A 57,671-nucleotide genomic window follows, 5' to 3' on the forward strand; every position below is an offset into this window, starting at 1 on the left:
CATACGCTTTTGCGAAAATGAAACCGTCAATCTGATTTTGTCCGCTTTCGCCTCCAAAGCAAAACAATCGGGAATCATGTTGATGATAGATGCGAAGCTGCCTGACTCGCTTCCCTTCAGCGACACCGAGCTTTGTTCGCTTTTGTCAAACGCTTTTGAAAACGCAATACAAGCCTGTGAAAAGATAACAGACATCACTGAACGCATAATCCGGCTGCGTGTGTATTCCAAGAATAACAAGCTGTGCATTGACATTCGCAACAGCTATCAGGTAGAACCGATATTCCATCAAGGCTTGCCTGTATCAAAAGAACATGGACATGGTTTTGGCACGAAAAGCATGTCCCATATTGTGGAAAAGCATGGAGGTGTGTTCCAGTTTTCAGTCAAGGATGGCTGGTTTATATTTCAGGCAACGACATAGGTGAATATTCCTTATCTAAGTTTAATGATACCGTTATTTCCATTTAGGTGATTCTGTCAAACGATATCAACTATCTATAAAATATAGTTAGAGTCTGCCTTTTTGAAAAGGCAGACTCTATTATTATGCTCTTATGGTTATTTCGTTTTCCTTACCCTATTATCGTCTGCATCATGACCGTCAATGGTGCTATTATATTGGATTCTAAGGCTGAAGATATCTCCTGTAGATAAATCTTTATTGCCTTACATATATCCTTTTCTCCTTCCACCTTAGGTCAAACTCGTCTTTCAATTTCCTCACCTTCAAAAGCTAATAACTCAAGATAAAGCATTTCCTTTGATTCAATATTATTCTCTAGAAATAAAAAAACCTATACCATTATGGGTACAGATTTTATCTGTGCACTTCAAATTCCACTATTCAGCCATAAGTATATCCAAAATTTTTTTAGGATTTCCAATAAAAGATTTCATAATTTTATAATGCTCTGTATCCTGATAATTTACTACCTTAAAGTCATCATTTAATTCATAAAGTATTGAATCTGGATAAGCCATCACTATTGGAGAATGAGTAGCAATTATAAATTGAGAATTATTTTGAACCAAATCGTGAATCCTTGAAATCAGGGACATTTGTCTATATGGTGATAATGCTGCTTCTGGTTCGTCTAAGATATATAATCCATTTCCTTTAAATCTATTCATAATAACAGATAAAAAGGATTCCCCGTGAGATTGTGAGTGCAACGAAATCCCTCCATAGGAACCTATTGCATCTATTTCATCAATATTTGTAGCTACATTATAGAAACTTTCTGCTCTTAAGAAAAAACCATCCTCGGGTTTTCTTACTCCTTTAACTAGTTTTAAGTTTTCCCATAACTCTGAATGAGTGTTATTTGTTGAAAAGTTAAAGTTCTTACTTCCACCTTCTGGATTAAAACCATATGCTATTGCAATTGCTTCAAGTATGGTTGATTTACCGGTACCATTTTCACCTACAATATATGTTACTTTAGGATGAAACTCCAAAGTTGATAGATTTTTTATCGCTGATAAGCAATATGGATATCTAGAGAAAGAATCTACTTTTTCTCTACACAATTCAATTTTTCTCAAATACTGATTAAAGTTTGTAGGACTCATTATTTACACCTCTAGCAGTTCATTATTAATTCAAATTTTAATTACGGTTTTTATATAGGTTGTTAATTGTTATAATTCCAACCCTATATTATAAATTATACCATAACAAAATATAAAAGCAGTTCAATATGGTAATTAGAGACAATTAATTAAAACTTAAAATAGAAGCCACTTTAATAGTTGCTCCTATTTTTATTAAATAAGATGTATTGAGATTTTATAAATTTTATTTAATAGACTCAGCAATTTTTATTAATTCATCTTTTGTAAATTCTCCTCTACCTGACAAACTATAAAGTACACCATTTGCTTCCCAATCAATATATCTATCATCAATTATTACAGCATCTACACCATTAACTTTTACTTTTTCCATTTTACCATCTGTTCCAGTTGCATATTTAGTTTCTTCATCAGCAAATCTTTGCTGTATATAAATGAATTTTCCTGTTTTTTCATTAGTGAAGAATAAATCAATATATTTTTTACTTATATCCCCTTTTTCGCCTTTATAAAATTCTGCCCTGTCAAACTTATAATCTTTTGGCAAATATGAAGGTAGTTTAACATTAAAACAAGTGTATTTATTTAAACTACTAGCATCTTTAACTATTAAATTATTTTCATCCATTTTTTTCGATTCAGCCACTGTTATTATTTTTCCGTCTACACAACTCTTAATTTCTTCCCCTGAAGCTGTATATATTTTCCCAGTATCTCTTGTAACTACTGTAAGAGGTTTTTTATTCTTATCAAAAATCTTACCTTTTAAATTATCTGGAACTGCAATCTCTTTCACTCCAGAAGGCTCTGTTTGTACAGCTGTTATGTGTCCAAGGGATATTTTATTGATTACCTTTTCTGCTAAATCTTTAGCAAATGAGGTTTGGCTAAAAACTCCACATACTATCACAAAGGATGCTGCTGCAATAACAGCCTTTTTAATTTTATTTGATTTTTTCATAACATTGTCTCCTTTATCTGCACTTATGTTTCTTACAGTTTTATTAAAAACAGATTGTTTGTTACTATTTTCACTGAAATCTTTATTTCCTAAAATTTTACCAATCTCTAAAAGTTCATTGTATTCTTCATTGTTTGATTCGTTAACATTCCCCATACCGCTAAAATAAGCATCTATATCTATAGAAAATTTATCTTCAATACCTTTTTTATTCATGACTATACCTCTCTTTCCATTTCAGTTTTAAGCTTTTTCATTATTCTATAAAGTATTACCCCTACATTACTTTCTGTAATATCTATAATTTCTGCAATTTCCTTATTTCTCAAGTTTCCACCAAATTTAAGCGCCACAATATTTCTTTCTCTACTACTTAAAATATTTAAAGCCTTTAAAAGTTCATCATTAGTTTCTGCTTTTACTACTATATCCTCTGGATTCTTTTCCACTGATGTGAGTTTATTAATTTTATCAATAGAGAAGAATTTATACCTTTTTAAGCTTCTGAAATAATCATTTATTACGTTTCTTGCTATAGCAAATAACCATACTTCAAAAGGTGATCTACCTTCAGAATATGTTTCTATTTTAAGCATTACTTTTTCAAAAACTTGGCTTGTCAGGTCTTCTGCTTCCGCATTACAGTTAACCCTGTAATATATATAGTTGTAAACTCTTTTATAGTAGGTTTCAAAAATATAAGTAAAGCCCTTTTCTTTAATTTCTTCTTTGTCTAAAGAATTAATCAAGGCAATCTGCTCCATATTTTCAAAGACCTCCTTTCTTTAACTTTTTTACTTAGCTAAGTAATTCATATGTTAATACGTATATTCCTTTATTCCATTACATAAATTTTCAAGTTTTTTTTACTCTAGTAGGAGCCTTTTTATATTATTATAGATATGCAAGTGTGAAACTTAACTTATACTCTATGTTATATTTCAATGTTTGAACCTGGTTCTGTATTTATTTAAAAACCAAAAAGCCTATACCATTATAAGTACAGGCGTTTGTTTAATTAAATTATTTTAATTTTTATTCTTTTTTAAAAATAGTATATCAGTGAAATAAATACCAAAGCTTAACCCAAATGCAATAGGAAGACCTCTAAATAAATCTACTTTTGATGGTCTAAAAATCCAATCAAAAGCATACCCTAAAGCCCATAATGTTATAAAGGAAATAATAAATTTAAAAAATCTTTCTCTTATATTAACCCATTTTAATTTTCTTGCATTTAAAATAGTAATGATAGGAACATATAAAATTAAAAAGAAAGTTAAAAATAGATATCCCATTCCAAATTTAAAAGCTATACTACTATGTACATCTTTATAAATCATCCATAATACAACTATAGTTCCAATTATAAATAGGCTATAAAGAACTCTTGTAAAAATTAGTAATTTATTCTTTTTCAAGTTATCCCCCCATTTTGCACTACATTATGTTAAAAAACAAGAAATTTAGGATTCAAATACAGCGCAATAAAAATTATCTCCTAATGAAAATTTCTCTATAGTTTTTAGTTGGTTATCATTACAAATTTCTTCAATGTACTCTTCTGACAGCCTATGATCGATTGGTGGCCCCATTGGTGTTTTTCTCTTATGAAACTCTATTATCATAAGCCTTCCTTTTTCTTTTAAAACTCGCTTTATCTCATTTAGCATGTATTCTTTATCTTCTATCTCATGTAATACAGTTACCATTATAGCCATATCACAGCTGTTATTACCTAATGGTAGTACGTTGGAGTCAACCTTTTTAATTATAAGATTTTTAGTATTTTGTTCAGTAGTTCTATTATTTAGCAATTCAATCATACTATCTGATATTTCAAGAGCATAAATATCATTACTACTGATTTTCGCAGCTGGAAAAGAAAATATTCCCGTACCAGCACCAATATCACTTAGTATCATATTCTCTTTAAATCCTGCTTTTATTAATGTATTTCTTGGATTAAGTTCTGCTATCCTCATTGGATTTTCAAATTTATCAATTTTACTATCATTCATTTAACTCATCTCCTGTATGTATGCTTATTAAATAGTTACCTTATACACCATATAGTACAACATAAGTATAAATTCATCTACATATTTATAAATAACATTTAATTTTTGCCTATGCAAGTTTACAATGCTACACAATCTTTTACTACTTATAAATAAATTATATCATTATGCTAACTATTTACATATATAATACCATGATATTATATTACATATAATATATAAACTTATGGAGGTACTATTAATGTCAACCAAACATGCTATTTTAGGTTTACTAAGTCAAAGACCAATGCATGGCTATGAGCTTAAATTTGAAAATGATGTTCTCGGAAAAGGTAATGAAGGAAGATGCAAAGAAAGGATGGAGTTATAATGAAAAAAGTTATTATTTTCGGATTAAAGATTATTTTATTAACTATAATAATGTTTATAGGACTGGCGGTTTCTTCCTCACTTGTTGGAGTTCAACATGCTTCTAAATCTTCAAGTAGTTCAATTACACCAATATTAATTTATTCCTTTGTAAATACATTGATATTAACCTTTTTTATTGTTAAATCTAAATTAAGGGGCTTTCAACTTGTAGCAGCTAACTTTACGATTTTCTGGGGAATACAATATTTTATGACCCAAATAGAAACCCTATATTTTAACTATGCCGTGAAGATGCCTGTATCAGAAATAGTAAAAGTTGTAGCTTCAGGTGCTATAAATGCAATTATATTTTCATTATTAGCAGTTTTGATTATGGGCAAATTTAAAAGAGAAGTCCATTCTTATTATATTAATACTAATGTAAAAGTATCAGTTGCCAAATCATTACCTAATATTGTGATTTTATCATCTATTTATGTTATAATTTACTTTATTTTTGGATATTTCGTTGCATGGCAATTTGCCGATTTGAGATATTTTTATACCGGAAGTACAACTATTGTTAATGTATTTCAACATCTTTCAAATCAATTTAACCAGGATCCTATATTGATTTTATTTCAATTATTTAGAGGTTTTTTATGGTCCGCTTTAGCCATTACAATAATTAATTCATTAGGTAATATTAATTGGATTACTTATATAACATCAGGACTGCTTTTTAGTATACTAATAACTACTCCATTAATATTTACTAATCCTTACATGCCAGCACCAGTTCGTTTAGGACATTCCATTGAACTATTAACTTCAATGTTAACATTTGGGATTATATCAGTCCTTGTTTTTAAAAACAAGTTAGCTGTAAATACATTAAGTTATAATAGTGAAAAATATAATAGTTAAGGCAGCTCAAAGGCTGCCTTTTAAATTAAAAATTATTTACTTACAACATGTACGCAAGAAAATTCATCGACCCATAGCCCAACTACTCTAACTGGAAGTCTCCATGATTTCACTATATCTGTAGATGCTAGTATATCACAAAAATGCTTGCAGTCACTAACAGGATTTGCAGCACAATCATAATGTCCTACTACAGCAACTACATTAGAGTTATGAGCTGTTATTGAAACTATAACTTTCTCCCTTAACCTTTCAATTTCAAGCCATTTAACTTGAGATAATACTTCATATATTCCAGTTTATGCAATTAATTAATCCTTATATAATTCTAAGATTTTTAAGCAACAATTTATGCACATTGGAAAAAAGAAGTCTAGCTAATATTCTCCCAAAAATTCACTGCACCCTTGGGTATGCCTTACTTTCATTTAAATATAAGGTGATTACCTCACTCTTATTACAAACACGTTTGGAGTCAATCCACCACTTTCAATCTTTATAGTATCAATAATCTTAAATTTCTCATTACCTATCAAATTTTCCTTAAGTAAATTCTTTTCTACTGTATAAAGGAAGGCCATTCCTCCTGGTCTTACAAGACTAGGAATTCTATTTACAAATTCACTATATAATTTTTTATTTAAGCCACCAGCTCCTGACTTACTTTCAAAAGGCATATTTGATATCATCTCATCAAATAACTCTTCTGGGGAAAATTCCAATATGTCTTCAGCTACTAATTTTATTTTCGCATTAGCTAAGCTAGAATTTACCTCTGCATATGTAATACCTGTTTTAAATATATCCACTCCTGTTAGGCTTTGATACTCTTTTAATTTAGCCCTTTCAATTAGCATAGTTCCTACACCACAAAATGGGTCTATAACTTTAGCATTAGGTCTTAGCCATTTTTCTATAGATTTCATTGCAATAGCGGCAGTTGCAGGATTTATAGATGTAGGCAAAGCTTTTTCTCTATAGTCAAATCTATTATCTTTTAATGTATATAACTTTATAAATACGCTGCATAAATTATTTTTTTCAACTACTCTAATTTCAACTTCATAAGAAGATGGGCTGTTCTTTAAATTTCCCCCTGAAGTTTCATCTAATTCTCTAGATAAGTTTTTTACAAACTCTGATTTTTTACTATTATCATTCATAGTTTTAAACTCAACTCTATACCAAAATGGAGCCTTACTATCTCCTGCATGACACTGATTTAAAAACTTCACAATATCTGCATTTATAATTGCAGCTGCTATAATCTTATAATCAAGTTCTAAATTAGTACAAGACTCTAAAGGGAAAAGAATTTCATAAAAGGTTCTACATTTATAAATCTTTTCAAAGTCCTTTTCTTTAATATATACGCCTTCACTAATAAGCTGCCCTTTAATTGATTTTTCATTAAGATCCATTAAAGTAGTTTGAAAATGATTATTCATTGTTGTTAGTATCATAGCCACAGGATTTTTAAATCCTATAAACTTATGTGGTGCAGGAGGAGATAGTTTAGATATAGCCCTTGTAAGTGCACGTTTTTCTTCATTAATATGCTTCTCATCTTTTAAGTTACTGTTTTTGTCATCAGAAGCCTTATCTTTTATTATTAAATCTTCAAGTATTTTCGTAAGTCTTTCCGCATCCAAAGCTCCTCCACAGTTTCCTATTGCAAGTATATATGAAGATTTTACAAATAGCTGTTCTTCAGAAGCGTAGCCATCATATAAAGGCTCTAAGTACTCGGAATCTCCTATTTCACCAATAATACCACATGCATTCTTTCTAACTTTTGGATCTGAATGCTTTAGGAAATCACCAAGCTTTTGCTTAGAACTTCCCATAGCTCTTTTGAATATACCTCTAGGTTTTTCTTTTTTAATAATATCCCTTATAACGGAAAGTATTGATCTTGGATTTTCCTGGTTTAAAGCTTCTCTCCATAATAGTGGCATTGTATTATTATAATCCTTTGAAAGTTTATCTATTATTTCAGCTCTCTGTTTATCATCAGAAGTCTTTAGACTTTCTATTAAATTTGTATAATTTATATCTTTCATTTAATTCACCTCTTATGCTTTAATTTAACAGCTTTCATTATACCCTATATTTAGAAATACTTGCAACGTTACCTTTAATCACCTAACAAATTGTCACTATTCATTTTCTTTTAATTCGAGACATTTTTATAGTTAAATTTTACATAGTATTATTTTTATAATAACCCTTACTATCTTAGCTTTTTTCAATTTGCAGCGTTGGTTGAAAAAACTATAACATCCATCATTATAAATATAAAAAAGCCTCTACCATATAGATAAAGACTCTAATCCTGTGGATTCATTAGTCAATAAGTAATCCATTAACTACACCATCCATATAATTTATATATTTAATAGTCTACTCATCAAATGCTTGTAATGCTATGGGAAGCGCCTTTATAACAGTATTACCAGCAGCAGGGAGGCCAATTAAAACTGCACTCTTGATTTCATCCCTCGTTGCTCCTTGCTCTTTTGCCACTTTCACATGAAATGGTATACCGCTTTCAAGTCCTACTGCCGCCATAACTGCTATATATGCAATCTCTTCTGTCTTTTTGTTTAGGCTACTTGCCACGTCCAGTTTTTGAACTGCTTCCATCCATACTTTCGAATGTTCTGGAGCTTCCTGTAAAAAAACTTGAAACGTATCGCTTACATTTTTTGTATTCATAAAATCAACTCCTTATTTTTATCTAATTATTATTTCCACGCTGGGAGCTTGGCCAGCAGCCCCTTTGCTGACTTTAGTGCCACGTTCTCATCCAATCCTTGAGTCTTAATAATGAATCTACTCATTGAATCTAGCTTTTCCTCATATGACTGCATTGTACCATCTGGCCTTGCACAATGGACGCAATAATCTTTTTTCTCATCCCCCATAGCAAACTCAGTCTTAGTTTTCATTGGCATTCCACAAGCTATACATATCTTCATCTTATTTATCCCCTTTCTTTAACATAATTAAATTCATATAATGTTCTACTAGTTGCTGACTGTACCTCTTCAAAACCGAATCTCCAGGTGCAAACAAATCTCCATTAATTAAATAGTAATGAATTAAACCAATCCAAGTATTAAACAGTAAATCAACTGGCATTTTACGTATTTTGCAAGCTTCAATCTCATGCTCTGCGATTTCAATAATATGAAATGAAATAGTCGATTGGATCATAATCAAAGAATTCCGTGCACTTTCGTGCAGTAAACGGCTTTCCGAAACCAATCGAGTATAAAAGTCCTCATATTCACTGATTCCCTTCAGATGTGCTTCAAGAGCCTCTTTCATATCACAATGACTATTAACTAGTTCATGCAATCGACTAGTAATACGTCTGCCAAATTCCTCAATTGCTTCATCCAAAAGAATCTCACGTGTTGGAAAATGTGCAAATACAGTTCCATGGGATACTTTTGCTAAATGTGCAATATCCAATGTCCGCGTTGTAGTTAAGCCATATTTTGCAAATTGTTCCAATGCTGCATCAATAATATTTTTCTTTGTTTGAATTTTCTGCTTCTGCCTTTGTGACTCTGACATTCAATCGACTCCTCACTCATTGAGTTTATACTCAGTGTAATTCTTTTCTTATCATTTGTCAACTAAAATATTACATAATTATCCATAAAAATTAGTATAATAATTAATAGTAAGACTTATCCTACTACTTTTGCATATAAAAAAGACTAGCCATCTATATCCGGCTAGCCCATAAATTTTAAATATCAGTTTTCATAGCTCTCATAGCATTTAAAACTGCAAGCAATGCTACTCCAACATCACCAAATACCGCTTCCCACATAGTGCCCATTCCTAATGCAATAAGGACTAATAAAATAAGCTTAATGGCTAAAGCAAAGACTATATTTTGCATAACTATAGTTCTGGTTTTTTTTGCTATTTTTATAGCGGAAGCAATTTTTAATGGCTCGTCGGTCATTATAACTACATCAGCAGCTTCAATTGCAGCATCAGATCCTACTCCCCCCATTGCTATTCCTATATCTGCCCTAGCTAAAACTGGAGCATCATTTATTCCATCACCTACAAATATTAATTTACCCCTTGGTGATTTCTCTTTATCTAGTAATTCTACCTTTGCAACCTTTTGATCTGGCAGTAACTCAGTATAAACTTCATCTAATCCTAACTGCTTTCCAACTTTAGTTCCTACTGTGTTATTATCACCTGTTAGCATTACTGTTTTCTTAACTCCAAGAGCTTTTAGAGCCTTAATTGATTTTGCTGAATCCTCTTTAACTTCATCAGATATTACTATATATCCTGCATATTCCTTGTTTATAGCAACATGAACTACGGTACCAACAGTTTCAACCTGCTCATATGGTATATTTTCTTCATCCATTAATTTATAGTTTCCGGCTAAAATCTCTTTTCCGAGAGCTTTAACTTTAACACCATGGCCTGATAGCTCTTCGTAGTTATCAACTGAATCTTTATCAATTTGCTTACCATAAGCTCTTAATATAGAAGTAGCTATTGGGTGATTAGAATAACTTTCTGCATAAGCCGCAAAAGCAATAAGTTCCTCTTTAGTAATATTATTTTGTGGCTTTACATCTGTTACCTTAAACACACCTTTTGTAAGTGTTCCAGTTTTATCGAAAACAACAACTTCAACATTATTTAAAGCTTCTAGATAATTTCCGCCCTTAACAAGTATTCCATTCTTTGAAGCTCCACCTATACCTCCAAAGAAACCAAGTGGTATAGATACAACTAGAGCACATGGACAAGATACTACTAGGAATGATAAAGCTCTATATATCCACTGTGAAAATGTTGCTCCTTCTATAACTAGCGGTGGTATTACAGCTAATGCTATTGCTGAGAAAACAACAGCTGGTGTATAGTATCTAGCGAATTTTGTTATAAAATTCTCTGTAGGAGCTTTCTTACTACTTGCATTTTGAACTAAGTCCAGTATCTTGGCAACAGTAGAGTCTCCAAATTCTTTTTCTACTTCAATTGTTAAAAGTCCATTTTTATTTATAACTCCACCTAAAATATTATCTCCTATTCCTACTTCCCTAGGTACTGATTCACCAGTTAAAGCGGAAGTATCTATCATAGATCTTCCCTCGATTATTTTTCCATCTAGCGGAACCTTCTCTCCTGGTTTTACAACAATAACATCACCTATTGTAACTTCTTCTGGTGTTACTTTTTTAATATCATTTCCTATTTTTAAATTAGCAAAATCCGGTCTTATATCCATTAAAGCTGTAATTGATTTTCTTGAACGATTAACAGCCATGTCTTGGAACATCTCTCCTAGCTGATAAAAAAGCATAACTGCTACACCTTCTGGATATTGTCCAATAGCAAAAGCTCCAACAGTTGCTATACTCATAAGAAAGTTTTCATCAAATAATTGTCCATTTCTTATATTTTTTATCGCCCTTAAAACTACTTCTCCACCTACAAGTACATAACTTATAAGAAATAGAATTAGTTCAATAGCATTGGAAAAATTCATGGCAGTTGCGATTCCAAATATTACGGCACCAACAGCGAACCTTATTATTTCTGTTTTATTAATTCCTTCATGTTCTTGCTCATGAGTTTTATTTTGTGATATACTGCTTTTATTTTCAATTTCAATAACTTTAACATCAGGCTCTATTCTATGAACTATATTTGTTACCCTATCCATAATTTCATTTGTTTTAGAAGGATGGTCAATCTCCATAATAAGTTTGGTAGACACAAAATCCACAACTGCAGATTTTACACCACCTATATTACTAGCTTCTCTTTCAATTTTTCCAGCACAGTTTGCACAACAAAGTCCTTCAAGCAATATTTCTTTTTTTAAAACTGTATTTGATTGCTTTTCCTTTACTTTAACATGAGATTCAATCTTATGAACCATCTCATTAGTTGCTGCGATTAATTCTTGTGCTTTATTCATTTCTTCAATCTCTATGGTTAAAGTTTTAGTTATGAAGTTAACATTAGCTAAATTAATTCCTTTTATTTTACTAACATTTTCTTCTATCTTAGATGCACAATGGGCACAATCTAGACCCTCTAGAAGAAATTCCTTTTTAATATTATTGTTATTTGCTACATTTTTTTTCAGCCTATTGTCATTTTTGTTAATATTCTTAGCTGATAACTTTAAATTATTATTATCAGATTTTTTAACTATTTTTTTCATAATCTTGCCCCTCCAATATTAATTAGTGCTTTCATCTATATGAATTAAATCTTATACTACATCTAATCTACTTAAGTAACTTATGTAAATAATAAAGTATGTTCATTGCATCGAATGAACATATGAATAACCATTCATATAATATATTATATTCCCTATACCCATATATGTCAATAAAACTTAGTAAATATTTAAAACAAATAAAATAGAAATGATTGAAGTTATGTCGCTTATATCTTTTATATATTCGTTAATAATTAAGGACCTATAAAATTAGATAAAAGTTTTATAGGTCTTTTTATATAAATATTACATCTTGCTATTAAATTTCATAAGATTTTAGATAATTAGAAATCATATGTTTTGCTTCATAAATAATATCTGACTTTCCTTCACAGACGCACCAATGATAAAGGATTCCTCTTGAAATAATCAAAATTTCCTGTGCTAACTCAACCACAAAAACATTATTTCGAAGCTCCCCCTTGTCCTGTGCACATTGAATCAAATAACAAAGACCACTTGGCAATCCCCTGTCCATGGATAAAAAAAATTCATTACCATCTGTAACCTGTGCTTTATATAATTGTGTAATGCAGTCGCAGCCAATATCAATTGCATACTGCATTTGATGAATAATATAATCCATGATTTTGTCACAGTAAGGATTGGAAAGCTTCAATAAAGATGGAAGAATATTTTCCGAAAAATAAGCATCACATATTGAATATAGCTCAATAATAATTCCCGCTTTATTTTTAAAATGATGATAAAAGGTACCAACAGAAACTCCTGACTTTTCACAAATGTGAATTATTTTAACATTATCATATCCCTGTTCTTTAATTAATTTTACTGAAATATTATATATTCTCTCTTTTGTTTTAATAGCTTGTTTTTGACGATTTGTCATTTTTTCCACAATATCAGTCCTTTTTTATAGATTCGTTTAATTATATCATATCAAATATTTTTCTGACATTATAAACAGAATTCCAACATTATACTAAATATTATGATAATATTGGAAATAAGAGATATTTCAAGCTTAAGATATCTATTCTATTTGAAGAAAGGTATTTTACGATGTTTATATTTGATTAGTGAAAGTAATATTGTTATGATTTTAACATAATCAATTCATAGAATCGATTCAATTAAAATTTTAAGGAGGAATTTTCATGAATAAATATCAAAAACTTTTTGAGCCTATTACAATTGGTAAGCTAAAAGTAAAAAATAGAATTTCCATGGCTCCAATGGGATTGGTTTTCTATGCTGATCCAAATGGCGGATTTAATGAAAATGCCCAAAACTACTATATAGAACGTGCTAAAGGCGGTACAGGTTTAATTATTACAGGTATCTGCAACATAGATTATAACGAAATGACGGATTTGATAATGCCATGTCCAACTTACAGGCCAGCTTTATTTGGACAATCTGTTGGATCCATGATTGAAAGAATTCATGCCTATGATTCTAAAATAATTATGCAGCTCACTGGTGGTTTGGGACGTTCCGCAATTCCAGGACTGGTAAAGACACATATCGCTCCTTCGGTTAATGAAAATCGCTTTGAACCAGAGATCATTCATCGTGAAATGACAATTGATGAAATCCATACTTTGATTAATAATTTTATAAAATCTGCAGCAATTGCAAAAAAGAGTGGTTTTGATGGAGTTGAAATTCATGCAGTACATGAAGGTTACTTGCTTGATCAATTTGCTATCAGTTTTTACAATAAACGCACTGATGAATACGGCGGAGATTTAAGATCAAGATTAAAAGTTGCAACTGATATTGTAAAAGGCATCAAACAAGTCTGTGGTAAAGATTTTCCAGTATCTTTACGTTTCAGCGTCAAATCTTTTATCAAGGCTCTTCGTCAAGGTATTCTTCCAGGAGAAGAATGCGAAGAACAAGGAAAGGATTTAGAAGAAGGCTTGGCTGCTGCTAAGATTTTAGCTGAAGCTGGTTATGATATGTTTAATGTTGATGCAGGAACCTATGATTCCTGGTATTGGAATCATCCACCAATGTATTTTGAAAAAGGAATGTACCGTGAATTCGGACGAGCTATGAAAAAAGCTATTGATGTTCCCATCATTCTTGCAGGTCGAATGGATGACCCTGATATTGCATTAGATGCATTGAATGGATGTTGCGATATCGTTTCTTATGGACGTCCATTACTTGCTGATCCTTACCTTCCAGAAAAAATTCGTACCGGTAATTTTGAAGATATTCGTCCTTGCCTTTCCTGTCATGATGGATGTATGGGAAGAATTGCCACAGGCTCACCTTTATCCTGCGCAGTAAATCCTGCTTGTGGAAGAGAGAAAAGTTATGGCTTGAGCAAAACGGATGCACTGAAAAAGGTGTTGATAATTGGTGGTGGTTTAGCTGGTATGGAATGTGCACGTGTCTGCAGCATTCGTGGCCATAAAGTAACCTTAGTTGAAAAATGTTGTCAATTGGGTGGCAATATTATTCCAGGTAGTGTTCCAAATTTCAAAGTAGACGATAGATCACTTATCAAATGGTATGAAACTCAGCTAGAAAAGCTTAATATCAACGTTGTTATGAATACTTCAGTTGACAAAACATATGTAGATGAATTTGATGCAGATATAATAGTAGTTGCAACTGGTGCTCATCCAATCAACATTGATTTTGGAAGTGAAAATAACGTATATACCGCAAGTGATGTGCTAATGGATGTATCCAAAGCAGGCAAAGAAGTCGTGGTTGTTGGCGGTGGACTAGTAGGCTGTGAAACAGCTTTATGGCTAGCACAAATGGGCAAAAAAGTAAGTGTTGTTGAAATGCAAAGTGACATCCTTGGTGGGCCTCACGGAATGCCGATGATGAATTACTCTATGTTAGTGGAACTACTAGCATTCCATAATGTAGATGTATATAAAAATACTAAAGTTGAAAAAGTAACCAAGAGTGTAGTTATTGTTACCAATACAGAAGGAAAAAAAGAAATCCCTGCGGATACTGTTATAACCGCTGTGGGCTATAGTCAAAACAATGCGTTATACAACAGTCTAAACGATAGTGATAAAGTCCTCTATAACATTGGTGATTCTAGAGAGGTACACAATATCATGAATGCTATTTGGAATGGTTATGAAGTAGGTAGGGGTATTTAATTTATAAACTTAAAGATCATAAGTATATAATAGAATGTACTCTATTATTAAGAATAATTTTAAAAAGACTATTAATGATTAAGAAGATGATTCCTGCGTTGAATGGGAGTCATCTTCTTTAATCCCTATCAATGAAGAAATAAAATAAGGGGTCCTCTATCTATATTACTATATTTTGAATATGCATAAGGTTAATTTAATAATAAACCCCTTCATTTTAATCCATAACATCAAACGTTACTTATCATATCATATATTAATTCTGCAGGATCAAGAATAGGAATAGATGCATATTTTTTCAACTCACTATGCAGATAAGGAAAATGAGTACATCCAAGAAGAACTACATCTGCATTTATAGAGTTAAAAAACTCCATTACATTTCTAAGTGCAAACTTTTCAACTATTTTTTCAGCAGATACACCCTTTTCTATTTCCATAACTACAGGAAGTATTCCTATTCCAATAACATTACAATCAGAGTTTACGCTTTGTACAATCTTTTCAATACCTGCAGAACTTTGATTATTAGCTGTAAGCACTCCAATACTTTTATATTCAGAAGCAATATTTTTGTAAACAGTAAGTGGAGTAATTATTCTTATGTTTTCTTCTATAGATAACTTGTCCATATCGACTGCTACACTTAAAGAATTACAATATATAATTATTGTATCAATACCTTCATGCTTTATTTTACTTATTATTTCTCTAATAATATTAGTAAGTTCAATTGGAGATAATATTTGAAGTTTAGACTGTTCTTCCGAACATAAAGATACAGGATATCCTAGTGCATTAATCCCTTTTGAATTTAAAAATTCCACTCCCATTTGAGTGTCTACAGGAGTTCCTGCAATTACTCCAACCTTTATACTATTCAAAGATATCACTCCTTCATAAACTTATTTAAGATATTTTATTTTTACTTCATTTGAATATCTTCATTAATTATATTCTTTATAATGTTGTAATATGTTTACTCTCATAGCTTCGTATTGCTTGAATTTTCAAGTTATAAGAAGTATATTCCTAAATTTTATGTTTTTATTGTATATCTATTTTTTTTAGTTTACTATTAACTTTATTTACATAATATTTATTATGTCTTATTATTTCTGCAAATATCGTTTATTATTATATTTGATTGCTAAAAATTATTATATAATATTTTGGGTTTACATTTGAACTTCATTTACATAATATTTATTATGACTACTCAACTCTGCCAATGATCTATTTTATGAAAAAATAAATAGGTTCTCATTAAAGAGAACCTAAAAAACTTGATTATTTTGTTATTTAAACTTGTATATCAGCTTGTAATCCTAATAACTTTTCATTATCTTTTAATATTGGTTTAACTACTTCTTCAACAAAGTCTATTACCTGAGAAGGCGCCCTTCCAATAAACTTATTAGGATCTACTGAGCTTAATATTTCTTCCTTAGTCAAATTAAAAAACGAATCATTTGCTATTCTGTCTAAAAGATCGTTGTTTAATCCTTCAGATTTTACTCTATGCGCAGCTTCCATAGAATGTGTTCTTATTTTTTCATGTAATTCTTGTCTGTCTCCACCTTTTTTCACACATTCCATTATTATATTTTCAGTTGCCATAAATGGTAGTTCATCATTAACATGTTTAGCTATAACTTTTTCATATACCACCATGTTGCTACTTACATTTAAGTATAAGTTAAGCACTCCATCTAAAGCTAAAAATGCTTCTGGAACAGATATTCTTTTATTTGCAGAATCATCTAAAGTTCTTTCGAACCACTGAGTAGATGCAGTAATAGCAGGATTTAGAGCATCTACTATTATATATCTTGCAAGTGCCCCTATTCTTTCACATCTCATTGGATTTCTCTTATATGCCATTGCTGAAGATCCTATTTGATTTTTTTCAAATGGTTCTTCTACTTCTTTCATACTTTGAAGAAGTCTTATATCATTACTAAATTTATAAGCACTTTGGGCAACTTCTGACAAAGTGTTTAATACTATTGAATCCAATTTTCTTGGATAAGTTTGACCTGTAACTTTAAAAGCATCCTCAAATCCCATTTTCTCTGAAACCATCTTATCCAATGCTTTTACCTTATCTTCATTTTCATTAAATAACTCCATAAAACTTGCTTGAGTTCCTGTAGTACCTTTAACTCCTCTAAATCTCATCTTTTCAAGCACAAATTCTATGTTCTCCAAATCTAAAACCAAATCTTGAATCCATAAAGTTGCTCTTTTTCCTACTGTTGTTAACTGAGCAGGCTGAAGGTGAGTAAATCCTAATGTAGGCACATCTTTATATTTAACAGCAAACTTAGATAACTCATTAATTACATTTATTATTTTATTTTTTACTACTTTTAATGCTTCTTTCATTATGATTATATCAGTGTTATCACCAACATAGCAGCTGGTAGCCCCTAAATGTATAATCCCCTTTGCTGCAGGACACTGTACTCCATAGGCATATACATGACTCATAACATCGTGTCTTACTTCCTTTTCTCTTTTTTCAGCAACCTCATAATTTATATTATCAATATTTTTCTTTAATTCTTCTACTTGCTCATCGGTGATATTTAATCCTAGCTCCTTCTCGCTTTCTGCTAAAGCAACCCATAATTTTCTCCAAGTTTTAAATTTCATTTCATCTGAAAACAAATAACTCATTTCTTTAGATGAATATCTAGAGTTTAAGGGTGTATTATATGTATTTCTCATCTGTTAACCTCCGAATATAAAAAGTTATTTTTCGCTCTTTATTCATATTATAACATAATATTTATCCTTTTAACACTATATAGTTCGTATTTATTAATATAAAAATATGTTCTATTAAATAGTTCCTAATAATATAATCTATTAGGAACAAAAATTATATTTATTATAAGGAGGCAATTATGTACAAGTTTAATCTTTTTGACAAAATTGCATTTATATTAGTTATTATCGGCGCTCTTAATTGGGGACTATTAGGATTATTAAACTTTAACTTAGTTAGTGCAATCTTTGGAGAACCTGCAAACCTTTTATCTAGAATACTCTATATAATTGTTGGAGCCGCAGGCGTGTATCTAATATTATTACTAGTAAAAATAAAAAAATACTCAAGAACATAAATAAAAGGCGTAAAAACGCCTTTTATTATTTATTATTCCATTGTTTCTATTAATTTACTCACTTCTTCTACAGCTAAAGTTTCATCGTCACCAGATGCAGAAACAGTAATGTTTGCACCACTGGTAACAGCCAAAGAAAGTACTCCTATTAAACTTTTAACATTAGCTTTCTTGCCATTAAATTCAATGTACACATCAGATTTAAATGATGATGCCTTTTTTACGAGTAGTGTAGCTGGTCTAGCATGAAGTCCTGTAGAACTTTTTACAATTATATCTCTTGTTATCATTAGTATCACCTCTATATAAATTATAACCAATTCATACGCCAATTTCTACTTAGTATTCCATTAATTTAATAATTTATAAGTTTTATATACATATTTTTATAAAGTTTTCTATTCTATTCAATCCTTCTTGTATATTTTCCATAGATGTTGCATAAGAAATTCGTATAAAGCCGTCTATTCCAAACGCTTCTCCTGGAACAGCCGCCACCTTTCCTTTTTCTAAAAGCTTGCTGCAAAAATCTAAAGAACTTTCTATAGTTTCTCCTTCAATAGCTTTTCCTATGATTTTTGATATATCTATAAATACATAAAAAGCACCTTTAGGCTCAATACAACTTATATTGTCAATGCCATTTATTCTCGTAACTATATAGTCTCTTCTATTTTTGAATTCTTGCTTCATAACTTGTATAAACTCTTGAGTTCCTGCAAGCGCTTCTAATGACGCATATTGAGCTATAGAATTAGGATTAGATGTAGTATGGCTTTGTATATTTGACATAAGTTTTACTATTTCTTCACTTGCTGCTGCATATCCTATTCTCCATCCGGTCATAGAATATGTCTTAGAAACTCCGTTGATAACTATAGTTCTTTTATAAGCATCCTCACTTAGAGAAGCTATGCTCACATGTTCGTCGTCACCATATATAAGTTTTTCATATATTTCATCAGAAATTATAATCAAATCATGCTCTTTTGCAAATTCAGCTAATTTAATTAACTCTTCCTTTGTATAAATACTTCCTGTTGGATTATTAGGACTGTTAATTATTATAGCTTTTGTTTTATGTGTTATATATTGTTTTAATGATTCGATATCATACTTATAACTATTTTCCTTACTTGTTTTTACAAATACAGGTACTCCATCAGAAAGTTTTATAAGCTCAGGATAACTTACCCAATAAGGTGTAGCTATTAGCACTTCATCTCCAGGATTTAAGATTGCAAAAAATGCATTTGATAAGCATTGTTTAGCTCCTGTTGATATTATTATTTGAGAAGATTTATAATTTAAGTTATTATCATTTTTAAACTTATTTATTATAGCTTCCTTTAGCTCAATAATTCCTGATGCTGGAGTATATTTGGTATATCCCTTTTCCATAGCCTCTATGGACGCATTTCTAATATTAGCTGGAGTATTGAAATCTGGTTCCCCTGCACCAAATCCTATTATATCTATACCTTGAGATTTTAATTCCTTAGCCTTAGCTGTTATAGCCAAAGTTATTGATGGTTCTATATTACTTGCTTTTTTTGATAAAATCATTTGAGCACCCCCACTATTTATATAATATATATAATATATAAAATTTCAACCAATTGCAATTTTATTTTATTAAAATTCTCAAAAAAACAATAAAGGGATTAGATTTAATCCCTTTACATAATAAATATATTAACTATCTTGGTTGAATTATAAGCTTAATTGCTGTTCTTTCTTCACCATCAATTTCTATATCAGTAAAAGCTGGTATACATACTAAATCTATTCCGCTTGGTGCTACAAATCCTCTGGCAATAGCTACAGATTTAATAGCTTGATTTAACGCTCCAGCTCCAATAGCCTGTATTTCTGCCCCTCCCTTTTCTCTTAAAACCCCTGCTAATGCTCCTGCAACTTTATTTGGACTTGATTTTGCTGAAACTTTTAATACTTCCATAATAAACCTCCTATATATATAACTTTATTTATTATTGCTTTATTTATAATATTCTACATATAATGAAAAAATCCTTTTAATTTTGCAAAATTTCTAGTATTTACAAAATTAAAAGGATCTATTATTTACTTTGCATATTCTATTGCTCGGGTTTCTCTGATAACATTAACTTTAATTTGACCTGGATATTCCAATTCGCCTTCAATTTTCTTGACAATATTTCTTGCCATTTCAACTGATCCGGCATCATCTATTTCTTCTGGTTTAACTATTATTCTCACTTCTCTACCCGCTTGAATGGCATATGACTTTTCTACGCCTTCATATGAATTTGCTATTTCCTCAAGTTTTTCTAACCTTTTGATGTACGCTTCTAAAGTTTCCCTTCTGGCAGCTGGTCTTGCTGCAGAAATAGCATCTGCTGCTTGAACTAATATTCCTTCAAGGGATTGGAACTCTACATCACCATGATGAGCTGCTATGGCATTTACTATTACAGAAGATTCATGACATTTCTTAGCTATTTCCGCACCTATTAACGCATGCGGACCTTCTACTTCATGATCTACAGCTTTACCAATATCATGGAGTAAACCAGCTCTTTTAGCAAGCGTAGGATCCATTCCTAACTCAGATGCCATTAAACCGGCTAAGTAAGATACTTCTATAGAATGCTTTAATACATTTTGACCATAACTAGTTCTGTATTTCAACCTTCCAAGTAATCTTATTAATTCTGAATGAAGACCATGTACCCCAGTTTCAAAAGTAGCCTGTTCGCCTTCTTCTCTAATATTATTTTCCACTTCTTTTTTGGCCTTTTCAACCATTTCTTCTATTCTTGCAGGATGAATTCTGCCATCCATTATAAGCTTTTCAAGGGCTATTCTTGCCACTTCTCGTCTTATAGGATCAAAGCTTGAAAGAATTACAGCTTCTGGAGTATCATCTATAATTAAATCCACTCCGGTAAGAGTTTCCAAGGTACGTATATTTCTACCTTCTCTACCTATTATACGTCCTTTCATCTCATCATTAGGAAGATTCACCACATGTACTGTTGTTTCTGCAACATGATCTGCAGCACATCTTTGAATAGCATATGTTATAATTTCTCTTGCCTTTTTATCGGCTTCTTCTTTAGCTCGCGTTTCAACTTCTTTAATCATCATAGCGGTTTCGTGTTTTATTTCCTTGCTAACTTCTTCAAGCAATATTTCCTTTGCTTGATCTGAAGTTAGACCCGATAGTCTTTCTAACTCTTCTCTTTGCTTAGTGTAAACTTCTTCGATACTTGCTTCTAAGTCAGCTAATTCCTGCTGCTTTTTATTTAAATTTTCTTCTCTTTTTTCAAGCATATCACTTTTCTTATCAAGCAATTCTTCTCTCTGAAGTATTCTTCTTTCTAGACGCTGTATTTCATTACGTCTATCTCTAGATTCTCTTTCAAGATCATTTCTTAGTTTGTGGACTTCTTCCTTTGCCTCAAGAATTGCTTCTTTCTTTTGAGATTCGGCATTTTTTTCGGCCTCACCTATTATTCTCTTGGCTTCTTCCTCAGCATTTGAAATTTTTGCTATGGAAACGTTTTTTCTTATATAAAAATCCACATATATAGCAACGACTGCTATTACAACAGTTATTACTATAGCATAAACTGGATTCACATGAACACCTCCTCTGCTTCTCTTCTCTATCTATTTTTAGTAAATATAAAAGCATAGAAAGGTGTCATAGTATTCAAATGGATGTTTTCGCTAAACCAGATTTTGTATTTATTTTATATTAATTTTGTCATTATGTCAAGTTATATATGTGGAACAGCTAGTTAATTAATCATTATTTTTCTTTTATACTATTATTTATCATTTTTCGACTGTTTATTGTCTTCACTAGCTTTTTTCTCTTCTTGCGCTAAAGGCAGTTCATATTTTTGTCTTATCTTAGTTTCAACTTCCTTAAGTAATTCTGGGTTTTCCTTAAAGAATTGTTTAGCATTTTCTCTTCCTTGGCCAAGTCTTATATCATTATATGAAAACCATGCTCCACTTTTTTGAACTATTTCTTCCTTTACTCCTATATCTAAGACATCACCTGTTCTTGATATTCCTTCATTATACATTATATCAAATTCAGCATTTTTAAATGGAGGAGCTACCTTATTTTTAGTTAGTTTTACTCTCGTTCTATTTCCAACAACCTCATCACCTTGTTTTATGGAATCTATTCTTCTGATATCCATTCTTACACTGGAATAAAACTTTAAAGCTCTACCACCTGTAGTAGTTTCAGGATTTCCGAACATAACTCCTACTTTTTCTCTAAGCTGATTTATAAAGATTGCTACACATTTAGATTTATTAATAGAACCTGCCAATTTTCTTAGGGCTTGAGACATAAGTCTTGCCTGTAATCCTACATGAGAATCTCCCATTTCACCTTCAATTTCTGCTCTTGGAACTAGTGCTGCTACAGAATCCACTACTATTACATCTATGGCATTTGATCTTACTAATGCTTCTGTAATTTCAAGTCCTTGTTCACCTGTATCTGGTTGGGAAACTATTAAATTGTCGATGTCTACTCCTAATTTTTTAGCATAAGATGGATCTAGTGCATGTTCTGCATCCACATAAGCAGCACTTCCTCCAAGCTTTTGAGCTTCAGCTACTATATGAAGTGCTACAGTAGTTTTACCTGAAGATTCTGGTCCATATATTTCTATTATTCTTCCTCTTGGTACCCCGCCTATACCTAATGCTATATCTAATCCTAAACATCCAGTAGAAATAGAATCTAAATTTAATACACTGTGTTCTCCAAGTTTCATTATAGATCCTTTTCCAAATTGTTTTTCTATTTGTCCCATAGCTGCTTCAATTGCTTTTAATTTATCATTATTCATGTTATCCCCTTAAAGGGAGTCACCATCCTTTCATACTTTTCATCATTCGAACATTTGTTCTACACAATTAATTATATAATAAATTTATTACACGGTCAACATAAGAATATAGTTCCTAGAAAATCTAGGAACTATAGCCATTTAATTACCGCAGTAATTATTATATACAAATTTATATTTTCTAATCAATCCGAATCTCTATCTGTCAGGTTTTATAGCTTCTTTATTTTTAACAAAATAATCTACCCCAGACACAATAGTTATTATTATAGCAAGTGCCATAGATATTTGAGCAAGTAACTCTAAATAGCTATATGGTATAACAGTAAATACTGACAAAGTACTTAAACTATCTTTGTTTAAGTTAATTAGTGCTGCTATTATAGCTACTATTTGAGTAACTGTCTTAGCTTTCCCCCATCCGCTAGCTGCTATAACTACACCTTCTGCTGCTGCTACACTGCGAAGTCCTGTTACAGCAAATTCCCTTGCTATTATTATCATAGCTGCCCAAGCAGGAAGCACTTGAAACTCTACTAATGATACCAGAGCTGCTGTAACTAAAAGTTTATCTGCTAAAGGATCCATAAACTTTCCAAAACGAGTTATTTGATTTCTACTTCTTGCTATGTAGCCATCTAGCTTATCTGTAAGAGCTGCCAGGATGAAAATAACAGTTGCTATACTTTTCCCATAAGGCATTCCTTTTATTGCCAAAAACACCAGAAATACCGGAACCAAAATCATCCTGATAATAGTTAGTTTATTTGCTAGATTCATAATATACAACTCCCATTAAATCATATTCTAAATTTTGCTCAATTTTAACTTTAACAAAATCGCCTATATTTAATATTTTATCACATTTAAAATAAATTGCACCATCTATTTCGGGAGTCATTTCATAATTTCTTCCAATATAATATTCAGAATCAAAATTTTCTACAACAACTTCGTATATCTTACCTACTTTATTTTTATTTATTTCGTAAGAATTTTCTTGCTGGATAACCATGATTTCCTTTTCTCTTTTTTCTTTTATTTCTTCATCTATTTGATTTTCCATTTCTGCCGCTGGAGTTCCTTCTTCTTGAGAGTATCTAAATACTCCTAGTTTATCAATCTTAGTATCTCTAACAAATTCTTTTAATTCCTCAAAATCGCTTTCACTTTCACCAGGGAACCCTACAATCAATGAAGTTCTTATAGCCATACCTGGTATTTCTTGTCTAAGTCTTTGTATTACATTTACTATTTCTTCTTTTCTCCCTCTTCTTCCCATAAGCTTCAGCACATTGTTACTTATATGCTGCACTGGTATATCTAAATACTTACATACCTTATCATTAACTTTTATTTCATTTATAAGTTCATCTGTTATTTCTTCTGGGTAACAATAAAGTACTCTTATCCATTTTATATCATCTATCTTAGATATTTCTCTTATAAGCTCTGGAAGCATCTTTTTATTATATAGGTCTATCCCATATCTAGTTGTATCTTGTGCAACTAATATTATTTCTTTTACTCCTTGTGCTCCTAAAGATTTAACTTCTTCTAATACACTTTCTATCTTTCTACTTCTATATTTCCCTCTTATACGTGGAATTGCACAGTAAGTACAGAAATTGCTGCATCCCTCTCCTATTCTTACATATGCATAATGCTTAGAAGTTGTAAGTACTCTTTGACCTTCGTTTATATTTACATCACTATAATTACAATAAACTGACTTTTCATTATTTACTAAGGCCCTATCTATAGCTTCCTCTAGTTTATCATAGTCATTTACTCCAAGTATTACATCAGCTTCAGGTAAAAGTTCTTGCAATTCTTTTCCATATCTTTGAGTTAAACATCCTGTTACAACTATAACCTTACATTTACCTTTACCTTTTTTATATTCACTCATTTCTATAATTGTGTTTATTGATTCTTGCTTAGATGACTCTATAAATCCACAAGTATTTACTAGAATTATATCTGAATCCTTAGGATTATTGGTGATAGTATAGCTTCTACCTAATTTATCTAATACTATCTCACTATCTACCCTATTTTTATCGCACCCTAAGCTTATTATTCCTACCTTTAATTTTTCCATATTTGTCCTCCTACTCCATATTATCTTTATCTACTAGTATTTGCCTTGGCTTACTTCCGTCTCTACCGGAAATAATTCCTCTTTCCTCTAATTGTTCTATTATTCTAGCTGCTCTATTATAACCTATTCTAAGCCTTCTTTGCAAAAGAGATGTTGAAGCTTGACTAGTTTCTATTACTATTCTCATTGCTTCATCTAATAATTCATCCTTATCATCTTCATTTACCTTTGTAACTGTATTTATTTCTTCTATAATACTATTTTCATATTCTACTTCTTCTTGAGCGTTTTTTATAAATTCCACTACCTTTTCTACTTCTTCCTCTGAAATAAATGCACCTTGTATTCTAAGCGGCTTTGCTTCACCTGTAGGATAAAAAAGCATATCACCTTTTCCTAAAAGTTTTTCTGCACCTGCCATATCAAGTATTGTTCTCGAATCTATCTGACTGGAAACTGCAAAAGATATTCTAGATGGTATATTTGCTTTAATAACCCCAGTAATTACATCGACAGAAGGCCTTTGAGTTGCTATCACAAGATGCATACCTGCTGCTCTTGCCATTTGTGCAAGACGTCCTATATAGTCTTCTATATCATTTGGGCACACCATCATTAAGTCAGCTAATTCATCTATTATCATAACTATCAATGGTAACTTTTTATCTATCTTCCCTTTTTCATATAAGTCATTATAGCTTTCTATATTTCTTACATTATTTTCTGCAAATATTTTATATCTTCTTGTCATCTCATTAACTGCCCAATTAAGAGCTCCTGCGGCCTTTTTAGGTTCTGTAACTACAGGTATTAAAAGATGTGGAATCCCATTATATATACTAAGTTCTACCACCTTAGGATCTATCATAAGCAGTTTTACATTTTCAGGTGAATATTTAAAAAGCAAGCTCATTATAAGTGTATTTATACATACACTTTTACCCGAACCTGTAGCTCCTGCTATAAGTAAATGTGGCATTTTAGCTAAGTCTGTAACTACACAATTTCCACCTATATCTTTTCCAAGTGCAAATGCTAAATTCTTATTAAAATTTTTATACTCATCAGATTCTAACACTTCCCTAAGATAAACAGAAGTTAGTTCTTTATTAGGCACTTCTATGCCTACAGCAGACTTACCTGGTATAGGGGCTTCTATTCTCACTCCTGAAGCTGCTAAACTAAGTGCTATATCATCAGAAAGATTTACTATTTTACTTACCTTTACCCCAGAATTTGGTTGAAGCTCAAATCTTGTAACAGATGGTCCTTTGGTTACTTGTATTACTTTAGCTTCTACTCCAAAACTAGATAAGGTTTCTTCAAGTTTGTTAGCATTATCTATAAGTTCCTTTTTATCTTCCTTATTTAACTTAGAAGCTATATTAGCATTTAAAAGATTTAATTGAGGATAAGAATATTCATAGTCCGCTTGAAAATCATCTTCTCTATTCATTTCATTTTCTAATTGTTTATGTATATCTTCATCCACAGACTTAGTATTATTTTCACTACTAAATTTAATATTTATTTGCCTTTCTTTTTCCACCAGATTCTTTTCTGGGCTTTCATCTTTATCTCCTTCTATAGTGGAACTTTTAAATAAGTTTATAACTTTTAGTTTATTTTCCTTTTTCTCAACTTCCTCATCGCTATCGTAAGCTACTAATTCTTCAGGCTTTTCTTCTATCAATTTCTTTATGTTCTTTTGTTCTCTCTTTTTATTTCTTAATTCCTCTATTACATTATATAAAGATATTTGGCTTACCATTATAAAAGATATAATATATATAGCAATAAATATTACAATACTTCCAAGCTTACCAAACAAATTATATAAAGGTATATCAATTATATGACAAAGTACTCCCCCGTGCATTATAGAATTAGAATAATATAATCTTTGCATACTAGAAATTATTCCGTTTTCTAAAGCAGGTTTATCAATAGATGCCATATGTATCAGCAAAAGAGTATTGGATATAAAAAGGACTATACCATAAAACTTACTATTAAAGTTTATTTTCCCCCTTCTAAGTATTAAACAAATGCCTATGAAAACTATTAAAAACGGGAAAACAAATGCACCCAAGCCAAATATAAAAATAAGAACGTTTTTTATAAATCTTCCTATTGCACCAGATTCCCCTGGAGAAAACACACTTATTATCATCAATATTCCAATAGTAATAGAAATTATACCTTTAATTTCTTTATTGTCTTTATTATCTTTAGCTTTTCTTTTAGTTTTTTTTCTTGCCAAATAACTCACCTCCCTGTATTCCTATAACCTATTTTAATTATTATAAAGAAGCTTGTCTATACAAAAATTAACCATAGGAAGATCCTATGGTGTTGATTTCTTTTCATTTATTAATGTTTTAAGCTTATCTATTGCTTCTTTTATTCCCCCAACTTCATCTATGAGGCCTGATTGTACCGCTTCTTTACCAATAAGTATAGTACCCATATCATTTAATAAATTATCTGTTTTAGTTAATAATTCTTGGAGAGTATCTTTTTCTATCTTAGAAGTTCTTACTATGAAATCATTTATTCTTTCCTGCATTTTTTTAAAATATTCAAAAGTTTGAGGCACTCCTATCACCAGGCCATTCATTCTAATAGGATGAATTATCATAGTTGCTGTAGGAGAAATAAATGAATAATCCGAAGATGTCGCAAGCGGAACTCCGATAGAGTGGCCTCCTCCTATTACAAGTGATACTGTAGGTTTACTTAAACTATTTATCATTTCTGAAATAGCAAGCCCAGCCTCTACATCACCACCTACAGTATTTAGTACTACAAGTATTCCCTCAACATTACTGTTCATTTCTATATTAACTAATTGAGGAATAACATGTTCGTATTTAGTAGCTTTACTTTGTGGAGGAACCATGTTATGCCCCTCTATCTGCCCTATAATAGGCAATACGTATATTTTATCATCTTTTACAGGAATATTTGTTACACCTAATTCCCTTATATTCTCTAACTCTTCATTTCTTATATCTTCTCTGTGGTCTTTTTCATTGATCATTTTGTTCCCCTCCTGACACAAATTATTTTGTGCATACGGGGAAAGATTATACTATAAATTTATTTTATTTCTCCTAGTTTAAATCCTCTATGCAGAGCATTTATAGCTTGTTTAGTATATTCACTTTCTACTAAGCACCAAATAGTTGTATGAGAATCGGCTGTTTGTAATATTTTTATATTTTCCTTATTCAAATAGTTTAAAATTTTAGCCATTACTCCTGGAATTCCTCTCATACGACTTCCTATAATAGCAATCTTACTGCAATTTTCTGTATAGGTATATAAAAGATTTAGATTTTTCATTATGTGGTCAAATTTACTTATATCTTTTCCATCTATGGTAAAGACACTTTCCTCTGGAAACACATTAATTAAATCTATACTTATTCCATTTTGTGCTAGTACATTTAAAAGTTCATAGTAGTTTTCATTTTCATTATTTTCTTTTAAGCTAACTCTCACTTGAGTTCTATCACTCATATGAGTAATACCGGTTATAATATTATCTACCTTTAAATCTCCATTGTTATTTATAGTAGTTCCCTTTGAGGTACTTAAAGTATTTTTAATTACCAGAGGGATATTGGATTTCATGGCAACTTCTACTGCCCTAGGATGTATAACCTTAGCTCCTTGATCTGCAAATTGGAATACTTCATTATAACTTATTTCTTTGATTAAAGAGGCATCTGAAACTATTCTAGGATCTGCTGTCATTATACCATCAACATCAGTATAAATCTCTACTTGTTCAGCATTAAGAGCTACTCCAAGTAATGCTGCAGTTACATCACTTCCACCTCTACCTAAAGTCGTAATATATCCCTTTTTACTTATACCTTGGAAACCTGCTACTACAGGAATGTTACCTTCCTTTAAAACCTCTAATATATTTTCAGGATTTACATTTAATACATTGGCATTCCCATAATTATCATCAGTTAAAATGCCAGCCTGTCCTCCTGTTAATGGAATAGCTTTTTCCTTATGATTTAATAAGTCATCTGTCATAACAACAGTACTTATAATTTCACCACAACCCATAAGCAAATCTATACAAAGTTTATTTTCATCCTTTAGCTTATCACTTACTAACGAAAGAAGTGTATCTGTAGCGTAGGGCTCTCCCTTTCTTCCCATAGCTGAAACTACCACTACAGGAAAAAAGCCTTCCTTTTTTGCTTCACATATTTTTTCTATTACCATTTCTCTTCTTTCTTTAGTTGAAACAGATGTTCCCCCAAACTTTTGCACAACTATTTTCATCTACATCCCTCCAATTATACACGTGTCTTTTTTAAGGTTTTTTCATCCACATCTAGTATTATAGTCCTTGAACCTATCTTTTTTACGTTTTCCCAAGGTACTTCTATAAATTCACTTTTGCCAAATAAGCTAAATTTGGTTTTAACATCGTTTAAAATAAGCAATTTAAAATTTCCATTTTCATCAATTACTACATCATTATTAGATAAATAGCTATATTTATCCCCATCATTAATATTTATTATTTCGTATCTTTCTATTTGACTATATAGCTTCATATCGTCATCCATACTATAAGCCCTCCTTAATATATTTCATAAAATAATATGAAATATATTAAGGAATTATTACTTCAATACTAAATACTACACAATTATATCATTATTGTCACTTTTGAATAAGGTTATATCCCCTTCTAATAATGATTTAATCCCATCTAAATCCAATTTATCTCCTACATAAGCAGAATTTAATATACCATTTTTAAAGGTATACTCCATTACTCTTTGTATTTTTTCCATGTCTATAGAATCTATTTTTTTAATTATATCTTCAGGTTTATTTATTTTATTTAAAAATAATGTGGATTTCCCATTGTTAAACATTCTGCTGCTGGTACTTTCCAGTCCTAAAATGTAATTACCCTTCATTTGTTCCTTGCCCTTTATAAGTCTTTCATTTGAAATAGTGGTTTTAGAAAATTTGATTACCTCTTCTTTGATAAGTTCTACTACTTCTAAGGAATACTTAGGATTTAATCCAGTATAAATCGATATTATTCCTGTATTACTAAAAGAACTTAAATAAGAATATATAGAATAACATCTTCCTTTTTCTTCCCTTATCTTTTGAAATAAAATAGAAGAAGCTCCACCACCTAAAATATTATTTAATAATATAAGAGCATAAGCATCCTCGTGTCCCATTTCTATTCCATTAAGCCCTAAACTTAAATGTAATTGTTCAATTTTCTTTTCTTGGAATAAATGATTATGAAAAATATTAGGTTTATTATGATTTATAGCTTCATTTTCATTGTACTTCCAATTGCCAAAATATTTTTCCACTAAACTTTCTATTTTATCTATATCAAACTTACCTGCAATAGAAAGAACACAATTTTCTGGAACATAACGAGCGTTAATATATTCCAATATTTGTTCTTTGGTAAATGATGAAACTGTCTTTATAGATCCTAAAATAGGAAGAGCAATTGCTTCTTCTCCCCAAATAGCTTTACTATGAAGATCCATAAGTACATCCTCTGGCGAATCTTCATTCATATTTATTTCTTCTATTATAACGCCCTTTTCCTTTTCTATATCTTCTTTGTCAAATTTGCTATTAAAAAGCATATCTGATATAACATCTAGAGCCAATTCAATATGACTATCTAATATTTTAATATAATAGCAGGTACTTTCCTTTCCAGTGAAAGCATTAATTTGACCACCTACATCTTCTATAGATTCCGCTATTTGTTTAGCATTTCTATTATATGTACCTTTAAAAAACATATGTTCTATAAAATGTGAAATACCATTGCTATAAGTGTTTTCATTTCTTGACCCATTTTTTACCCATAGTCCTACACTAACAGAATTTACATAATCTATCTTTTCTAATGCAATCTTTAACCCATTATTAAGCGTAACTAATTTATACATTGTTAGCCTCCCACAATTCTATAAATTATAAAAAATAAAAAGGCACAAAGCCCTTCTATTTTTTATTTATCAATTGTTTTTTCTGGTTGTTGTTGCTGATCATCTGCTTCAGGTTTCATAGCATCTTTTCTTGAAAGATTTACTCTTCCTTGATCATCTATCTCTGTTACTTTTACGAGTATTTCATCGCCTACTGAAACTACATCTTCTACTTTATTAACTCTTGTGAAATCTAATTTAGATATATGCACTAATCCTTCTTTACCTGGAAGAATTTCAACAAAGGCTCCAAAATTAGTTGTTCTTGTTACCTTACCTAAATATATTTCTCCTACTTCCACAACTTTTGTTAAATCATTTATTATCTTAAGAGCTTTATTAGCTCCTATGCTATCATCAGATAAGATGTATATCTTTCCGTCTTCCTTAATGTCAATCTTTACTCCTGTTTCTGCTATTATCTTGTTTATAGTCTTTCCGCCTGCTCCTATAACATCTCTTATCTTTTCTGGATCGATAGTCATAGTATATACTCTTGGAGCATAAGGAGACATTTCTTTTCTTGGCTCAGCGATACATTCGTTCATCTTTCCTAATATAAATAAACGCGCTGTTCTTGCATCTTCTATGGACTTTCTTATACATTCATTAGATAATCCCTTGATTTTAGTATCTACTTGTATAGCAGTTATTCCCTTTTCTGTTCCTGCTACTTTAAAGTCCATATCTCCAAAGAAGTCTTCAATACCTTGTATATCAGTTAATACTTCTTCTTCTGATAAATCATCGCTAGTTACAAGTCCCATAGCAATACCTGCTGCTGGTCTTTTAATTGGTACTCCTGCATCTAATAATGCTAAAGTACTAGCACATACACTTGCTTGAGAAGTAGATCCATTAGAACTTAATACTTCAGAAACTAATCTAACTGCATATGGGAAATCTTCTTCGGACGGAATAAGAGGTTCTAATGCTTTTTCAGCTAAAGCACCGTGACCAATTTCTCTTCTACCTGGTCCTCTAAGAGGTCTAACTTCTCCAACACTATAAGATGGGAAATTATAATGATGCATATATCTTTTAGATTCTGCTTCACCAATTCCATCTAATATTTGAACATCACCTAATGGTCCAATGGTAGCTGCGGTCATAACTTGAGTAAGCCCTCTTGTAAATAAACCTGTACCATGAGTTCTTGGGAAAAGTCCTACTTCACAACTTATAGGTCTTACTTGATCGAATCCTCTTCCATCTGGTCTTCTTCCTTCTTTTAAAATCATAGTTCTAACAGTTTCTTTTTGAAGTTTATATACTACATCAGCTATATCAGCACCATTTTCAGGATACTTTTCTCCAAATTGTTCTGAAACCTTGCTGCGCACTTCATCTATAGCAACATTTCTTTGATCTTTATCTGTTATATACATTGCATCTTTTACCATTTGGAAAGCATAATCTCTAACTTCCTGTTCTAAATTTTCATCTACCTTATGTAAGACAGGTTCAATTTTTTCCTTTCCAAACTTCTGCATAGCTTCTTCCTGAAAAGCTACTATTTTCTTACATTCTTCGAAACCAAACATAATAGCATTGTACATAGTTTCTTCATCAACTTCATCTGCACCTGCTTCTATCATGGTAACTCTTTCTTTAGTAGCACAAACAGTTAAATTTAAAATACTCTTTTCTCTTTCACTTTGAATTGGATTTAGTACAAATTTTCCGTCAACTAACCCTACAGAAACTGTTCCAACTGGTGTAGTAAAAGGAATTGAAGATAGGCATAAAGCTAAAGAAGCACCATTCATAGCTAATATATTAGGTGAGTTATCTTGTTCAACTGATACAACCGTACATACTATTTGTACATCATTTCTATATCCCTTAGGAAATAGCGGTCTTAAAGGTCTGTCTATAGCTCTAGCAGTTAGTATAGCATCCTCTGAAGGTCTACCCTCTCTTTTTATAAAACCTCCTGGTATTTTACCTACTGCATAAAGTCTTTCTTCATATTCTACACTTAACGGAAAGAAGTCAATTCCCGCTCTAGGTTCTTTAGATGCATTTGCGTTTACAAGTACTACTGTTTCACCATAACTTACAAGTATAGCACAATCAGAAAGCATTCCTACCTTCCCAAACTCTACTTTAAGTTTTCTTCCGGCTAAAGTAGTTTCAAGCATATGATTCATAATTTACCTCCCTTCGATATTTACACTATTATTATCGTTTTTTTTGGTATTTTTTATACAAATTTAATTACTTAATTCAAAATAATAGAGCGGCTGAGCCGCTCTTAGTGATATTATTTTCTTAATCCTAATTCTTTAATAATAGCACGATATCTTTCAATATCTTTCTTTTCTAAGTAATTTAAAAGTCCTCTTCTCTTACCAACCATCATTAGAAGACCTCTTCTTGAATGATGATCCTTCTTGTGAAGCTTTAAGTGAGCATTTAAGTGATTGATTCTCTCAGTTAAAAGTGCTATCTGCACTTCTGGTGAACCAGTGTCTCCCTCATGTCTTGCGTGTTTAGTTAATAATTCTTCTTTTCTTGCCTTTTCCATTAAAATACACCTCCAATTGTTAAATCCCCTTTCTCCAAGAATACCGACGGCAATCCAGTAATCATAGAGTAAGGTTCACTTGAATAAGTATATCAAATAAGCTTATAAAAGTAAATTGTTTTTTGAAATTAATTGTAAATTTTGCTTTTCCACGTATTCCTTATCTTTTTCTATCCTACAAGCTAATTCTTCTAGAGAATCAAATTTCTTTTCATCTCTTATTCTTCCTGTAAAATAGACTCTAATGGTTTCATCATATATATTGTTATTAAAATCTAATATATGGGTTTCTATGCTAAGTTTTTGGTTTTCAACAGTTGGGTTATACCCTATATTGGTTACCCCTTTATAAAATTTATCCTTATATTTTACAATAGTAGAATACACTCCACCCTTAGGTATAGCATAATCTTTATTATAGTCTAAATTTATAGTTGGAAAGCCAATTTCTCTTCCAATTTGCCTTCCTCTTACTACTTTACCCTCTATAGAAAATGGTACATACAGCATGGAATTAGCTTTTTTAATATCTCCCTGTTCGGATATTATATTTCGTATTCGTGAACTAGATATTAATTCATTATTTTGTTTTATGGGATTTATCACATAAAGCTTAAAATTATATTTAACACTTAATTTCTTAAGAAGTGTTATATCTCCTAAGTTCTTATATCCAAATCTATAGTTAAATCCCACTATAATACCCTTTGCATTATAATTTTCAACTATATTAGAAATAAAATCTTCAGGAGAAATTTCCATAAACTCCCTACTGAAATTTATCAAGCTTAAATAATCCACTCCTATGTGATCCAAAACCCTTATTTTCATATCATTATCCATTAGTAATTTAGGCATTATCTCTTTATTTATAATAGACAAAGGATGATTTTTAAATGTATATATCATACTTTTGCCTTTATTTTTCTTTGCCACTTCTATGGCCTTTTGCACTAATGCCCTATGTCCTAAATGTAAGCCATCAAAACTTCCTAATGCTATATAAGTATCATAAGGTATTTTTTTATTTATTTCTTCTCCCAATAAATCCATATTATTACCTCTAAATCAGTAATTTTTCTACTTTAAAACCTTTTTCAGTCTTTTTTCCTATTCCTATAAATCTATCTTCTATATATACCTTATATAATATATTTTCCTCTATATCCTTAATTATAAAAGGATTTTGTATAGTAACTCCATTCAAAAGGAGCTTTTCAAATTTATTGCTAAACACCATAGATTTATACGTTAAAGCCTCATCTATAGGTATAATAAAATTCTCAATATTTTCTTCATTTAAATCTTCTAAAGCTATGGAATTTTCTATAGAAAAAGTCCCCGTCTCAACTCTCTCTAAATCCCACATAGCTCCTCCAACTTTTAAAACATCTCCTATATCATAGCATAGACTTCTTATATAAGTTCCTTTAGAACATTTAACAGTAAATTCAACATATGGGATATCTATATTTTCTATATTTATGTCATATATAGTTATCTTTCTTTTTTGTCTCTCTATCTCAATGCCTTTTCGTGCTAGTTCATAAAGTCTTTTTCCATTAACCTTTAATGCTGAATACATAGGAGGCATTTGTTCTATATCTCCAACAAAACCTTTAATAACTTCTTCTATGTCTTTATCACTTATATTATTAAGTTCACTTTCAGAAAGTATCTTTCCTTCTCTATCATAAGTATCTGTTATAACCCCTAACTTTAAGGTAGCTTTATATACTTTATGGTTTTGCATTATGTAATCTACAATTTTTGTAGCATTATTTATGCATACTGGAAGTACTCCCGAAGCCATAGGGTCTAAAGTTCCGGTATGACCTACTTTCTTGGTTTTAGAAAGCCTTTTTATAGTTCTTACCACATCAAAAGAAGTAATACCTGAAGGTTTATATACGTTTATTACTCCATTCATCATATCAACTCTTTTTGTATAATTTTTAGTAATTCTTCCTTAGCTTCCTTTAGAGATTTGCCCTTAATAACAGCCCCCGCTGCTCTTATATGGCCACCGCCCCCAAAATTTTCAGCTATTTTTCTTACATCTACTTTTGATTTGGATCTAATACTTAATTTAACTTCATTTTGCTTTTCCTTAAATAAAACAGTTACCTCTACGCCCTCAATTTGATTACCAAAGGAAACTATATCTGAAGTATCTGTACATGGATCTATATTATATTTTTCAAACATTTCTTGAGTTACTTCCATAAAGCAAATGCTACTATTAATAAGCTCCATTTTATTAAATACTTCCCCATAAAGCTTAAATCTTACAAATTCCTTATTATCAAATATAATTCTATGTATAGCACTAAAATCTATCCCTGTATTTACCAAATCACCAGCTATAGCATGAGTAACAGAAGTAGTATTAGAGTATCTAAATGCTCCTGTATCTGTTAATATAGATGTATAAAGACACTTAGCTATATCTTGATCTATTTCTACTCCAAGTGATCTTAACATTTGATATACTATTTCAGCCATACAAGAGGAATTAGTATCTACAAAATTTAAATCTCCATATAGGCCGTTAGATATATGATGATCTATATTAATTAATGTATAATTTTTATTTTTCATATCTAAGATTGCATTTACTCTTTCAAAGTTTCCGCAATCCAACACTATAATAAGATCTGTTCCCTCTTTTACGGTACTAACATTTCCATTTATCTCAGTGCTATAAGGCAAGAAACTAAAAGTATTTTCAATTTCCTCTTTACATATAATATAAGCATTTTTATTAAGTCTTCTTAATGCTTGCAATAAGCCTAAAGAACTCCCTAATGAATCACCATCTGGAGAAGTATGAAAAGTAATACCTATTGTATTACTTTTCTTAATAAGGGATAGAATATTATTCATTATCATTTCTATCCCGCTCCTTTTTTATTTTAGATAAAATTTCATCTATATGCATTCCCTGCTCTATAGTATTATCTAGTTCTATTAGTATCTGCGGAGTAACTCTTAATTTTATTCTATGCCCTACTTCTCTTCTAATAAATCCTGAGGAGTTTTTTAGAGCTTGAAGCGTAATATTTTTAGACTCTTCATCCCCAAAAATACTTACATACACTTTAGCATAACTTAAATCCTTTGTAACATCTACCTTAGTTACACTTACCATTGTGTTTACTCTAGGATCTTTTAATTCACGCTGTATTATATCTGATACTTCTCGTCTAACTTCCTCATTAATTCTCCCTGCTCTATGCTTTGCCATATAATATCACCTCAAATTCTATAGCTTATCTTTTTTGATTTCCTCCATTGTATATGCTTCAATTATGTCTCCTTCTTTTAGATCATTGAATTTTTCTACCATAATACCACATTCATATCCAGTAGCTACTTCTTTTGCATCATCTTTAAATCTTTTTAAGGAGTCAAGTGCTGATTCACATACAACTATTCCATCTCTTACTATTCTTACACTAGCATTTCTTGTTATCTTTCCGTTTAAAACATAACAACCAGCTATTGTTCCTACATTAGATATCTTATAAAGCTGTCTAACTTCGGCTCTTCCAAGTATTACTTCTTTATAATCAGGCTCTAGCATTCCAACCATAGCTGATTTTATATCTTCTATAGCAGTATATATAACTCTATATGTCTTTACATCTACGCTTTCTTTTTCAGCGAGTGCAGTAGCATTGTTATCAGGTCTTACATTAAATCCAATAATAATTGCATTTGAAGCATTTGCAAGTGATACATCTGTTTCTGTTATAGCGCCTACTCCACCGTGTATTACTCTTACTTTAACTTCATCTGTAGACAACTTCTCAAATGATTGTTTTACTGCTTCTACAGAACCCTGTACATCAGCCTTTACTATTATATTTAATTCTTTTATTTTTCCCTCTTTTATTTGACTATAAAGATCTTCTAAGGATACCTTGTGAGATTGTAAATATTCATTTCTATCCTTTTCTTTTCTCTTTTCAGCCATTTCTCTTGCAGTTTTTTCATCCTTAACTACATGGAATCTATCACCTGCTGATGGAACTTCAGAAAGTCCAAGTATTTCAACTGGTATTGATGGTCCAGCTGATTTTATCTTTTTACCCTTATCATCAAACATTGCTCTTATTCTACCATAAGTACTTCCAACAATTATTGAATCTCCTACTTGTAAAGTACCATTTTGTACTAATAGAGATGCAACTGCTCCTCTACCTTTATCTAGTTTTGCTTCAATTACAGTTCCTTTTGCTTTTCTTTGTGCATTAGCTTTAAGTTCTAACATCTCTGAAGTTAATACTACCATTTCAAGTAAGCTATCTATACCTTCTCTTGTATGTGCAGAAACAGGAACAGTTACTGTATCTCCGCCCCAATCTTCAGCAAGTAAATTTCTTTCCGCTAACTGTTGCTTTACTCTTTCAGGGTTTGCTCCAGGTCTATCCATTTTATTTATAGCTACTATTATTGGAACATTAGCTGCTTTACAATGGTTTATAGCTTCTTCTGTCTGAGGCATTATACCATCATCTGCTGCTACTACAAGTATTACTATGTCTGTTATTTGAGCACCACGTGCTCTCATTGAAGTAAATGCTTCATGTCCTGGAGTATCTAAAAATGTTATCTTCTCATCACCTATGTTTACAGTGTAAGCTCCTATATGCTGAGTTATTCCACCAGCTTCTGAAGCTGCAACTTTAGATTTCTTTATTGCATCTAGAAGTGAAGTCTTACCATGGTCAACGTGACCCATAACTGTTACTACTGGAGGTCTCTTTTCATTTAATGTTTCCTCTTCTTCATCTTCTTCAGGTTCTACTACTTCTAAAGTTAAATCTTTTTCCTTTTGAACAACAAAAGCATTAAACTTTTCTCCTAACTTTTCAGCTGTTTGAAAATCTATCTCTTGGTTCAATGAAGCCATAACTCCTATAAATATAAGCTGTTTTATAACTTCTGTATAAGGTTTCTTTAGCTTATCTGCAAGTTCTTTTACAGTAATAGTATCTTCCATCTCTATTACTATTTCTTCACTTTCTTCTGCTAATAAATCCTGTTGCGCTTTTTCTTCCTTACCCTTTTTACCTTTAATCTTTGTAACTTTTATTTCTTCTTCTATTTTTTCTTCCTGAAGAACTCCATATTTTTCTTCTATATCGTCTTCAATCTTTACAGAACTTTTTTCACCCTTAGTATTCTCCATATACAGCTCTTTTATAAGTTGAGCATCCTCATCTTCTATTACACTCATATGGTTTTTTACTTCTACATTAAATTCTTCTTGTAGTAAGGTTATAAGTTCCTTACTTGAAATATTTAATTCTTTAGCCAATTCATAAACTCTTATTTTTGACAAAATGTTCACCCCCGAAACTAAATATTATTACCTTGTTTCCATAATTCCAAAATCTTATTTGCCATTGAACTGTCACTTATACCAATTATTCCAATACCTTCTCTTCCAATGGCGCTAGATAGCTCCTCTGTGGAATAATGATTAATTATAAAAATATCTTTTTTTTCTGATATTCTTAAGAATTTTTCTATGGTATTTGGTGCACAGGTTGATGAAACTATAAGTAAAAAACATCTGTTTTTTAATGCAGCTTCTTCACATTTGTTATAACCTTCTATAACTTTTCCAGCTTTTTTAGCAATTCCTAAAAAACTTAATAATTTATCTTTCATCCCTTATCTCTTCCTTTAACTTCTCATGAACTTCCTGGCTAAGGGTGGTTTCTAGATTTCTTTCTAGTTTTCTCGTTTTAAAAGCCTTCTCTAAACATTCTACACTTTTACAGATATATGCACCTCTTCCAGGTTTTTTTCCTGTCAAGTCTATAGAAACTTCTCCCTCTTTACTTTTTACTACTCTTATAAGTTCTTTTTTGGGTTTCATCTCCATGCATCCTGTGCACATTCTTTGAGGAACCTTTTTTACCTTCATATTAAACCACCTTCCTTCTCCAGTTTTATTCCGTTACTTGTGACTTGCTCTTTATATCTATTTTCCATCCTGTAAGTTTTGCAGCAAGTCTTACATTTTGGCCTTCTTTACCAATAGCAAGAGATAGTTGATTATCATCTACTACAACTTTTGCAGATTTATTTTGTTCATCTATAGTTACATCTAAAACATTAGCTGGACTTAAAGCATTTCCAATGTACTCTTCTGGAAGTTTACTCCACTTTATTATATCAATCTTTTCATTTTTAAGTTCATTTACTATGTTTTGAACTCTAGTTCCCTTAGGTCCTACACAAGCTCCCATAGGGTCTATATCCTCATCATTTGAATATACAGCTATCTTTGTTCTAGACCCTGCTTCTCTTGATATACTCTTGATTTCTACTACACCACTGTATATCTCTGGAACCTCTAATTCAAATAATCTTTTTACAAGACCTGGATGTGTTCTGGAAACTACAACTTGAGCTCCTTTAGTAGTATTTTTTACTTCTACTATATAAAGTTTAAGTCTTTCGTTGAAGTTATACTGTTCTCCATGCATTTGTTCATTTGGTCCTAAAACAGCTTCAACTTTCCCAAGATTTACAAAAACATTACCTTTGTCTTTTCTAATAACAGTTCCTGTAATTATATCTGAAGCTTTTTCTAAAAACTCATTATATACAATTCGTCTTTCTTCTTCCTTAATTCTTTGAATAACAACTTGCTTTGCAGCTTGAGCTGCTACTCTACCAAATTTTTTAGGAGTTACTTCTATATTCACTACTTCATCTATTTCATATCTTGGATCTAACTCTTTGGCATCTGTTAATGATATTTCATTGAATTCATCTTCGACTTCTTCAACTACTATTTTTCTAGAGAATACATTTATTTCTCCAGTTTCCCTATTCATATTTACTATTACATTTTGAATATTTGCCCCTTGCTTAGCATAATTCTTTTTATACGCTGCAACCAACGCGTCTTCTATAGTACTAAATATAAGATCTTCGCTTATGCCCTTTTCTTTAACTATTTCTTTCAAAGCTTCTATGAATTCCTCATTCATTTTCTTATGAACCCTCCTTATTAAAACTCAACCCTTAAGTTTACTTTAGAAACCTTATCCCTTGGTATAACTATTTCTTTGTTTTTATCTAATAAAGTAATATCTTCATCAGTAAAGGATTTTAAAGTTCCTTCTAACTTTTTCTTACCATTAAATGCAGAAGCTAACCTTATTGTAATAGAATTATCAATGTATTTCTCCAAGTGTGCATCTGTATGTAATTCTCTTTCTATTCCTGGAGAAGAAACTTCTAAATAATAGCTATCAGTAATAGGATCTTCTACATCTAGCATTTCACTTACTTCCCTGCTTACCTTTTCACAATCATCTAAGTTTATTCCATCTTCACTATCTATGTATATTCTTAAATAATTCTCTCCATTTTCCTTTACAAATTCAACATGATATAGTTCATACCCTAATCTTTGAGTTATAGGAAAAACTAAAACTTCTATATTATTTACAATACCTTCTTTTTTCATTGTAATCCCTCCTTATGTATATATTTTGCAGTAACCTGCAATAAAATACTAAGTATCCAGTTAATTTAAAAACGCAACAATATAGTTGCGTTTCAAATAAATAGAAAGAGCGGGTTTAGACCCACTCTTCTCAGCTAATGTATTATCAGTAACTTTACACCTTTTCCATTGTATCATACAACATTTGTTATTTCAAGCAAAACTTGAATTTATAAATTAAATATAGGAGTCATGCGTTTCTGCCCTACATCTTATTTATTTCTTTTAATAGCTCTTCAACCAAATCTTCTTCTTTTACTTTTTTAAACATTTCACCTTTTTTAAATATAAGTCCTACACCTTTTCCCCCTGCTATACCTATATCTGCTTCCCTTGCCTCACCAGGGCCATTTACTACACATCCCATTATAGCTACTTTAATATCTTTATCTAAATCTTTTATCTTTTCTTCTACTTCATTAGCTATATTTATTAACCCTATTTCAGTTCTTCCGCAGGTTGGGCAAGATATTATTTCAATACCTTGCTTTTTAATTTGTAGAGCCTTTAATATTTCAATGCCCACCTTTACCTCTTCTACAGGATCTCCTGTGAGTGAAACTCTTATAGTATCTCCTATACCTTCAGATAGTAAAGCTCCAATTCCTATGCTAGATTTTATAGTTCCCCTCCAAGGGGTGCCAGCTTCTGTTACTCCTAAATGTAGAGGGTAATTTGATTTTTCCGAAATTAATCTATAGCTTTCAATCATATCCAAAACATTAGAAGATTTTATCGAGACCACTATATCTTTAAAATTTATATTCTCTAATATTTTTACATGTTTTAATGCACTTTCAACTAAAGCTTCAGAACATACTTTTCCATACTTGTTTAGTAACTCTTTATCTAAGGATCCGGAATTCACACCAATCCTTATAGGAATTTCCTTTTCCTTCGCCCTTTCAGCTACCATTTTAACTCTTTCTATACTTCCTATGTTTCCCGGATTTATTCTTAATGCAGAAACCCCACAGTCAATAGAAGTTAATGCCAACTTATAATCAAAGTGTATATCCGCTACTACAGGTATAGTCACTTCCTTTATAATATGCTTCAACGCCTCTGCGGCTTCCATATCTGGTACTGCACACCTTACAATTTCACAACCTGCCTTTTGCAGGCTATTTATTTGACTTATTGTTTCTTTTATATTCCTTGTATCAGTATTTGTCATGGATTGCACTGAGATAGGTGCATCTCCTCCAACAAATACACTTCCTACTCTTACTTTTCTTGTGTTCATTCTATTTATCATATCAATCAACTCCTAGAATTTTACGGGATATAATATATCTTTTATTGTAACTACGATCATCAGTGTTATGAGTATAACAAATCCAATATAATTTAATACCCCTACCTTGTTACTGTCAATTTTCTTTCTTGTAATAAACTCAATTAAGAATAATATTATCCATCCTCCATCTAACGCTGGGAAAGGAATTATATTAAATATGGCTAATTGAACACTTAAATACGCCGCAAAGGATAGCAAACTTAAAAATCCTGCCTTAGCAGCTTCTCCAGATACTCTCATAATGGTTACAGGTCCTCCAAAATCATCTACAGAAGCTCCTCCCGTAAATAATGTTTTAAAGAATCCAAAGGTTTGTTTGACTAATGACGTAGTTTCAATAAATCCATATTTTATAGATTCATTTACCCCTGGATTTTCTACAAGCGTTGGATAAACTCCCACTACAAATCTGTTTTCCTTTTCATCTTTAACAGGAGTAATGATAGAGGACTTAGTTTCTTCCCCTCTTTTATAAATTACACTTATAGTACTTCCATTTGCATTATAAACTTGAGTTACAAAGTCTTCCCATGTGGTTATAGCCTTTTCATTTACTTGAATTATTTCATCACCTTTTCTTATACCCGCTAAGTCTGCTGGATTACCTGGAACCACATTATCTACTACAGGGACTAAGAACCCTCTGCTACCTGCTATTATTGAATATAAAATCACAGCAAGTATAATGTTCATGATAGGCCCCGCTGATACTACACTGAGTTTTCTTAAAGGAGATTTATTTTGAAAAGCTCTTTCATCCGATGTTACTTCTCCATCTTCTCCTAACATTTTTACATATCCACCTATAGGAAGAAGCTTAATAGAATACTCTGTTTCTCCTCTTCTTACTCCAAAAAGCTTAGGACCCATTCCTATAGAAAATTCCTCTACTTTTACTCCATTTAATTTTGCCATCATAAAATGCCCAAATTCATGCACTATTACTAAAAGACTAAAGGCAAATAATGCGCCTAGTATATAAATTATGTTCACTATATATTCCTCCTTAAAATTTATGTAATGAATTATCGATATGTACTATATACGAATTCTTTAACACATCTGTCTAAATTTATTATATCTTCTAACTCATAGGAATAACTAATATCAAACTTATTCATACTTTTTTCTAATATGTCTCCGATTTTTAAAAACTTTATATGACCTTTCATAAATAACTCAACCGCTGCCTCATTTGCTGCATTTAAAACAGCTGGCATAGTTCCTCCAATTTTTCCTGCTTCATAAGCAAGTTTTAGAGGCTTAAAAGTATCTATATCTGGCTTTTCAAAAGTTAACATTGATGTCTTGAAAAGATCCAACTTATCAATGATAGATTTTTTTCTAAGTGGATAGTTTAAAGCATATTGTATAGGAAGTCTCATATCTGCTACCGATAATTGTGCTATAATACTTCCATCCTTATACTGAACCATGGAATGTATTATGCTTTCAGGATGAACTACTACCTCAATATTATTATAATCTAAATCAAATAGAAAATGAGCCTCTATTACTTCTAATCCCTTATTCATCAAAGTAGCTGAATCTATAGATATCTTTTTCCCCATACTCCAACGAGGATGATTTAAGGCTTCTTTTACTGTTACATTTCTTAATTCATCACTTCTTTTCCCTCTGAATGGTCCCCCTGAAGCAGTAAGTATTATTTTTTCTACATCCTCTCCCTTATTTCCTCTTAAACATTGAAAAATGGCACCATGTTCTGAATCCACAGGAAGTATATTAACATTATATTTTTTGGCTTCTCCTGTTATCAATTCTCCCGCAACTACTAATGTTTCCTTATTTGCTAAGGCTATATCCTTCTTCGCTCTTATAGCCTTTAAAGTTGGCTCAAGTCCTATCATTCCAACCACTGAAGTTAAAACTATATCAACCTTTTGTAAAGAGGCTATTTCATTTAATCCATCAATTCCATATAATACATTTGTTTTCAAGCCCTTTTCTCTGCAGTATTCATCTACCTTTTCGTAAGCTGTTTGATCCATCATAGCCACATATTCTAAATTAAATTCCTGTAATATTAATAGGATTTTTTGCCAACTTGTATTCGCTGATACAGCTATTAAATTTAGTTCATCATCATTTCTTATCACATCTAAAGCTTGAGTTCCGATGGAACCAGTAGCTCCAAGTATACATATGTTTTTCACCTTTAATCTCTCCTTTTATGTCTTGCTCTCTAATATACTCTTGCATATTATAACACAAACCGGTGCCATAAATATTCCAATTAATCCAAAAGTTTTTAATCCTAAATAAAGAGATAATATTGCAATTAACGGATGTATTTTAAATTTACTGCTCATAAACCTCGCTTCCATTACTTGCCTCATTATTATCAGTAATATATATAAGCAAATAAGTCCAAATGCAATTATATAATTTTTACAAACTATTTTATAAATTACAATTGGAAAAAATACAATAATAGTTCCTACATAAGGCAGGAAATCCAGTATACCACAGATAATTCCTAGTATAAAAAAGTTCTCTATATTAAGCGCCCATAATCCTAATATTGTTTCTATAGTAGTAACAAGTATTAATACCATCTCTATTTTTACAAACATCTTCATATCTTTCCATTTTTCTTCTAAGATTTCATTCATATTTAATGGAAAAAGCTTCTTAATAGCATTTAATATAACATATCTATCTACTAAAATAAAGTAGGCAGTTATATTACCTATGAAATAATTCAAAATACTATCGGTAGTATAAGCTGCCCCTCTTTTAAGAAAACTACTATCTAATACACTTAAATAATAGCTTTCCATTTTTTCATTTAGTTCTTGTACATTTAAATTAAAAGTTACACTTATGTTTTCTATGGATTTTAAAAGCGAATAATAAGTATCAATAATTATACTTCTTATACTATAAATCCATCTTCCTATAAAAAATAGAGATACCATAAATAATATGTTTATAACAACTATAGTGATTACTGCACTTATTTTCTTACTTATAAAATTTGACTTAATTAATATATTATAAATTGGATAACAAAATAATAATAGCATAGCAGTTATTAAAAATGGCCTAAAGTATTTTTTGAAAATCAAAGTTAAAAATATAACTACTATTATAGATACTGCACAATATATTAATTTTAAATACATTGAGTTATTTTGATTTTTGTTTTTATATATCAATATTACAACCTCATTATAAATGTTATATAATAATATACTACCAATGAGGCAAAAAGTATGCTATCAAATCTATCTAATATTCCCCCATGTCCTGGAATTAAGTTACTATAATCTTTTACTCCTACATATCTCTTTATAGAAGATGCTGTTAAATCTCCAAACTGAGTAATGATTCCACATAGTGCTCCTAGTAAAAAGAAATGTACTAAAGGAACATTAACTCCTTTACTAATTACAAACATCCCGAATACTCCACAAGCAATGGTACTTCCTAAAAAGCCTCCTATGGATCCTTCTACTGTCTTTTTAGGGCTTACTTCTGGACATAGTTTTCTTTTCCCAAAAAATTTACCAGAGTAATACGCTGCGGTATCGCAAACCCAAGAAGATATAAAAATAAACCATACAAATAAATTTCCATATTCCTTGTTATTTGTCATTACTATAAAGCTAAAGAAAACCCCTATATATAAAAATCCTAAAAATGTAACCGATATATCAATAAAATTATGACTTTTATTTAATACAGGAATACACAGTGAAACCAAAACTCCAAATATTATTATAAAAAACAAACTATCAAAATCCATATTATTTGGATATAAATAATATATGATACAAATTACATACCCTATCCAAGAAATAGGATTTATATTCTTTTCTTTAGATACCTTATAGAACTCATACATACCACATAATGATAAAATCAAAACTAAATATTTTAAAAACATACCTCCTATAAATAAAAATATGATAAATGGAGATATTATTAGGGCTCCTATATATCTACTATTCATACAATCAGCTCCTTAAATAATTATTTTATACCTCCAAATCTTCTATCTCTATTTTGGAAATCATATATAGCCTTATGAAGATGTTGTTTTTTAAAATCCGGCCACTTTATATCAGAATACCAAAATTCAGAATAAGCACATTGCCATAATAAAAAATTGCTTATTCTTTGCTCTCCGCTTGGTCTTATAATTAAATCTGGATCACAAATATCTTTTGTATAAAGATATTTAGAAAACACTTCCGAGTTTACATCTTCTAGTATTATCTTTTCCGTATTTAAATCTTCATATAAAAGTTTTATCCCTCTTAAAATTTCATCTCTTCCGCCATAATTTAATGCTAAATTTAGTACTAAGCCTGTATTATTTTTAGTTTTTTCATAAGCATTTTTAAGTTCTTCCCTGCAAATGCTAGGCAAACTCTCTATTTCCCCTATAGATTTAACAACAACTTTATTTTTGTGCAGTTCCTCTACTTCTTTTTTCAAGTATTCTACTAAAAGTTTCATAAGTGCATTTACTTCTTCTGCTGGCCTCTTCCAATTTTCTGTTGAAAATGCATATAAAGTTAAATATTTTACACCTAAGTTACTGCACTCTTTTACTATTTCTCTAATATTTTCTACACCTGCTTTATGTCCCATAGAACGTGGAAGATTTCTTTGCTTAGCCCATCTCCCATTCCCATCCATTATAATAGCAATATGTCTAGGTATATTATTTTCATCTAAAGAAATATCTTCACTCTCTTGATTTCTATTACTAAATAACTTCCACACAAATCATCACTCCATGTTCTCCTTATTAATAAAACCTGCGATTTCGCAGGTTTTTAATAAAATACTATACAGTCATAATTTCTTTTTCTTTTGCTTCTAATATCTTATCAATTTCCTTTATAAAGTTATCAGTTTTCTTCTGGATATCTTCTTCTGCTTTTTTAATTTCATCTTCAGATATTTCTGATCCCTTTTTTAAATTCTTAATTTTTTCATTACAGTCTCTTCTTATAGATCTTATAGCAATTTTAGTTTCTTCAGCAGTTTTCTTAACTGTTTTTACAAGATTCTTTCTTGTTTCTTCAGTTAATTCAGGTATCATCAATCTTATTATTGTTCCATCATTAGAAGGATTTAACCCTAAATCAGACTTTAAAATAGCTTTTTCTATAGCTTTTATAGCAGTTTTATCCCAAGGCTGTATTTGTAATATTCTTGCTTCCGGTATAGTAATACTTCCAACTTGGCTTATTGGTGTCATAGTTCCATAGTATTCAATTTCAATTTTGTCAAGCATAGCTGGATTTGCTCTACCAGCTTTCATTGAACTTAACTCTTTTTTTAATACTGCAATTGTTTTTTGCATTTTTTCATCAGCTGCTTTAAGTATGTCTTTAATCATAAAAATACCTCTCCTTATTATTTATATATTATAGTACCTATCTTTTCTCCCATTATAGCTTTTTTAATATTTCCAGGAGACTCAAGGCCAAATACTAATATAGGAATATTATTATCCATACATAAAGAAGTAGCAGTAGAATCCATAACCTGTAACCCTTTTTCTAGTACATCTATATAAGTTAGCTTATCAAATTTTACAGCATCACTATACTTATGAGGGTCTTTATCATAAACTCCGTCTACCTTTTTAGCAAGTAATATAACATCTGCTTCTATTTCTGCTGCTCTAAGTGCAGCAGTAGTATCTGTAGAAAAATAAGGATTTCCTGTTCCAGCAGCAAATATAACTACTCTTCCTTTTTCTAAATGTCTCATAGCTCTTCTTCTTATAAAAGGCTCAGCTATTTCTTTCATTTCAATAGCAGTTTGAACTCTTGTGTTAACACCCATTTGCTCCAATGAGTCTTGGAGAGCTAATGCATTTATACATGTAGCCATCATTCCCATATAGTCAGCGGTAGTTCTATCCATTCCATTGCCATTTCTACCTCTCCAGATGTTTCCTCCTCCAACTACAGCTCCTACTTCTATTCCCATATTTACTAAGTCTTTAATTTCTTGCGCTATTCTTTGGGCTACTTCAAAATCTATACCATAACCCTTTTCTCCTGCCAATGCTTCTCCTGAAAGCTTTAACATGATTCTTTTATACTTAACATTACACATATATTATACCTCCAAGTTGTTAAAAATTACATAGTAATTTTTAAAATACAGCATTTTGGTTTCAAAAAAAGAGAACACCGGGTGTTCTCTTTTAAATTATTACTTAATCTGTTTCATAACTTCTTCAACGAAATTTTCTTCTTTCTTTTCTATACCTTCTCCTCTTTCATATCTAACGAAAGCAGAAATTTTTATTTCAGCTCCTACTTCCTTAGATTTTTCTTGAAGGTATTTTGTAATAGTATAATCAGGATTCTTTACCCAAACCTGTTCAACTAAGCAAACTTCTTTAAGATATTTTTGAACTCTTCCTTCAACCATTTTATCAACGATTTTTTCTGGTTTTCCTTCATTTAAAGCCTGAACTCTGTATATTTCTCTTTCTTTATCTAAAGTTTCGTGATCTACAAAGTCTTTGTTTAAGAATAAAGGATTTGCTGCTGCTACATGCATAGCTACATCTTTTGCTACTTCTGCAAGTACTGGACTTTCCTTTTCGCATTCAAGTTTAACTAAAACTCCAATTCTTCCGCCGCCATGAATATAGCTCTGGATTGCTCCACTTTCAACTGCAAATTTGTCGAATCTTCTTATAGACATGTTTTCTCCAAGTTTTGCAATTAAGTTAGTTAAAGTATCTTTAACTGTAGTATTTTCATCACCTATGTATTTTTGTTCTAGTAATTCTTCAACTGTAGCTACATTTGAATTAGCAACTTGCTTAGCAATATTTTCTGTAAGAGTCTTAAACTCTTCATTAGCAGCAACGAAGTCAGTTTCACAGTTTACTTCAACTATAGCACCGTTTTTCTTATCTTCAGAAATATAAGTATAAACTAATCCTTCTGCAGCAACTCTGCCTGCTTTTTTAGCAGCAGCAGATAGTCCCTTTTCTCTAAGAACTTCTATAGCCTTTTCCACATCTCCATTAGCTTCTGATAAAGCCTTTTTGCAGTCCATCATTCCTGCTCCAGTTATTTCTCTTAACTCTTTTACCATCTGTGCAGTTATCATAAATATTTCCTCCCGTTTTGTAGTTATTTGTAGTTATTTAAAAGGTACATGAAGCCTAAGCTTCATCTACCTTTACATTTACTAGCCTTCTAATTGTTCGCCTTGTCTTCCTTCCATGATAGCATCAGCCATTTTAGCAGTTATTAATTTTACCGCTCTTATAGCATCATCATTTCCTGGAATTACATAGTCAACTTCATCTGGATCACAATTAGTATCTACTATAGCTACTACTGGTATACCTAAAGTTTTAGCTTCAGATATAGCATTCTTTTCTTTTCTTGGATCAACTACAAATAAAGCTCCAATGTTTCTTACGTCTAATTTCTTTATTCCACCTAGATTCTTTTCTAGCTTTTCTTCTTCTAATCTTAGCTTTATAACTTCTTTCTTTGGTAAAACTTCAAACGTTCCATCTTGCTCCATTTGCTCTAATTCTTCTAATGTCTTAATTCTTCCCTTAATAGTTGAGAAGTTTGTTAACATTCCACCTAACCATCTATTGTTTACAAAATACATGTTAGATCTGATTGCTTCTTCTTGAATAGCTTCTTGAGCTTGTTTCTTAGTACCTACAAATAGAATATCTTTTCCTTCTGCTGCAACTTCTCTTATGAAGTTATAAGCTTCTTCTACTTTTCTTACAGTTTTCTGTAAGTCAATGATATAGATACCATTTCTTTCTGTAAATATGTATGGAGCCATCTTAGGGTTCCATCTTCTTGTCTGATGTCCAAAGTGTACACCAGCTTCTAATAATTGTTTCATTGAAATAACTGACATAATTTTATACCTCCTGGTTTTTTCCTCCACTACCTTCATATTATATAAACTACCTTTGCGGCACCATTTATAAAATTAGGTAATGTGTGTATTTTTTCTCACCTTTGATAGTATATCATATGAATTTCTGCTATTCAACATTATTTTAAAAATAATTGTGATAGATTGGTGAATTTTATAGCATAAAAAAACAGAGCAGGGGTTGCTCTGTTCTTTATAACTATTTTATTTTCTTTAATTCTTCTAATAACTTATCGTTTAATATCTTTATATGAGTTCCCTTCATACCTAACGATCTAGATTCTATTACTCCAGCACTTTCAAATTTTCTTAATGCATTAACTATAACTGATCTAGTAATTCCAACTTTATCTGCTATTTTAGATGCAACTAAAAGCCCTTCGCTTCCGTCTAATTCATTAAATATATGTTCTACTGCTTCTAATTCGGAATAGGATAAAGTTCCTATAGCTAATTGAACAACAGCCTTCTTTCTAACTTCTTCTTCTATTTCATCATGCTTAGATCTTAATATTTCAAGTCCAATTATAGTTGCTGCATATTCAGCAAGTACTAAATCATCATCTGTAAAAGTATCATCAAATCTGGCAATTAGAAGTGTTCCTAATCTTTCTCTATTCCCATTAATAGGTACTATAGTAGTTAGCTTATTTTCTATTCCACATTCGATGTTGTCTCCAAATACGCATTTCCCATTGTTAGTTAAATTAGATAATGATTCATGAACGTTTAATAACTTATTATTATAAAATTCAGGAAAACGCATTTCTGTCATTACCTTTTCCTTTACTTCATCACATTCAAATCCAGTAGAAAAATCATATCCCAATATTTTACCTTTTTTACTTAATATATATACGTTACAAGTTAAGACTTCACTTAAAAGCTTACATATATCATCAAATACTACCGGCTCAGTTCCTGATTTCTGAAGAATTTTGTTTAATCTTCTTGTTTTATTTAAAAGAGATGACATTTGATTACTCCTCCTCTGTTTCATCTAGGATTTTATTCTTTTCGTCTTTTCCTAAGGCTACATATATCATATATATATTATAAATCATTATTTAGAATTTATATAGCATTTTTAAGACTTTTTTAAATTTTTAGAATTGTTTTGTACATTACAATATTCATCATAGCATACACTTTAACAAAATTCAACATCATTTTTATAATTTGCATGTGTTTTTTTAGTTTTTCGACATTTATTGCAAATTATTCATTTTTCTTCTCTTCTTTATACACTTTATTTTTGCATTCTTCATTTATACATTCTAAGTAATTACCCTTAGTCTTACTATACTTTTTGACCATATGCCCTCCACAACTAGGACATTTTTCATTTGAAGGTTCAAACCAACTTACAAAGTTACACTCTGGATAATTACTACATCCATAAAACTTCCTGCCCTTTTTACTCTTTTTAGCTACAATATTACCGGAACACTTAGGACATTTTGCATCTATTTCTTCTACAATTGGTTTAGTGTTCTTACATTCAGGGTAACCAGGACAAGCTAAAAACTCTCCAAATCTTCCATGTTTTATAACCATATTTTTGCCGCATTTATCACATTTTATATCAGTAACTTTATCTTCTATTGTAATTTTCTCTACTTCTTTTTCGGCTTTTTCTATCAATTCTTTAAGTGGTTCAAAGAAATCATTCACTACCTTTTTCCAGTTTTCTTTACCGCCTTCTATATTATCTAGTTTATCTTCCATTTCAGCAGTAAATTCTGCATCCACGATAGGTTTGAAATACTCTACTAATATATTGTCTACTATAAATCCTAATTCCGTTGGTTTTAGTGTTTTCTTTTCTCTTTCTATGTACTTTCTCTCTAAAATAGTAGATATAGTAGGAGCATATGTACTTGGACGCCCTATACCGTTTTCCTCTAAGATTTTTACTAAAGTCGCTTCGGAAAATCTAGCTGGAGGTTGCGTGAAATGCTGCTTACTATCTACATCTTTACATACTAATTTATCATTATCCTCAAGATTAGGAAGCTTTGTACTTTCATTTTCGTCTTCTGTTGAATACTCATAAAGCTTCATGAATCCATCAAATTTAACAATAGATCCGCTAGCTTTAAAAGAATATACTCCATTTACAATGTCTATTGCTGTAACATCAAGTACACAGGAAGACATTTGGCTAGCCATAAATCTATTCCATATCAATGTATATAACTTATATTGCTCTGGACTCAGATTTTCTTTAGCTATATCTGGGGTAATTTCCACATTAGTAGGTCTTATAGCTTCATGAGCATCTTGAATATTTTTTTTGCCTTTAAATTCCCTAAATGATTCTGGAACATATTCTTTTCCATACTTATCTATTATAAATTGTTTAGCCATTTCTTGAGCTTCTACAGAAATTCTTACAGAGTCAGTTCTCATATAGGTTATTAAACCTATAGTACCATAACCTTTAATGTCAATTCCTTCATATAACTGTTGCGCTACGGACATAGTTCTTTTTGTAGCAAAGTTCAGCTTTTTATATGCATCCTGTTGAAGCGTACTAGTGGTAAATGGCGCAAGAGGATTTTTATTCTTTTTGCTTTTCTTTACACTTTTTACTATAAATTCACCTATTTTTAAATCGTTACTTATATTATCTGCTTCTTCTTTATTGTTTATTTCTATTTTTTTATTGTCTTTAGAATTCAATCTTATTGAAAAAGTTTGCTTATCCTTTTCTTTATGTACTATACCTTCAATTGTCCAATATTCCTTAGGTATAAATTTTTCTATTTCAAGTTCTCTATCGCATATTAATTTTAATGCTACAGACTGAACCCTACCCGCACTTAATCCCCATCTTACTTTTTTCCAAAGAATAGGACTAATTTGATAACCTACTAATCTATCTAATACTCTACGTGCTTGTTGTGCATTTACTAGATTTATATTTACTTCTCTAGGAGACTTAATAGCACTTTTTACTGCTCCCTTAGTTATTTCATGAAAAACTACTCTACATTTTTTACTTTCATCTATTTTTAATGCCTGAAGTAAATGCCAGGAAATAGCTTCTCCTTCTCTATCAGGGTCCGTTGCTAAATATACTTCATCACTTTTCTTTGCTTCCTTCTTTAACTTTTCTAAAAGTTCTCCTTTACCCCTTATAGTAATATACTTAGGATTATAGTTATTTTCTATATCAACGCCTAACTGACTTTTAGGCAAATCCCTTATATGTCCCATAGATGCTTCTACTATATAATTCTTTCCCAAATACTTTCTAATGGTTTTAGCCTTTGCTGGTGATTCTACTATTATAAGTTTTTGTCCCATGCTTCCCTCTGATAACTTTTTTTATCAGAGTTGACACCCCCCTTAAATTCTAATTGCTTTCTTAATTTAAAATTTTCTTATATTAAATACTATTTGCAATTTTAACATAATAATTGCCAGAAAGGCAAGTTATTCTATTTTTTAATTGCAATTCAAATAATACCTCATATAACTGCTTTATGTCAATATTGCTATATTTTAATATATCATCAATATACATAGGTGTTTCATTTATAATTGAATATACTTTATTTTCAATCTTATCTAGCTTTATTATATCTTTCTTGTCTAATCTTATTTTATCTTTTTTGTTAGAATTATATTCAATATTCAAGAAATTACATATATCTTCTACCGAAGTAAGCGGAAACGCTCCCTCCTTTATTAGTTTATTCGTTCCCTTACTAGTTTCAGATAATATCGAACCCGGAACAGAAAACACATCCCTTCCTTGGTCCAATGCATATGTTGCAGTAATTAATGATCCGCTCCGCTCCGAGGCTTCTACTACTACCACGGCTTCACTTAGTCCACTTATTATCCTATTCCTTAAAGGAAAGTTATATGAAAGAGGCTCGGTACCCGGCAAAAATTCTGATACTATACATCCCTTTTTTATTATCTCTTTATATAGTTCCTTATTTTGCTTAGGGTATATTATATCTACTCCGCATCCTAGTACTGCACATGTAAATCCATTATTTTTTAACGCACCAAAGTGAGCAAAAGAATCTATGCCTTTTGCCATCCCACTAATTATACTTACTTCTTTTTGACATAGCTCTCTGGAAATTATCTCTGATAAATTTTCACCATAGTAAGAACATCTTCGTGATCCTACTATAGCTACACTTCTGTGATGGTTTAATGGTACTATATCCCCTTTATAAAATAGAGCTATAGGAGCATTGTTACATTCTTTTAATTTAATTGGATATTTTTCCTCATTAAATAGGGCCATGTTTATTTCTTTATCTTCTAATATATTTAAATATTTATTAAGTTCATCTTTATTCCACTGATTTTTCATAAGCAGTTTTACTTTTCTTTCTGACTCAATATCCTTACTTATATATAAGCTATCATTACAATACTCGTAAATTGATTTTGATGCTTTAAATTTATTTAATAAATTTATCTTCAGTTTATTATTTAATTTAATTTTCACAAGCCAAATGTCATATAAATTCATATTATACACCTCTTTTATACTACATCACTTAAAAACCTTCTATATTGAATAGCCTCAATTAAATCCTGTTCCCCTATTAAGTCTTTTCCTTCTAAATCTGCTAAGGTGCGGGCAAGTTTAAGTACCTTATGATATACTCTAGTACTAAAATTAAATTTGTTATATACTTTTTCTATAAAAACTTTTTCTTTTTCTTTCAGCACACAATATTTCTTTATTTCAGAAGATGACATTTCCCCATTTGTTCTTATTTGTAAACCTTCAAATCTTTCTTTTTGCAGCTCTCTTGCTCGTTCTATTCTTTTTTTAATAAGTTTAGAACTTTCTTCTTTTTTCCCATTTCCTATGTCTTTAAAGTTTAATTTATTTACAAATGCAAATATGTCAATCCTGTCCATTAGTGGTCCTGATAACTTTTTAATATATCTCTTTCTCTCATAGTCAGTACATATACAATTTCCTGATCCATAATTTCCACAAGGGCATGGATTTAAAGAGCTCACTAGCATAAAATTACATGGATATTCAACTGTTCCTGTAGATTTTGAAATCTTTACTTTCCTGTTTTCTAATGGTTGTCTTAAGGCCTCCAATGAATTTTTATTAAATTCTAGCATCTCATCTAAATAAAGGACCCCATTATGAGCCAAACTTATTTCTCCCGGTAAAAGTTTTGATCCACCACCTATAAGCGCTATTTTAGAGGCTGTATGATGGGGGCTTCTAAATGGCCTATTTGATATTAGGTTATATTCCCTATTAAGTTCTCCGGCTACACTATATACCTTAGTACACTCAAGAGATTCTTCATAACTTAAATCTGGTAAAATAGTAGGTATTCTCTCTGCAAGCATAGTTTTCCCTGTACCTGGAGGTCCGTAAAGAATTATATTATGATTTCCAGCTGCTGCTACTTCAATTGCTCTTTTAACACTTTCCTGCCCTATAACCTCCTCAAAATCAATATTATATTTTACGGTTCTTGATATAGGATCTTCTGCATAAAAAGGCATCAAATCTTTGTACTGGAGATAAGAAACTACTTCCTTTAAAGTTTCTAAAGGATATACTTCTGAGTTTTTTACCAAAGACGCTTCTATACTATTAGAAACTGGAATTATAAATTTATTAAATTCATTCTCAATTCCTCCTATTATTATAGGAAGGGTTCCTCTTATGGCTCTAAGCTCTCCCCTTAGGGATAACTCTCCTAAAAATACGTAATCATCTATATCCATAGTAATTTGTCCTGATTCTTTTAAAATTCCTATAGCTATAGCAAGATCAAATAAACAACCTTCCTTTTTTACATCTGCTGGTGCTAAATTTACCGTTATTCTTCCCACAGGAAATTCAAATCCGGAGTTTATCAAAGAAGTTCTAACTCTTTCTTTTGATTCTTTTACTGCTATATCGCCTAATCCTACAATATTAAAACTTGGAAGTCCTCTCCCAATATCCACTTCCACAGCTACCATAATTCCCTCAACACCTGTAAAAGCAGCAGAATTAACTTTAATAGCCATTTTTATCACCTCTTTTGCAATTTTAACCAAAATATATATTTTTTAATACATACAAGAATTTCAAACACAAAAATAAGCACCAAGCATATAGAGAAGCTATGCGCTTTGTGCTTATTTTTACATTGCATGAATATTAAGAATTTTTCTCTAGTATTTTGAGGTATACTTATATTATAATATAAGTAATAAAATAGTTACGTTATTTTATTTAGTTTATGATATATTTCTACTAGAATTAGGAAATAATATTAATTAGACGATTTAAAAATGTTTTAAATGAGAGGAGAGTTTTTATGTATTCCTATAAAAAGGATATAGGAAATCTAGGAGAAAATATTGCAGAAAACTATCTTATTGACAGAGGCTATATTATTTTAGACAGAAATTTTAGGAGTAAAACAGGGGAAATAGATATTATAGCAAAAGACGGAGATTATATAAGCTTTATTGAGGTAAAAACAAGGTATGGAACTCTTTACGGAACTCCTGGAGAATCTGTAAATTATTTAAAACAATATCGCATATATAAAACCGCACAAATGTATATTTTTAAAAAAAGACTTAACAAATTTAATTTTAGATTTGATGTAATAGAAGTAATCTTAAATCATCTTAATAATGATTTTTCTATAAAACTTATAAAAGATGCTTTCCAAATATAGTTTATAAAATGTTTTTTAAAAAACTCATCCTATGTATTTTGCATGGCCCAAATTTTTTCAAAGCTTCTATATGTTCAGCTGTTCCATAACCAGAATTTTTTTCAAATCCATACTTTGGATAATTCTTTGCATAATTGTCCATAACATTATCTCTGTAAACCTTAGCTATTATGGATGCACATGCTATACTAGCGCTTTTAGAGTCTCCTTTTATAACATATTCATTTTTCATATTTATGTTCTTTATGGCATATCCATCAGATAAAACAAGGTTAGGCTGTAAATTTAAATTTAAAGTGGACTGTTTTAAAACCTCATTGTTGCACCAGCCTATGCCC

58 protein-coding genes (2 of these 58 running past the window's edge) are annotated in these 57,671 nt (G+C 30.8%); 6 read left to right on the forward strand and 52 right to left on the reverse strand.

Features of this window, described 5'->3' with window-relative positions; translation table 11 throughout:
- Nucleotides 1–424, forward strand: the 3' end of a protein-coding gene (locus tag BSD9I1_RS09660; protein WP_186430164.1) for a sensor histidine kinase. Its footprint begins 848 nt before the window's first position; only the last 424 of its 1,272 coding nucleotides appear in the window; its start codon lies off the left edge, out of view; the stop codon is at nt 422–424.
- A 419-nt stretch (nt 425–843) separates the two neighbouring features.
- Here the strand turns inward: BSD9I1_RS09660 and BSD9I1_RS09665 are convergent, their stop codons facing one another.
- The 5 genes from BSD9I1_RS09665 to BSD9I1_RS09685 form a co-directional block, all read right to left on the reverse strand.
- A complete protein-coding gene (locus BSD9I1_RS09665; RefSeq protein ID WP_035307707.1) occupies nt 844–1,575 on the reverse strand; it encodes an AAA family ATPase in 732 nt (243 codons plus the stop codon).
- Nucleotides 1,576–1,801: 226 nt separating this feature from the next.
- Nucleotides 1,802–2,755: a DUF4367 domain-containing protein gene (locus tag BSD9I1_RS09670; protein WP_186430165.1), complete on the reverse strand. Its 954-nt coding sequence runs from the start codon at nt 2,753–2,755 to the stop codon at nt 1,802–1,804.
- Nucleotides 2,756–2,757: 2 nt separating this feature from the next.
- On the reverse strand, nt 2,758–3,303 hold the full coding sequence (locus BSD9I1_RS09675; RefSeq protein WP_186430166.1) for an ECF subfamily RNA polymerase sigma factor, BldN family: 546 nt from the start codon (nt 3,301–3,303) through the stop codon (nt 2,758–2,760).
- A 264-nt stretch (nt 3,304–3,567) separates the two neighbouring features.
- The gene (locus tag BSD9I1_RS09680) at nt 3,568–3,960 is read right to left on the reverse strand and encodes a hypothetical protein (RefSeq protein ID WP_186430167.1); all 393 of its coding nucleotides are present in this window, start codon (nt 3,958–3,960) and stop codon (nt 3,568–3,570) included.
- 45 nt (nt 3,961–4,005) lie between these two features.
- Nucleotides 4,006–4,560 (reverse strand): class I SAM-dependent methyltransferase, encoded by a 555-nt coding sequence (locus tag BSD9I1_RS09685; RefSeq protein WP_186430168.1) that lies wholly within the window; start codon nt 4,558–4,560, stop codon nt 4,006–4,008.
- Between the two features lie 241 nt (nt 4,561–4,801).
- On the opposite strand from BSD9I1_RS09685, the gene BSD9I1_RS19010 reads away from it, so the two are divergent.
- Entirely contained in the window at nt 4,802–4,930 is a 129-nt protein-coding gene (locus BSD9I1_RS19010; RefSeq protein WP_278281167.1) for a hypothetical protein, read from the forward strand.
- Entirely contained in the window at nt 4,930–5,838 is a 909-nt protein-coding gene (locus tag BSD9I1_RS09690; RefSeq protein WP_186430169.1) for a hypothetical protein, read from the forward strand. The genes BSD9I1_RS19010 and BSD9I1_RS09690 overlap by 1 nt, the downstream gene beginning before the upstream one ends.
- 32 nt (nt 5,839–5,870) lie before the next feature.
- Here the strand turns inward: BSD9I1_RS09690 and BSD9I1_RS19065 are convergent, their stop codons facing one another.
- The 7 genes from BSD9I1_RS19065 to BSD9I1_RS09720 form a co-directional block, all read right to left on the reverse strand.
- The gene (locus tag BSD9I1_RS19065) at nt 5,871–6,131 is read right to left on the reverse strand and encodes a carbonic anhydrase (protein WP_306345884.1); all 261 of its coding nucleotides are present in this window, start codon (nt 6,129–6,131) and stop codon (nt 5,871–5,873) included.
- Nucleotides 6,132–6,281: 150 nt separating this feature from the next.
- On the reverse strand, nt 6,282–7,901 hold the full coding sequence (locus tag BSD9I1_RS09695; protein WP_186430170.1) for a methyltransferase: 1,620 nt from the start codon (nt 7,899–7,901) through the stop codon (nt 6,282–6,284).
- A gap of 340 nt (nt 7,902–8,241) precedes the next feature.
- On the reverse strand, nt 8,242–8,556 hold the full coding sequence (locus tag BSD9I1_RS09700) for a carboxymuconolactone decarboxylase family protein (protein WP_186430171.1): 315 nt from the start codon (nt 8,554–8,556) through the stop codon (nt 8,242–8,244).
- Between the two features lie 29 nt (nt 8,557–8,585).
- Nucleotides 8,586–8,819, reverse strand: coding sequence for a zinc ribbon domain-containing protein (locus BSD9I1_RS09705; RefSeq protein WP_186430172.1), 234 nt, complete (start codon nt 8,817–8,819; stop codon nt 8,586–8,588).
- 1 nt (nt 8,820) lies between these two features.
- Nucleotides 8,821–9,423 carry a TetR/AcrR family transcriptional regulator gene (locus tag BSD9I1_RS09710; RefSeq protein ID WP_186430173.1) on the reverse strand — a complete coding sequence of 201 codons (603 nt, stop codon included), beginning with the start codon at nt 9,421–9,423 and terminating at the stop codon, nt 8,821–8,823.
- A gap of 178 nt (nt 9,424–9,601) precedes the next feature.
- Nucleotides 9,602–12,067 (reverse strand): heavy metal translocating P-type ATPase, encoded by a 2,466-nt coding sequence (locus BSD9I1_RS09715; RefSeq protein WP_186430174.1) that lies wholly within the window; start codon nt 12,065–12,067, stop codon nt 9,602–9,604.
- Between the two features lie 322 nt (nt 12,068–12,389).
- On the reverse strand, nt 12,390–12,980 hold the full coding sequence (locus BSD9I1_RS09720) for a TetR/AcrR family transcriptional regulator (RefSeq protein ID WP_242966478.1): 591 nt from the start codon (nt 12,978–12,980) through the stop codon (nt 12,390–12,392).
- A 268-nt stretch (nt 12,981–13,248) separates the two neighbouring features.
- Between BSD9I1_RS09720 and BSD9I1_RS09725 the strand changes: the two genes are divergently transcribed.
- Nucleotides 13,249–15,231 carry an FAD-dependent oxidoreductase gene (locus BSD9I1_RS09725; protein ID WP_186430176.1) on the forward strand — a complete coding sequence of 661 codons (1,983 nt, stop codon included), beginning with the start codon at nt 13,249–13,251 and terminating at the stop codon, nt 15,229–15,231.
- Nucleotides 15,232–15,461: 230 nt separating this feature from the next.
- Here the strand turns inward: BSD9I1_RS09725 and BSD9I1_RS09730 are convergent, their stop codons facing one another.
- Complete coding sequence (locus BSD9I1_RS09730; RefSeq protein ID WP_242966454.1) at nt 15,462–16,115, reverse strand: aspartate/glutamate racemase family protein; 654 nt, start codon at nt 16,113–16,115, stop codon at nt 15,462–15,464.
- Between the two features lie 418 nt (nt 16,116–16,533).
- Nucleotides 16,534–17,964, reverse strand: coding sequence for an adenylosuccinate lyase (gene purB, locus BSD9I1_RS09735; RefSeq protein ID WP_186430177.1), 1,431 nt, complete (start codon nt 17,962–17,964; stop codon nt 16,534–16,536).
- A gap of 179 nt (nt 17,965–18,143) precedes the next feature.
- On the opposite strand from purB, the gene BSD9I1_RS09740 reads away from it, so the two are divergent.
- Entirely contained in the window at nt 18,144–18,362 is a 219-nt protein-coding gene (locus BSD9I1_RS09740; protein ID WP_035307680.1) for a DUF378 domain-containing protein, read from the forward strand.
- A 32-nt stretch (nt 18,363–18,394) separates the two neighbouring features.
- On the opposite strand, the gene BSD9I1_RS09745 is transcribed toward BSD9I1_RS09740, so the two are convergent.
- The 37 genes from BSD9I1_RS09745 to BSD9I1_RS09925 form a co-directional block, all read right to left on the reverse strand.
- Nucleotides 18,395–18,652 carry an HPr family phosphocarrier protein gene (locus BSD9I1_RS09745; RefSeq protein ID WP_035307678.1) on the reverse strand — a complete coding sequence of 86 codons (258 nt, stop codon included), beginning with the start codon at nt 18,650–18,652 and terminating at the stop codon, nt 18,395–18,397.
- 82 nt (nt 18,653–18,734) lie between these two features.
- Complete coding sequence (locus BSD9I1_RS09750; protein WP_186430178.1) at nt 18,735–19,928, reverse strand: pyridoxal phosphate-dependent aminotransferase; 1,194 nt, start codon at nt 19,926–19,928, stop codon at nt 18,735–18,737.
- Nucleotides 19,929–20,061: 133 nt separating this feature from the next.
- The gene (locus tag BSD9I1_RS09755; RefSeq protein WP_035307675.1) at nt 20,062–20,322 is read right to left on the reverse strand and encodes a stage V sporulation protein S; all 261 of its coding nucleotides are present in this window, start codon (nt 20,320–20,322) and stop codon (nt 20,062–20,064) included.
- Nucleotides 20,323–20,447: 125 nt separating this feature from the next.
- Nucleotides 20,448–21,989: a ribonuclease Y gene (gene rny / locus BSD9I1_RS09760; protein ID WP_035307673.1), complete on the reverse strand. Its 1,542-nt coding sequence runs from the start codon at nt 21,987–21,989 to the stop codon at nt 20,448–20,450.
- A gap of 191 nt (nt 21,990–22,180) precedes the next feature.
- On the reverse strand, nt 22,181–23,227 hold the full coding sequence (gene recA, locus BSD9I1_RS09765) for a recombinase RecA (protein WP_035307672.1): 1,047 nt from the start codon (nt 23,225–23,227) through the stop codon (nt 22,181–22,183).
- Between the two features lie 198 nt (nt 23,228–23,425).
- Complete coding sequence (pgsA, locus tag BSD9I1_RS09770; protein ID WP_035307671.1) at nt 23,426–24,007, reverse strand: CDP-diacylglycerol--glycerol-3-phosphate 3-phosphatidyltransferase; 582 nt, start codon at nt 24,005–24,007, stop codon at nt 23,426–23,428.
- Nucleotides 23,991–25,331 (reverse strand): 30S ribosomal protein S12 methylthiotransferase RimO, encoded by a 1,341-nt coding sequence (rimO, locus tag BSD9I1_RS09775; RefSeq protein WP_035307670.1) that lies wholly within the window; start codon nt 25,329–25,331, stop codon nt 23,991–23,993. Before rimO ends, pgsA begins: the two co-directional genes overlap by 17 nt.
- A 10-nt stretch (nt 25,332–25,341) precedes the next feature.
- The gene (locus BSD9I1_RS09780) at nt 25,342–27,594 is read right to left on the reverse strand and encodes a DNA translocase FtsK (protein ID WP_186430179.1); all 2,253 of its coding nucleotides are present in this window, start codon (nt 27,592–27,594) and stop codon (nt 25,342–25,344) included.
- A gap of 84 nt (nt 27,595–27,678) precedes the next feature.
- Nucleotides 27,679–28,374, reverse strand: coding sequence for a ClpP family protease (locus BSD9I1_RS09785; RefSeq protein WP_035307666.1), 696 nt, complete (start codon nt 28,372–28,374; stop codon nt 27,679–27,681).
- Between the two features lie 59 nt (nt 28,375–28,433).
- Nucleotides 28,434–29,642: an aspartate kinase gene (dapG, locus tag BSD9I1_RS09790; RefSeq protein WP_035307664.1), complete on the reverse strand. Its 1,209-nt coding sequence runs from the start codon at nt 29,640–29,642 to the stop codon at nt 28,434–28,436.
- Between the two features lie 14 nt (nt 29,643–29,656).
- Nucleotides 29,657–29,932 (reverse strand): YlmC/YmxH family sporulation protein, encoded by a 276-nt coding sequence (locus BSD9I1_RS09795; RefSeq protein WP_035307662.1) that lies wholly within the window; start codon nt 29,930–29,932, stop codon nt 29,657–29,659.
- 75 nt (nt 29,933–30,007) lie between these two features.
- Nucleotides 30,008–31,309, reverse strand: a complete 1,302-nt coding sequence (locus tag BSD9I1_RS09800) for a pitrilysin family protein (protein WP_186430180.1) — start codon at nt 31,307–31,309, stop codon at nt 30,008–30,010.
- A gap of 62 nt (nt 31,310–31,371) precedes the next feature.
- Entirely contained in the window at nt 31,372–33,501 is a 2,130-nt protein-coding gene (locus BSD9I1_RS09805) for a polyribonucleotide nucleotidyltransferase (protein ID WP_186430181.1), read from the reverse strand.
- Between the two features lie 113 nt (nt 33,502–33,614).
- Nucleotides 33,615–33,878 carry a 30S ribosomal protein S15 gene (gene rpsO, locus BSD9I1_RS09810; RefSeq protein WP_035307656.1) on the reverse strand — a complete coding sequence of 88 codons (264 nt, stop codon included), beginning with the start codon at nt 33,876–33,878 and terminating at the stop codon, nt 33,615–33,617.
- A gap of 102 nt (nt 33,879–33,980) precedes the next feature.
- Nucleotides 33,981–34,931, reverse strand: coding sequence for a bifunctional riboflavin kinase/FAD synthetase (locus BSD9I1_RS09815; RefSeq protein ID WP_186430182.1), 951 nt, complete (start codon nt 34,929–34,931; stop codon nt 33,981–33,983).
- A 10-nt stretch (nt 34,932–34,941) separates the two neighbouring features.
- On the reverse strand, nt 34,942–35,808 hold the full coding sequence (gene truB / locus BSD9I1_RS09820) for a tRNA pseudouridine(55) synthase TruB (RefSeq protein WP_186430183.1): 867 nt from the start codon (nt 35,806–35,808) through the stop codon (nt 34,942–34,944).
- Complete coding sequence (locus tag BSD9I1_RS09825; protein ID WP_186430184.1) at nt 35,808–36,770, reverse strand: bifunctional oligoribonuclease/PAP phosphatase NrnA; 963 nt, start codon at nt 36,768–36,770, stop codon at nt 35,808–35,810. Before BSD9I1_RS09825 ends, truB begins: the two co-directional genes overlap by 1 nt.
- Nucleotides 36,757–37,125 (reverse strand): 30S ribosome-binding factor RbfA, encoded by a 369-nt coding sequence (rbfA, locus tag BSD9I1_RS09830; protein WP_035307648.1) that lies wholly within the window; start codon nt 37,123–37,125, stop codon nt 36,757–36,759. Before rbfA ends, BSD9I1_RS09825 begins: the two co-directional genes overlap by 14 nt.
- A gap of 18 nt (nt 37,126–37,143) precedes the next feature.
- On the reverse strand, nt 37,144–39,228 hold the full coding sequence (gene infB, locus BSD9I1_RS09835; protein ID WP_035307646.1) for a translation initiation factor IF-2: 2,085 nt from the start codon (nt 39,226–39,228) through the stop codon (nt 37,144–37,146).
- A 17-nt stretch (nt 39,229–39,245) separates the two neighbouring features.
- Nucleotides 39,246–39,560: a ribosomal L7Ae/L30e/S12e/Gadd45 family protein gene (locus BSD9I1_RS09840; protein ID WP_035307644.1), complete on the reverse strand. Its 315-nt coding sequence runs from the start codon at nt 39,558–39,560 to the stop codon at nt 39,246–39,248.
- The gene (gene rnpM, locus BSD9I1_RS09845) at nt 39,550–39,819 is read right to left on the reverse strand and encodes an RNase P modulator RnpM (protein WP_035307643.1); all 270 of its coding nucleotides are present in this window, start codon (nt 39,817–39,819) and stop codon (nt 39,550–39,552) included. The genes BSD9I1_RS09840 and rnpM overlap by 11 nt, the downstream gene beginning before the upstream one ends.
- A 25-nt stretch (nt 39,820–39,844) precedes the next feature.
- Nucleotides 39,845–40,894: a transcription termination factor NusA gene (nusA, locus tag BSD9I1_RS09850; RefSeq protein ID WP_035307642.1), complete on the reverse strand. Its 1,050-nt coding sequence runs from the start codon at nt 40,892–40,894 to the stop codon at nt 39,845–39,847.
- Between the two features lie 20 nt (nt 40,895–40,914).
- On the reverse strand, nt 40,915–41,376 hold the full coding sequence (rimP, locus tag BSD9I1_RS09855) for a ribosome maturation factor RimP (RefSeq protein ID WP_035307640.1): 462 nt from the start codon (nt 41,374–41,376) through the stop codon (nt 40,915–40,917).
- A 244-nt stretch (nt 41,377–41,620) separates the two neighbouring features.
- On the reverse strand, nt 41,621–42,670 hold the full coding sequence (gene ispG, locus BSD9I1_RS09860) for a flavodoxin-dependent (E)-4-hydroxy-3-methylbut-2-enyl-diphosphate synthase (protein WP_186430761.1): 1,050 nt from the start codon (nt 42,668–42,670) through the stop codon (nt 41,621–41,623).
- Between the two features lie 15 nt (nt 42,671–42,685).
- Nucleotides 42,686–43,699 carry an RIP metalloprotease RseP gene (rseP, locus tag BSD9I1_RS09865; protein WP_186430762.1) on the reverse strand — a complete coding sequence of 338 codons (1,014 nt, stop codon included), beginning with the start codon at nt 43,697–43,699 and terminating at the stop codon, nt 42,686–42,688.
- 41 nt (nt 43,700–43,740) lie between these two features.
- Nucleotides 43,741–44,892, reverse strand: coding sequence for a 1-deoxy-D-xylulose-5-phosphate reductoisomerase (gene dxr / locus BSD9I1_RS09870; protein ID WP_186430185.1), 1,152 nt, complete (start codon nt 44,890–44,892; stop codon nt 43,741–43,743).
- Between the two features lie 15 nt (nt 44,893–44,907).
- Entirely contained in the window at nt 44,908–45,897 is a 990-nt protein-coding gene (locus BSD9I1_RS09875; protein WP_186430186.1) for an AI-2E family transporter, read from the reverse strand.
- Between the two features lie 2 nt (nt 45,898–45,899).
- A complete protein-coding gene (locus BSD9I1_RS09880; protein WP_186430187.1) occupies nt 45,900–46,694 on the reverse strand; it encodes a phosphatidate cytidylyltransferase in 795 nt (264 codons plus the stop codon).
- A gap of 20 nt (nt 46,695–46,714) precedes the next feature.
- On the reverse strand, nt 46,715–47,473 hold the full coding sequence (locus BSD9I1_RS09885) for an isoprenyl transferase (RefSeq protein WP_186430188.1): 759 nt from the start codon (nt 47,471–47,473) through the stop codon (nt 46,715–46,717).
- Between the two features lie 64 nt (nt 47,474–47,537).
- Nucleotides 47,538–48,095, reverse strand: coding sequence for a ribosome recycling factor (gene frr, locus BSD9I1_RS09890; protein WP_035307632.1), 558 nt, complete (start codon nt 48,093–48,095; stop codon nt 47,538–47,540).
- A 17-nt stretch (nt 48,096–48,112) separates the two neighbouring features.
- On the reverse strand, nt 48,113–48,823 hold the full coding sequence (gene pyrH / locus BSD9I1_RS09895; RefSeq protein WP_035307630.1) for a UMP kinase: 711 nt from the start codon (nt 48,821–48,823) through the stop codon (nt 48,113–48,115).
- 99 nt (nt 48,824–48,922) lie between these two features.
- The gene (gene tsf, locus BSD9I1_RS09900) at nt 48,923–49,837 is read right to left on the reverse strand and encodes a translation elongation factor Ts (RefSeq protein WP_186430189.1); all 915 of its coding nucleotides are present in this window, start codon (nt 49,835–49,837) and stop codon (nt 48,923–48,925) included.
- An 81-nt stretch (nt 49,838–49,918) separates the two neighbouring features.
- Nucleotides 49,919–50,620 carry a 30S ribosomal protein S2 gene (gene rpsB / locus BSD9I1_RS09905; RefSeq protein WP_035307625.1) on the reverse strand — a complete coding sequence of 234 codons (702 nt, stop codon included), beginning with the start codon at nt 50,618–50,620 and terminating at the stop codon, nt 49,919–49,921.
- Nucleotides 50,621–50,840: 220 nt separating this feature from the next.
- Nucleotides 50,841–51,617, reverse strand: a complete 777-nt coding sequence (gene codY, locus BSD9I1_RS09910) for a GTP-sensing pleiotropic transcriptional regulator CodY (protein WP_035307623.1) — start codon at nt 51,615–51,617, stop codon at nt 50,841–50,843.
- A 242-nt stretch (nt 51,618–51,859) separates the two neighbouring features.
- Nucleotides 51,860–53,953 carry a type I DNA topoisomerase gene (gene topA / locus BSD9I1_RS09915; protein WP_186430190.1) on the reverse strand — a complete coding sequence of 698 codons (2,094 nt, stop codon included), beginning with the start codon at nt 53,951–53,953 and terminating at the stop codon, nt 51,860–51,862.
- An 82-nt stretch (nt 53,954–54,035) separates the two neighbouring features.
- The gene (gene dprA / locus BSD9I1_RS09920; RefSeq protein WP_186430191.1) at nt 54,036–55,145 is read right to left on the reverse strand and encodes a DNA-processing protein DprA; all 1,110 of its coding nucleotides are present in this window, start codon (nt 55,143–55,145) and stop codon (nt 54,036–54,038) included.
- 14 nt (nt 55,146–55,159) lie between these two features.
- A complete protein-coding gene (locus BSD9I1_RS09925; RefSeq protein ID WP_186430192.1) occupies nt 55,160–56,671 on the reverse strand; it encodes a YifB family Mg chelatase-like AAA ATPase in 1,512 nt (503 codons plus the stop codon).
- Nucleotides 56,672–56,964: 293 nt separating this feature from the next.
- Here BSD9I1_RS09925 and BSD9I1_RS09930 point away from each other — a divergent pair, with 293 nt between their 5' ends.
- Entirely contained in the window at nt 56,965–57,333 is a 369-nt protein-coding gene (locus tag BSD9I1_RS09930) for a YraN family protein (RefSeq protein ID WP_186430193.1), read from the forward strand.
- Between the two features lies 1 nt (nt 57,334).
- Here BSD9I1_RS09930 and BSD9I1_RS09935 read toward each other — a convergent pair whose 3' ends face one another.
- On the reverse strand, nt 57,335–57,671 hold the 3' end of the coding sequence (locus BSD9I1_RS09935) for a ribonuclease HII (protein ID WP_186430194.1). It continues 491 nt past the right edge of the window; the window shows 337 of its 828 coding nt (coding positions 492–828); its start codon lies off the right edge, out of view; its stop codon occupies nt 57,335–57,337.

Source organism: Clostridium sp. BSD9I1, from assembly GCF_900185645.1.
In the GTDB taxonomy this organism is placed as follows: Bacteria; Bacillota; Clostridia; order Clostridiales; family Clostridiaceae; genus Clostridium_AK.

What these genes read in the sequence shown, in the direction of transcription:
- dapG (WP_035307664.1), bottom strand. Translation starts at nt 29,642, where the DNA reads ATGAAAATAGTTGTGCAAAAGTTTGGGGGAACATCTGTTTCAACTAAA.
- BSD9I1_RS09725 (WP_186430176.1), top strand. Translation starts at nt 13,249, where the DNA reads ATGAATAAATATCAAAAACTTTTTGAGCCTATTACAATTGGTAAGCTA.
- truB (WP_186430183.1), bottom strand. Translation starts at nt 35,808, where the DNA reads ATGAATGGAGTAATAAACGTATATAAACCTTCAGGTATTACTTCTTTT.
- BSD9I1_RS09685 (WP_186430168.1), bottom strand. Translation starts at nt 4,560, where the DNA reads ATGAATGATAGTAAAATTGATAAATTTGAAAATCCAATGAGGATAGCA.
- recA (WP_035307672.1), bottom strand. Translation starts at nt 23,227, where the DNA reads ATGAATAATGATAAATTAAAAGCAATTGAAGCAGCTATGGGACAAATA.
- rpsB (WP_035307625.1), bottom strand. Translation starts at nt 50,620, where the DNA reads ATGTCAGTTATTTCAATGAAACAATTATTAGAAGCTGGTGTACACTTT.
- rbfA (WP_035307648.1), bottom strand. Translation starts at nt 37,125, where the DNA reads ATGGCAAAGCATAGAGCAGGGAGAATTAATGAGGAAGTTAGACGAGAA.
- topA (WP_186430190.1), bottom strand. Translation starts at nt 53,953, where the DNA reads ATGGGACAAAAACTTATAATAGTAGAATCACCAGCAAAGGCTAAAACC.
- tsf (WP_186430189.1), bottom strand. Translation starts at nt 49,837, where the DNA reads ATGATAACTGCACAGATGGTAAAAGAGTTAAGAGAAATAACTGGAGCA.
- BSD9I1_RS19010 (WP_278281167.1), top strand. Translation starts at nt 4,802, where the DNA reads ATGTCAACCAAACATGCTATTTTAGGTTTACTAAGTCAAAGACCAATG.
- BSD9I1_RS09785 (WP_035307666.1), bottom strand. Translation starts at nt 28,374, where the DNA reads ATGATCAATGAAAAAGACCACAGAGAAGATATAAGAAATGAAGAGTTA.
- pgsA (WP_035307671.1), bottom strand. Translation starts at nt 24,007, where the DNA reads ATGAATCTAGCAAATAAACTAACTATTATCAGGATGATTTTGGTTCCG.
- rpsO (WP_035307656.1), bottom strand. Translation starts at nt 33,878, where the DNA reads ATGGAAAAGGCAAGAAAAGAAGAATTATTAACTAAACACGCAAGACAT.
- frr (WP_035307632.1), bottom strand. Translation starts at nt 48,095, where the DNA reads ATGATTAAAGACATACTTAAAGCAGCTGATGAAAAAATGCAAAAAACA.
- rnpM (WP_035307643.1), bottom strand. Translation starts at nt 39,819, where the DNA reads ATGAAGGTAAAAAAGGTTCCTCAAAGAATGTGCACAGGATGCATGGAG.
- BSD9I1_RS09750 (WP_186430178.1), bottom strand. Translation starts at nt 19,928, where the DNA reads ATGATTTTATCAAAAAAAGCAAGTAATATAGAACCATCAATAACTTTG.
- BSD9I1_RS09705 (WP_186430172.1), bottom strand. Translation starts at nt 8,819, where the DNA reads ATGAAGATATGTATAGCTTGTGGAATGCCAATGAAAACTAAGACTGAG.
- BSD9I1_RS09695 (WP_186430170.1), bottom strand. Translation starts at nt 7,901, where the DNA reads ATGAAAGATATAAATTATACAAATTTAATAGAAAGTCTAAAGACTTCT.
- BSD9I1_RS09720 (WP_242966478.1), bottom strand. Translation starts at nt 12,980, where the DNA reads ATGACAAATCGTCAAAAACAAGCTATTAAAACAAAAGAGAGAATATAT.
- rimP (WP_035307640.1), bottom strand. Translation starts at nt 41,376, where the DNA reads ATGAAAAAAGAAGGTATTGTAAATAATATAGAAGTTTTAGTTTTTCCT.
- BSD9I1_RS09740 (WP_035307680.1), top strand. Translation starts at nt 18,144, where the DNA reads ATGTACAAGTTTAATCTTTTTGACAAAATTGCATTTATATTAGTTATT.
- BSD9I1_RS09745 (WP_035307678.1), bottom strand. Translation starts at nt 18,652, where the DNA reads ATGATAACAAGAGATATAATTGTAAAAAGTTCTACAGGACTTCATGCT.
- codY (WP_035307623.1), bottom strand. Translation starts at nt 51,617, where the DNA reads ATGTCATCTCTTTTAAATAAAACAAGAAGATTAAACAAAATTCTTCAG.
- dprA (WP_186430191.1), bottom strand. Translation starts at nt 55,145, where the DNA reads ATGAATTTATATGACATTTGGCTTGTGAAAATTAAATTAAATAATAAA.
- BSD9I1_RS09825 (WP_186430184.1), bottom strand. Translation starts at nt 36,770, where the DNA reads ATGATAATGAATAATATTCTATCCCTTATTAAGAAAAGTAATACAATA.
- BSD9I1_RS09795 (WP_035307662.1), bottom strand. Translation starts at nt 29,932, where the DNA reads ATGGATGACGATATGAAGCTATATAGTCAAATAGAAAGATACGAAATA.
- rimO (WP_035307670.1), bottom strand. Translation starts at nt 25,331, where the DNA reads ATGGAAAAATTAAAGGTAGGAATAATAAGCTTAGGGTGCGATAAAAAT.
- BSD9I1_RS09930 (WP_186430193.1), top strand. Translation starts at nt 56,965, where the DNA reads ATGTATTCCTATAAAAAGGATATAGGAAATCTAGGAGAAAATATTGCA.
- nusA (WP_035307642.1), bottom strand. Translation starts at nt 40,894, where the DNA reads ATGAATGAGGAATTCATAGAAGCTTTGAAAGAAATAGTTAAAGAAAAG.
- BSD9I1_RS09815 (WP_186430182.1), bottom strand. Translation starts at nt 34,931, where the DNA reads ATGGATTTATTGGGAGAAGAAATAAATAAAAAAATACCTTATGATACT.
- BSD9I1_RS09800 (WP_186430180.1), bottom strand. Translation starts at nt 31,309, where the DNA reads ATGTATAAATTAGTTACGCTTAATAATGGGTTAAAGATTGCATTAGAA.
- BSD9I1_RS09700 (WP_186430171.1), bottom strand. Translation starts at nt 8,556, where the DNA reads ATGAATACAAAAAATGTAAGCGATACGTTTCAAGTTTTTTTACAGGAA.
- purB (WP_186430177.1), bottom strand. Translation starts at nt 17,964, where the DNA reads ATGAGAAATACATATAATACACCCTTAAACTCTAGATATTCATCTAAA.
- BSD9I1_RS09670 (WP_186430165.1), bottom strand. Translation starts at nt 2,755, where the DNA reads ATGAATAAAAAAGGTATTGAAGATAAATTTTCTATAGATATAGATGCT.
- BSD9I1_RS09840 (WP_035307644.1), bottom strand. Translation starts at nt 39,560, where the DNA reads ATGAAAGATAAATTATTAAGTTTTTTAGGAATTGCTAAAAAAGCTGGA.
- BSD9I1_RS09925 (WP_186430192.1), bottom strand. Translation starts at nt 56,671, where the DNA reads ATGGCTATTAAAGTTAATTCTGCTGCTTTTACAGGTGTTGAGGGAATT.
- BSD9I1_RS09710 (WP_186430173.1), bottom strand. Translation starts at nt 9,423, where the DNA reads ATGTCAGAGTCACAAAGGCAGAAGCAGAAAATTCAAACAAAGAAAAAT.
- BSD9I1_RS09675 (WP_186430166.1), bottom strand. Translation starts at nt 3,303, where the DNA reads ATGGAGCAGATTGCCTTGATTAATTCTTTAGACAAAGAAGAAATTAAA.
- BSD9I1_RS09755 (WP_035307675.1), bottom strand. Translation starts at nt 20,322, where the DNA reads ATGGAAGTATTAAAAGTTTCAGCAAAATCAAGTCCAAATAAAGTTGCA.
- BSD9I1_RS09665 (WP_035307707.1), bottom strand. Translation starts at nt 1,575, where the DNA reads ATGAGTCCTACAAACTTTAATCAGTATTTGAGAAAAATTGAATTGTGT.
- pyrH (WP_035307630.1), bottom strand. Translation starts at nt 48,823, where the DNA reads ATGTGTAATGTTAAGTATAAAAGAATCATGTTAAAGCTTTCAGGAGAA.
- BSD9I1_RS09690 (WP_186430169.1), top strand. Translation starts at nt 4,930, where the DNA reads ATGAAAAAAGTTATTATTTTCGGATTAAAGATTATTTTATTAACTATA.
- BSD9I1_RS09880 (WP_186430187.1), bottom strand. Translation starts at nt 46,694, where the DNA reads ATGAATAGTAGATATATAGGAGCCCTAATAATATCTCCATTTATCATA.
- BSD9I1_RS09805 (WP_186430181.1), bottom strand. Translation starts at nt 33,501, where the DNA reads ATGAATCATATGCTTGAAACTACTTTAGCCGGAAGAAAACTTAAAGTA.
- BSD9I1_RS09715 (WP_186430174.1), bottom strand. Translation starts at nt 12,067, where the DNA reads ATGAAAAAAATAGTTAAAAAATCTGATAATAATAATTTAAAGTTATCA.